43 protein-coding genes are annotated in these 57,671 nt (G+C 35.8%); 22 read left to right on the forward strand and 21 right to left on the reverse strand.

The genetic code is table 11. The features are described from left to right. Positions 1–270: 270 nt before the first annotated feature. Positions 271–1,056, forward strand: a complete 786-nt coding sequence (locus V6255_RS07990; RefSeq protein WP_341627672.1) for an LEA type 2 family protein — start codon at positions 271–273, stop codon at positions 1,054–1,056. Between the two features lie 703 nt (positions 1,057–1,759). Here the strand turns inward: V6255_RS07990 and V6255_RS07995 are convergent. Continuing rightward, positions 1,760–4,126, reverse strand: coding sequence for a bifunctional diguanylate cyclase/phosphodiesterase (locus V6255_RS07995; protein ID WP_341627673.1), 2,367 nt, complete (start codon positions 4,124–4,126; stop codon positions 1,760–1,762). Between the two features lie 1,118 nt (positions 4,127–5,244). On the opposite strand from V6255_RS07995, the gene V6255_RS08000 reads away from it, so the two are divergent. Continuing rightward, complete coding sequence (locus V6255_RS08000) at positions 5,245–6,978, forward strand: bifunctional protein-serine/threonine kinase/phosphatase (protein ID WP_341627674.1); 1,734 nt, start codon at positions 5,245–5,247, stop codon at positions 6,976–6,978. A gap of 429 nt (positions 6,979–7,407) precedes the next feature. Here V6255_RS08000 and V6255_RS08005 read toward each other — a convergent pair whose 3' ends face one another. Together V6255_RS08005 and V6255_RS08010 are read right to left on the reverse strand one after the other, a co-directional pair. Further along, the gene (locus V6255_RS08005) at positions 7,408–8,895 is read right to left on the reverse strand and encodes an MATE family efflux transporter (protein ID WP_341627675.1); all 1,488 of its coding nucleotides are present in this window, start codon (positions 8,893–8,895) and stop codon (positions 7,408–7,410) included. 217 nt (positions 8,896–9,112) lie between these two features. After that, positions 9,113–10,699 carry a polysaccharide lyase family 7 protein gene (locus tag V6255_RS08010; protein ID WP_341627676.1) on the reverse strand — a complete coding sequence of 529 codons (1,587 nt, stop codon included), beginning with the start codon at positions 10,697–10,699 and terminating at the stop codon, positions 9,113–9,115. Positions 10,700–11,429: 730 nt separating this feature from the next. On the opposite strand from V6255_RS08010, the gene acnA reads away from it, so the two are divergent. The 3 genes from acnA (at position 11,430) to V6255_RS08025 (ending at position 16,416) form a co-directional block, all read left to right on the forward strand. After that, positions 11,430–14,168 carry an aconitate hydratase AcnA gene (acnA, locus tag V6255_RS08015; RefSeq protein WP_341627677.1) on the forward strand — a complete coding sequence of 913 codons (2,739 nt, stop codon included), beginning with the start codon at positions 11,430–11,432 and terminating at the stop codon, positions 14,166–14,168. Between the two features lie 590 nt (positions 14,169–14,758). Next, the gene (locus V6255_RS08020; protein ID WP_341627678.1) at positions 14,759–15,106 is read left to right on the forward strand and encodes a helix-turn-helix transcriptional regulator; all 348 of its coding nucleotides are present in this window, start codon (positions 14,759–14,761) and stop codon (positions 15,104–15,106) included. Continuing rightward, the gene (locus V6255_RS08025) at positions 15,100–16,416 is read left to right on the forward strand and encodes a type II toxin-antitoxin system HipA family toxin (RefSeq protein ID WP_341627679.1); all 1,317 of its coding nucleotides are present in this window, start codon (positions 15,100–15,102) and stop codon (positions 16,414–16,416) included. The genes V6255_RS08020 and V6255_RS08025 overlap by 7 nt, the downstream gene beginning before the upstream one ends. Positions 16,417–16,516: 100 nt before the next feature. Here V6255_RS08025 and mdoH read toward each other — a convergent pair whose 3' ends face one another. The 3 genes from mdoH to V6255_RS08040 form a co-directional block, all read right to left on the reverse strand. After that, positions 16,517–18,772, reverse strand: a complete 2,256-nt coding sequence (mdoH, locus tag V6255_RS08030) for a glucans biosynthesis glucosyltransferase MdoH (protein WP_341627680.1) — start codon at positions 18,770–18,772, stop codon at positions 16,517–16,519. Continuing rightward, complete coding sequence (locus V6255_RS08035; protein ID WP_341627681.1) at positions 18,760–20,358, reverse strand: glucan biosynthesis protein G; 1,599 nt, start codon at positions 20,356–20,358, stop codon at positions 18,760–18,762. The genes mdoH and V6255_RS08035 overlap by 13 nt, the downstream gene beginning before the upstream one ends. An 813-nt stretch (positions 20,359–21,171) precedes the next feature. After that, positions 21,172–22,815 carry a cation:proton antiporter gene (locus V6255_RS08040; protein ID WP_341627682.1) on the reverse strand — a complete coding sequence of 548 codons (1,644 nt, stop codon included), beginning with the start codon at positions 22,813–22,815 and terminating at the stop codon, positions 21,172–21,174. A gap of 1,023 nt (positions 22,816–23,838) precedes the next feature. On the opposite strand from V6255_RS08040, the gene nhaD reads away from it, so the two are divergent. Beyond that, positions 23,839–25,203, forward strand: coding sequence for a sodium:proton antiporter NhaD (nhaD, locus tag V6255_RS08045; protein ID WP_341627683.1), 1,365 nt, complete (start codon positions 23,839–23,841; stop codon positions 25,201–25,203). A 254-nt stretch (positions 25,204–25,457) separates the two neighbouring features. Then, entirely contained in the window at positions 25,458–25,679 is a 222-nt protein-coding gene (gene arfA, locus V6255_RS08050; RefSeq protein ID WP_025564373.1) for an alternative ribosome rescue factor ArfA, read from the forward strand. A gap of 107 nt (positions 25,680–25,786) precedes the next feature. Here arfA and V6255_RS08055 read toward each other — a convergent pair whose 3' ends face one another. The 4 genes from V6255_RS08055 to V6255_RS08070 form a co-directional block, all read right to left on the reverse strand. Beyond that, positions 25,787–26,404: an alpha-ketoglutarate-dependent dioxygenase AlkB family protein gene (locus tag V6255_RS08055; RefSeq protein WP_341627684.1), complete on the reverse strand. Its 618-nt coding sequence runs from the start codon at positions 26,402–26,404 to the stop codon at positions 25,787–25,789. A gap of 277 nt (positions 26,405–26,681) precedes the next feature. After that, positions 26,682–27,320, reverse strand: a complete 639-nt coding sequence (gene pcp, locus V6255_RS08060) for a pyroglutamyl-peptidase I (protein WP_341627685.1) — start codon at positions 27,318–27,320, stop codon at positions 26,682–26,684. An 8-nt stretch (positions 27,321–27,328) separates the two neighbouring features. Continuing rightward, positions 27,329–28,234, reverse strand: coding sequence for a DUF979 domain-containing protein (locus V6255_RS08065; protein WP_341627686.1), 906 nt, complete (start codon positions 28,232–28,234; stop codon positions 27,329–27,331). Next, a complete protein-coding gene (locus tag V6255_RS08070; RefSeq protein ID WP_341627687.1) occupies positions 28,228–28,920 on the reverse strand; it encodes a DUF969 domain-containing protein in 693 nt (230 codons plus the stop codon). The genes V6255_RS08065 and V6255_RS08070 overlap by 7 nt, the downstream gene beginning before the upstream one ends. Positions 28,921–29,519: 599 nt before the next feature. Here V6255_RS08070 and V6255_RS08075 point away from each other — a divergent pair. The 7 genes from V6255_RS08075 to V6255_RS08105 are packed head-to-tail and all read left to right on the forward strand — an operon-like array spanning position 29,520 to position 35,379. After that, the gene (locus V6255_RS08075) at positions 29,520–30,485 is read left to right on the forward strand and encodes a TRAP transporter substrate-binding protein (RefSeq protein ID WP_341627688.1); all 966 of its coding nucleotides are present in this window, start codon (positions 29,520–29,522) and stop codon (positions 30,483–30,485) included. A 42-nt stretch (positions 30,486–30,527) separates the two neighbouring features. Continuing rightward, positions 30,528–31,088: a TRAP transporter small permease gene (locus V6255_RS08080; RefSeq protein WP_341627689.1), complete on the forward strand. Its 561-nt coding sequence runs from the start codon at positions 30,528–30,530 to the stop codon at positions 31,086–31,088. Beyond that, positions 31,088–32,392: a TRAP transporter large permease subunit gene (locus V6255_RS08085; protein ID WP_341627690.1), complete on the forward strand. Its 1,305-nt coding sequence runs from the start codon at positions 31,088–31,090 to the stop codon at positions 32,390–32,392. The genes V6255_RS08080 and V6255_RS08085 overlap by 1 nt, the downstream gene beginning before the upstream one ends. A 4-nt stretch (positions 32,393–32,396) precedes the next feature. Then, positions 32,397–32,993, forward strand: coding sequence for a winged helix DNA-binding protein (locus V6255_RS08090; RefSeq protein WP_341627691.1), 597 nt, complete (start codon positions 32,397–32,399; stop codon positions 32,991–32,993). Between the two features lie 16 nt (positions 32,994–33,009). Continuing rightward, positions 33,010–33,765, forward strand: a complete 756-nt coding sequence (locus tag V6255_RS08095; RefSeq protein WP_341627692.1) for a 5-oxoprolinase subunit PxpA — start codon at positions 33,010–33,012, stop codon at positions 33,763–33,765. Then, positions 33,756–34,439, forward strand: coding sequence for a 5-oxoprolinase subunit PxpB (gene pxpB / locus V6255_RS08100; RefSeq protein WP_341627693.1), 684 nt, complete (start codon positions 33,756–33,758; stop codon positions 34,437–34,439). The genes V6255_RS08095 and pxpB overlap by 10 nt, the downstream gene beginning before the upstream one ends. 16 nt (positions 34,440–34,455) lie before the next feature. Further along, entirely contained in the window at positions 34,456–35,379 is a 924-nt protein-coding gene (locus V6255_RS08105; RefSeq protein ID WP_341627694.1) for a biotin-dependent carboxyltransferase family protein, read from the forward strand. 360 nt (positions 35,380–35,739) lie between these two features. Here the strand turns inward: V6255_RS08105 and V6255_RS08110 are convergent, their stop codons facing one another. From V6255_RS08110 to V6255_RS08120, 3 genes are all read right to left on the reverse strand, one after another. Beyond that, the gene (locus V6255_RS08110; RefSeq protein WP_341627695.1) at positions 35,740–36,018 is read right to left on the reverse strand and encodes a hypothetical protein; all 279 of its coding nucleotides are present in this window, start codon (positions 36,016–36,018) and stop codon (positions 35,740–35,742) included. Between the two features lie 386 nt (positions 36,019–36,404). Beyond that, the gene (locus V6255_RS08115; RefSeq protein ID WP_341627696.1) at positions 36,405–38,309 is read right to left on the reverse strand and encodes a TRAP transporter fused permease subunit; all 1,905 of its coding nucleotides are present in this window, start codon (positions 38,307–38,309) and stop codon (positions 36,405–36,407) included. Between the two features lie 219 nt (positions 38,310–38,528). Further along, on the reverse strand, positions 38,529–39,455 hold the full coding sequence (locus V6255_RS08120) for a TAXI family TRAP transporter solute-binding subunit (protein WP_341627697.1): 927 nt from the start codon (positions 39,453–39,455) through the stop codon (positions 38,529–38,531). 540 nt (positions 39,456–39,995) lie between these two features. Between V6255_RS08120 and V6255_RS08125 the strand changes: the two genes are divergently transcribed. Next, positions 39,996–40,628, forward strand: a complete 633-nt coding sequence (locus V6255_RS08125; protein WP_341627698.1) for a sulfotransferase — start codon at positions 39,996–39,998, stop codon at positions 40,626–40,628. Between the two features lie 484 nt (positions 40,629–41,112). Here the strand turns inward: V6255_RS08125 and V6255_RS08130 are convergent, their stop codons facing one another. Beyond that, a complete protein-coding gene (locus V6255_RS08130) occupies positions 41,113–41,838 on the reverse strand; it encodes a tRNA1(Val) (adenine(37)-N6)-methyltransferase (protein WP_341627699.1) in 726 nt (241 codons plus the stop codon). Positions 41,839–42,039: 201 nt separating this feature from the next. Between V6255_RS08130 and V6255_RS08135 the strand changes: the two genes are divergently transcribed. Together V6255_RS08135 and V6255_RS08140 are read left to right on the forward strand one after the other, a co-directional pair. Further along, positions 42,040–43,143 carry a phosphoribosylaminoimidazolesuccinocarboxamide synthase gene (locus tag V6255_RS08135; RefSeq protein WP_341627700.1) on the forward strand — a complete coding sequence of 368 codons (1,104 nt, stop codon included), beginning with the start codon at positions 42,040–42,042 and terminating at the stop codon, positions 43,141–43,143. A gap of 129 nt (positions 43,144–43,272) precedes the next feature. Then, positions 43,273–43,464 carry a DUF2897 family protein gene (locus V6255_RS08140; protein ID WP_341627701.1) on the forward strand — a complete coding sequence of 64 codons (192 nt, stop codon included), beginning with the start codon at positions 43,273–43,275 and terminating at the stop codon, positions 43,462–43,464. Positions 43,465–43,565: 101 nt separating this feature from the next. On the opposite strand, the gene bamC is transcribed toward V6255_RS08140, so the two are convergent. Both bamC and dapA read right to left on the reverse strand, forming a co-directional pair. After that, on the reverse strand, positions 43,566–44,684 hold the full coding sequence (gene bamC, locus V6255_RS08145; RefSeq protein ID WP_341627702.1) for an outer membrane protein assembly factor BamC: 1,119 nt from the start codon (positions 44,682–44,684) through the stop codon (positions 43,566–43,568). After that, positions 44,681–45,562, reverse strand: coding sequence for a 4-hydroxy-tetrahydrodipicolinate synthase (gene dapA, locus V6255_RS08150; protein WP_341627703.1), 882 nt, complete (start codon positions 45,560–45,562; stop codon positions 44,681–44,683). The genes bamC and dapA overlap by 4 nt, the downstream gene beginning before the upstream one ends. 223 nt (positions 45,563–45,785) lie before the next feature. Between dapA and V6255_RS08155 the strand changes: the two genes are divergently transcribed. The 3 genes from V6255_RS08155 to V6255_RS08165 all read left to right on the forward strand — a co-directional run bounded on the left by V6255_RS08155 (position 45,786) and on the right by V6255_RS08165 (position 48,339). Beyond that, positions 45,786–46,637 (forward strand): tetratricopeptide repeat protein, encoded by an 852-nt coding sequence (locus V6255_RS08155; RefSeq protein WP_341627704.1) that lies wholly within the window; start codon positions 45,786–45,788, stop codon positions 46,635–46,637. 452 nt (positions 46,638–47,089) lie between these two features. Further along, a complete protein-coding gene (locus V6255_RS08160; RefSeq protein WP_341627705.1) occupies positions 47,090–47,944 on the forward strand; it encodes a DMT family transporter in 855 nt (284 codons plus the stop codon). Between the two features lie 197 nt (positions 47,945–48,141). Further along, positions 48,142–48,339 carry a hypothetical protein gene (locus V6255_RS08165; RefSeq protein WP_025566015.1) on the forward strand — a complete coding sequence of 66 codons (198 nt, stop codon included), beginning with the start codon at positions 48,142–48,144 and terminating at the stop codon, positions 48,337–48,339. 8 nt (positions 48,340–48,347) lie between these two features. Here the strand turns inward: V6255_RS08165 and bioD are convergent, their stop codons facing one another. From bioD to bioB, 4 genes are read right to left on the reverse strand one after another with little or no spacing between them, the layout of a single operon-like run. Then, entirely contained in the window at positions 48,348–49,058 is a 711-nt protein-coding gene (gene bioD, locus V6255_RS08170; RefSeq protein ID WP_341627706.1) for a dethiobiotin synthase, read from the reverse strand. A gap of 18 nt (positions 49,059–49,076) precedes the next feature. Further along, the gene (gene bioC / locus V6255_RS08175) at positions 49,077–49,901 is read right to left on the reverse strand and encodes a malonyl-ACP O-methyltransferase BioC (protein WP_341627707.1); all 825 of its coding nucleotides are present in this window, start codon (positions 49,899–49,901) and stop codon (positions 49,077–49,079) included. Then, on the reverse strand, positions 49,894–51,078 hold the full coding sequence (gene bioF, locus V6255_RS08180; RefSeq protein WP_341627708.1) for an 8-amino-7-oxononanoate synthase: 1,185 nt from the start codon (positions 51,076–51,078) through the stop codon (positions 49,894–49,896). The genes bioC and bioF overlap by 8 nt, the downstream gene beginning before the upstream one ends. Positions 51,079–51,128: 50 nt before the next feature. Then, positions 51,129–52,196, reverse strand: coding sequence for a biotin synthase BioB (gene bioB / locus V6255_RS08185; protein WP_037050760.1), 1,068 nt, complete (start codon positions 52,194–52,196; stop codon positions 51,129–51,131). A 158-nt stretch (positions 52,197–52,354) separates the two neighbouring features. On the opposite strand from bioB, the gene bioA reads away from it, so the two are divergent. Together bioA and asnS are read left to right on the forward strand one after the other, a co-directional pair. Next, positions 52,355–53,653: an adenosylmethionine--8-amino-7-oxononanoate transaminase gene (gene bioA, locus V6255_RS08190; protein WP_341627709.1), complete on the forward strand. Its 1,299-nt coding sequence runs from the start codon at positions 52,355–52,357 to the stop codon at positions 53,651–53,653. A 244-nt stretch (positions 53,654–53,897) separates the two neighbouring features. Next, entirely contained in the window at positions 53,898–55,298 is a 1,401-nt protein-coding gene (asnS, locus tag V6255_RS08195) for an asparagine--tRNA ligase (RefSeq protein ID WP_025566021.1), read from the forward strand. 842 nt (positions 55,299–56,140) lie between these two features. Here the strand turns inward: asnS and purF are convergent. Beyond that, entirely contained in the window at positions 56,141–57,655 is a 1,515-nt protein-coding gene (gene purF / locus V6255_RS08200) for an amidophosphoribosyltransferase (RefSeq protein ID WP_341627710.1), read from the reverse strand. Positions 57,656–57,671: the final 16 nt, after the last annotated feature.

A 57,671-nucleotide genomic window follows, 5' to 3' on the forward strand; every position in this document is an offset into this window, starting at 1 on the left:
TTAGTTGAATTAGTTGAATTAGTTGAATTAGTTGAATTAGTTGAATTAGTTGAATTAGTTGAATCATAAAAATCCATTAAAGAAATTTTTAGTGAAATATTTATAGTCTATCTCTATCTTTATGCCTACATAGAACGGGATTCATTCTTATATTATTAAACATTTATTTTTATCGCATTAATCAATATAAACAATCTGATATAATTCATTTAATACCAATATAAAAACTTAAACTCATTAAAATAAATTATTTTTATCACAGGAAAAATTATGTTCAAAAAACTTATGATCGTAACAACAGTAACTATGTTGTCAGCTTGTAGCGTAATAAAAGATTACGTAAAACAACCGGACGTTAACTATAAGTCATTTGCGATTGGTGAAGTGTCGATGGACCGTATTGAACTTAATCCGACATTTAATATTGCAAACGGTAATGCATTTTCGTTACCAATTAATAGCGTAACTTATGAGCTTTCATTAAACGATGAAAAGATGTTAGATGGTGAAACTGATGCCATTGGTACATTACCTGCGAATGGAAACAAAGATGTTAGTTTGTCACTTGCTTTAACAAAAGAAACACTAACATCTTTACAACAGCTTTTATTTAAAGAAAGAAAATTAGATTATCAGATTAAAGGTAATGTAAATTCGTTAGGTTTAGCGATTCCTTTTGAACGTTCTGCAACCATTTATATCCCAGAAGTTTCAATTGCCGATCTTAAGGTTGTAAACGCAAGCTTTAGCCAATTAGATATTATATTAAGTGTAGATGTTGATAATCAAAATGATTTCAGTTTACCGTTAGATGATGTTAATTATTCAGTATCTTCAAAAGGTAGTGAATTATTTAAAGGAGCATTAAGTAGCCAAAAAATAACGGAAGGTAAAAGCAACCTTCAATTACCATTAACTATTAAACCAAGTGATATGTTCAGTAATGTCTTCGCGTTATTGTTGAGCCCTGAGTTACCATTGCACTTTGAAATTACATCACCGTTGTTTACAAAGTCTTATGATCAAACAATTAACTTATCGTCATTTATTCGTTAAGTAACAAAATAACCAGAGAGTGTCGATATTGCAGCTCTCTGGTTATATAGTTATATGGCAATAACAATATGAATATTACTAAAATTAGTCAATCTAGCTTATCAACCTTCCTCTAGCTCAAATAAACATATTACTGACAACACAAAACATCTAGCAGATTCGGGGATCGCATACTTTGCTTCATAAATAAGGTTAACGGATTATACCAATCACACTCGTTAACTGACCTGTTTTACTTGTTAAAATAATCTATTTCTTCGTTGTAAGTTTCGTAAAGCGAACAATTATTAAATAGTTAACCTCTTTTAGTTAAGCCTCCGACAGGCGATTAACAAAGTGAATCTTCGAAAGGCCTCAAATTGCGCTTTGAAATAATTCATTTTTTCTGCGCAAAATTTTGATCACTTATTTAATGTAATTGGTATTAATAGAGTTAATAAATAATAAGAGCGACAATATGAAGTATGGACGCTAATTTTCATGCGTACATAAGTTAAGAGTAAAAAACTCAGCTCAGTTAGAATAGAATTCATAAATTAAACTCACGCTTAACCTAAATATTAATGAAAAAGAAAGCGGCTATTTATTATAATAGCTATAGTCATACCAATGGCCATAAACGCTTGCTCAAAAGAGCCATATAACGCCAAGTTTTATGGCTAACGTTTAGCGTTGTACTTTATGTCCTATACCTTAATTTTCATTATATAGAATGAGTAAATTTAGGTGGGTTTAAAAGCCAAGGCGTTAACTCACTAGCAGACTTAGGTCTGCTTATGAAATATCCTTGTGCAAATTCACAGTTGTACTGAGCTAACCATAATAATGAGAACTCATCCTCAATACCTTCTGCAACAACTTTAAGTCCCATGTTATGTGCTAAATCAATAGTAGATCGAACAATAATTTGATCATCAAGATCACGCTCAAGGCGTTGAATAAATGATTTATCTATTTTTAACTCATGGACAGGTAGTTGCTTAAGTTGTGCTAATGAAGAGTAGCCTGTTCCATAATCATCAATCGAAATTCTAAAACCGTAATCTTTAAATTTACCTAATAATTTAATAGCAGATTTAGGATCGTCTACAACAGAGCTTTCTGTTACTTCGAGTGTAATTTGTTGTGGTTTAATGTTTTGAATCGTCATCATTTGACAAACAAACTCATAAAAATCAGATTCTTTTAAATTCTCAGCAGAAATATTAACAGAAATATTAATATCAAGAGCTAACTTATTCCATTCAGTACATTGCATCAACGCAGCAACAAATACCCAACGAGTAAGACCTTCTATCTGCCCTGTTTTCTCTGCAATGGGTATAAAGTTATCAGGTGGAATCATACCAAGTGTTGGATGTGTCCAGCGTACTAATGCTTCTACATGCGTTACTTTTAATGAATATAAACATAACTTAGGCTGGAAATGGAGCTCAAATTGGTTACAAGGAATCGCTTGTCTTAAATCATTAATCAAGTTTAATCGTTCAACTGAATTAATGTCTAAATTAGGCTGATAAACTTGAATGAGACTACCGCTGTTTCGAGTATGATGTAATGCAGTATCTGCCATTTGCACTAATCGAGTAACATCTGAAGTATGCTCTGGATAGAGGGCAATCCCCATTCTCACTTGGAGTTGAAGACTTATTCCTTGAAAACAAAATACATCCTCTAACTCTTTATTAACTTGAGCACTAACCTCATTAATCGCCATTGAATCTAAGATCAAAATAAATTCATCTGCTCCTAAATGTACTAGTAATTGTACATGTTGATGCTCTGATATAGTTTGCAAACGAATAGCGAGTGTCTGAATAACTAAGTCGCCGACGTCATATCCTAATGTTGCATTAACATCTTTTAAACGACTTAAGTTTAAATGCACCATCATAAAGTGATCATCTTTTAATGCAGACAACACTTCATTGAGTCTATGCCGATTAGGTAAATCGGTCAGGAGGTCGTGATTAGCAAGTCGAATAATCGCATCTTCACGTTGAGCAAGCGCGAGTTGCATATGATTAAATTCATTAGCAAGCTGCCCTATTTCATTCTTCTCTGTGAACGTAATCTTTTGTTCAAAATGGCCCGCCGCAATCTCTTTTGCATGAACGACTAACCGATTTATTGGCTTACTAATAGAAGCCGCAATCAAATAAGCACCAGATAACGAAGCAAATAATGTTAATGCTGCTAATAATAAAAGTTTTAACCACTGCTCTTCTATTAACGAGACAATATTTTCTCGCAAACTATACATATAGACGCCAAACTCTCTATTTTTAAATTGAGAGATGATGGTGTAAGTCGCGATATATTGCTCTGGTGTAATATTTTGGTTAACTGATTTAGCTAAAGTTAACTTCTGTTCTTTTGACATTTTAAGGTTTTGTTTTGAAGAGGCACTAAGGAAAAACTCTCCGTCTTCTTTTAAAATGAAATCTGTTTGTAAGTGAGTAATGCTTTTAAACTCATTAGCTAAATTTTGATTTATTTCAAAACCAAAAATAAGCCAACCAATATTTTTTGAGCTTACATTGATTGGTGAGATACTGACCTGATAAAGTACATCATCAATAATATATATTTGAGATTGCTGTTTAGTTGTCAGCCATTCTGGATAACGGAAATAACTTCCTAATTCACGTCCATGATGTATTTGATTTATGTTTTTATCTTCACCACTTGTATGTAACAACCCTGAATTAGTAAAACGCTGTTGTAATTGCCCTGTAATAAATCCATCTAAAGAAATAGCCATTGCTAAGTCTGTATTGATACGTTCTCTATGATTGTTTAAAGAGAGTAGTAAATTTCGCATATCGTTATTATTAAATATTTTTTTTTCACCATGATCTTTTGCAGCAATTTCAGTAAATGCTGATAAATATTCTAATCGGCGTTCGAATAATTCAGTAAAAATAGTCATTCCCGTCGTTAAACGGTTATTAATTTCAGCATCTTCTTGATTTTTATTAGCGTCATATAGAGTCCAGAAGGCAATCCCTTGTACCATTAATAATATAGAAACAAATAACAAAAATATTTTGTTCTTTAGACTCTTCATTATGTATTTATTTCCGTATATTTATGTAGCGTAAACAGCGAAATATAAAAAATCATTTTTTATATTTCTGCTTTCTCAATTTATTACAATGTGAAACTTGATATAAATTGTTATTATTTCATACCAGTGTATGAATGAAAAAATGCCTCAATAAGTCTATACAACCACTTATAAAATGATCTATTTCTTTAAAAAATGTCTATGGATAAATTACATTATAAAGACCAACAGATTCTGCCTATATAAATTCAATTTTTTAAAGTTACTTTGCTTAAATTAAAGCACCTAATTATAGGCGACATACTCAGGTTAAGACTTGAGTTAGATTTAAATAATTTATTAAAAAATATTTACTTTAAAATACATCAGCTTGATCAAATAGTATTATTAATCATGTTCTTAATTAATTTTAAATCCATATTCAGTGAAATAAAATAGAAGCCTGTTTTAGTCTATACTAATTAATTAACAATCAATAGAGGCCAATATGTGACCCTTATCATATTGGTTATAAACCCAACTTATAATTTATAAATATTTGATATTAAAGCTAATTGTAAAATTTAAAGACTTGAAAAAATAATTATCATTCATTCAATACATACAAATGAAAATAATTATCAATAACACTTTATTAATCATACTCTCCAGTCAATAACACTGTTATTTACCATAGAAATTAAAATTGATTTGTCACCTAAAAAACTGGTTTTATGCTCTTTAAAGGTGCATATAACTATTGATTAAATTTAAGAATATAAATATATAAAATTAAATCAAATATTATCAATAAGATAAAAGTCACATGGATATTGGAATACTTGTTGCAATAATATTTGATATAAGTAGCAAATCATGACTTTTTAATAAAAAATGGATTTTTAATTGGGTTGCTTTACCTTTGAAACGGAAATAGTTAATGCCACGTAATGATGAACCAAAATTTTAATGAAGAAGTTATTTTTAAAGTGAATTTACTTTTTAACAATTTATTTTTTAACAATTTACTTTTTAACATAGTTATCTACTTTGATGAACTTATCATTTAGCAATGCAATTTAATAGAATACTAGGCTTATCTTTACATTAATATTACGACTTTCTATAGGGTATAAATGATGTCTACACAATTACAAATTTCAGTTGGGGAATATTCAGATAAGGGATTAAAACCAGTCAATCAAGACGCTTACGGTATTTACATTCCACAAGAGCCTATTTTGACCAGTAAAGGTATCGCCATTGCAATTTCTGACGGTATCAGTAGTAGTGACGTTAGCCAAATAGCCAGTGAAGCAAGTGTTAAGTCATTTCTCGAAGATTATTTTTGTACTTCAGAAACCTGGTCGGTGAAGAAGTCTGCACAACAAGTTTTAGTCGCCAACAACGCCTGGTTATACTCACAAAGCCAAAAAAGTCATCATCGCTTTAATAAAGATAAAGGGTACGTTTGTACTTTTAGCGCGATTATTATCAAATCAACAACAGCTCACCTTTTCCATATTGGCGATTCACGCATCTATTTATTGCGAGATAATAAATTACAATTATTAACAGAAGATCACCGCCATTGGGTTTCTAAAGATCAACATTATCTATCCAGAGCAATGGGAATAAGCGCTTATGTTGAGATTGATTATAATATCGTGAACCTAGCAATTGGCGATGTTTTCATTCTGGCAACAGATGGAATATATGAGCACAATAATGAAACGTTTATTATTGAAACAATTAATAGCTATAAACAAGATTTAACGAAAGCTTGTGAAGTCATTGCAGACAATGCACTAAAGCAAGGAAGTGACGATAATCTAACCCTTCAAATAATCGATATTGTTAATCTACCAAGTCAAACTTCCGATGAGGTTTATGCACAACTCACTGAATTGCCATTCCCCCCTACTTTACACGCGCGTATGCAATTTGATGGCTACGAAATTATAGATACATTGCACGATAGTAGCCGCAGCCATATCTACTTAGCCATTGATAACCAAAGCCAACAAAAAGTGGTAATCAAAACACCTTCAACGGATTTATCTTCTGATCCCGCTTATTTAGAACGCTTTTTAATGGAAGAATGGATAGCGCGTCGCATCGACAATGCACATGTATTAAAGCCTTGTTTACAAATACGTGAACGTCATTTTATTTACGTCGCTAGCGAATTTATTGAAGGTCAAACGCTCACGCAATGGATGATTGATAATCCAAAACCCGATTTAGAAACTGTCAGAGGAATTATTGAACAAATAGCTAAAGGTCTGCTAGCATTTCATCGACAAGAAATGATTCATCAAGACTTAAGACCTGAAAACATTATGATTGAAAACAATGGATTAGTGAAAATAATTGATTTTGGTTCCACAAAAGTGGCTGGATTGATGGAAATAAACTCCCCATTAACACATCAAGATAACTTAGGGACTGCGCAATATACTGCACCCGAATATTTTCTAGGAGAATTAGCAGCTAGTAATGCTGATATATTTTCATTAGGCGTGATCACTTATCAAATGCTAACTGGTAAATTACCTTTTGGTACTCAAATCGCTAGAGCTAAAACCAAATCAGCACAAAAGCGCCTACAATATCGTTCTGTTCTTGATGATGACCGTGAAATACCAGCCTGGATAGACGATACACTTTGGAAAGCACTTAATCCTAACCCACAAGATCGCTATCATGAATTATCTGAATTTTTATATGATTTACGTAATCCCAGTAAGGATTTTTTGAATAATATTCGCCCTCCTCTATTAGATCGAGATCCATTGTTATTTTGGAAAGGGTTATCCTCGGGATTAGGCATAATTATTATTATGCTCCTATTTATAATAAATAATCCGTAATAAATAATTTATTCGTGATTAAACATCAGTCATCAAGTTATATTAATTACATTAAAGTAAGTGCTCTAGATTTTATGCAGGACAAAAGGCTTAGTTTAAGGCATAAGTTGAGGCCTTTCGAAGATTAATTTCGTTAATCATCTTTCGGAGAATTTCCTAAAGGATGTCGATGCTTGTTTCCTTTTCGACACTTATAACGAAGAAATAAGTTATTCTAACCAGTAAAATAGTTCAGTTAATTAGTGTGATTAGTACTAAGTGTATTTTTGATTATACAAAGAATGAATTAATGTCCTACACAAGCTAAAAGCAATTATTAAGTACTGTTAACTTGTGTGTTGGACCATAACACTATTAAAAAGTGAATCAATAGTGTTTATTACTGTACTTTCTAAAATAGCCTCTATAAATAATTTAATTATTAAGAAACTACGTTTTATTGTTTGAATTTTCACTCTTATCGTCTTTGTACAACTGCTCAGTTAAGCTTTCTTCACTATCTGCACACATGTAAATACGGCTTGAACAGAACGGTGTTAACGGTAAAGCAGAGGTTAGGTTTAGATCTTCTTCAGTATTATTATTAATCTGCTCATTCATCCCTAATTTATTAAGGATGCGCTGTGCCCAGAACCATGAAATCAGACCGAATAACACTGCCCCTACTGCTTGACCAGCAACCACTCCTAAAGCACCAAACCATTCACCGCCAAAATAAACAAATGGAATGGTACCAATCGTTGCTTTACCTATATTCATGACGGTAGAAGTGCTCGGATATCCTAAATTATTAAAGGTTCCGTTAGCAATGAACATCACACCGTTAAATATAAAGATAATACATAACCAAGTGCAGTAAAAATCGATCATTTCTGCGGCATCACCCTGCGCACCAAAAGCACTAATAATATAATTTTTAGATAGGCCGATAATTGCGGCTATCACCACTACATAAGCTGCGGTGAATTGCAGTGCTCGTTTATTAGTAAGACGCACGCGGTCGTATAATAACGCCCCAAAATTTTGTCCTATAATAGGACCAACCGCACCAGAAATAGCGAAGATCATGCCAAAAGCAACCGGTAATAAACGCCCTATAACAGCCCAACCAGCAACATAACTATCTCCGAATGAGGCAATCATCATGGTGACATAAGCATTACCTAAAGGGGTTGCGATATTGGTGCTCATTGCAGGGATAGCCACGTTAAATATTTCTTTTTGATCAGCAAGCCAGTTACTATAATCAAATTTCCCCATTAATTTATGAATATGCGTAACACCGTATAACGCCACCCAAGCAACTGCAAATCGGGAAATAACTGAAGCAATAGCAGCACCATGTAAACCTAAGCCAAAAGCAAATATAAATAGCGGATCTAATACCGCATTTACACCACCGCCTGCTAATGTTGAATACATAGCAAGTTTGGCATCACCAACAGAACGTAAAGCAGCACCGGCACTCATCGCCACACACAACACAGGTAAAGAAGGTAAAAGAATACGTAAATAACTTACTGCTAAATCGTGCGTTTCACCTTGAGCACCAATTAAACTAACCAATTCAGGTGCAAAATACCAAGTTAAACCCGCAATAATTACGCCCACGATAAAACCTGAGACCAAAATGTTAATCACTAAACGCCGGGCTTTTTCTCTATCTTGTTGACCTATCGCTCTTGAGACTAAAGCGGTCATTGAAATCGACAAACCAATGCTGATAGACGTTGTAAAGAAGGCAATTGTCCCCGCATAACCAACCGCTGCAGCGAGTTCTGTTTCACCCAGCAAACTAATAAAAAAGAGATCAGCCAAATCAACAATAAATAGCGCCGTTAATCCAATCGCATTCGTTGATGACATAACAATAATATGATTGAAAATATTACCGCTAACAAATTTTCCTTTCACCATAAGCTATATTCCATGCAAAAAATAAAATTTAATATGAATACTTAAAGGTCAAGAACCTAAAGTTAATGTTGTATTTAATTAAGAAGATATTAAAAAAGATTAGAGAAATAAACATAAAGCAGATAAGTATAGAGGATATCAAACAAGGTGACGAGTAATAGAAATGAAAAAAGCCAGCAATATGCTGGCTTAAGTGATGTTAAAAATTAACTAACTATTATTTTTTGTATTCATCATGTGATGTTTTAATTTTGTAGAAAGTAGCTTGTACAAAATCTTCTGGGTCACCTGTGTTGTTTTGGTTGTATGCACCCACTTTAAAGTACATGTAACGACCACCTTGGTCATAACCACTTTTACTCATATCAACAACTTGAACTGCATCATCTTTTCCATCACGTTTTACTGTAACAGTCATTGTGTTGCCTTCAACTTTAATTTGGTATGAGAATACTTCACCTAACGCGATACCATCATCAACTTCACCACTTAAATCGCCTACTAAACTAAAGTAGTTATCTGAACCTTCAAGTGTATTTTCATGTGCAAAGTAAACTGAACCTGTATCTCTATTTGGTAATTTACGGTAGTAAAGACGGATTGGCTCATCATCTTGATCATGGATTTGACCGATAATGAAACGACCTACTTGACCTAACTCACCTGTAGAAGTTGTATTATCTACTTTCATTGTTACATCTAACGTACCGTCTACACCACCAGCGGCTTCAAGATCAGCTTCTGGCGCACTACCAAATACCCAGTTGTTTTTGTTAACACCTTTAGTAGAGATAGACTTATCTCCTCGGCGTAACATTTCACGCATTTCAGTACGAGTGTATTTAGTGTTTTTAGAGGTACGAGTCCCTTTAATGAATGTTTTAATGACTAGGCCACCATCATCACCCGTATAAAATAGCTCAGGCTGTTCGTAACCTTGGTTTAAGTACCATTCATCAACATTATCAGGCTTGCCATTTTTATCATGGTCAAATGGTTGTGATAAATACCATGTTGTTAAGTCAAAGTTCTCACCTGGTTTATTACCTGCTAATGGCACTGCTGGAATTGTTGGTGATTTTAGTGGCACATCCCACCACGTTTTTTTACTACAATCAGAAACTGCTGAATCACATTTTAAAGGAACATGCGTACCGAAGTCTCCTAAGCGCAATGCTTTCATTTTAGCTTTTTCTTTTGCTTTTTTAGCTTTTGCTGCTTTATCTAAGATTTTATTTTCTGCTGCATTAGCTGCAATAACGTCATCAGTAATAAATTCATTTGGAAGACAAGTATTAACTGCACAATTTACAGCATAAAACTCAGTAACACTGTTCCACATATTTTTAGTATTACCATGCCCTACGTATTTAACGTAACGCGCTTTAACAGCTGTGAATGGGAAGCGTTCGATTGATGTTACCTTACCAGACGAATTCATACCCTCAAGAACGGTTGTCCATGTACTGCCATCTTCACTGACTAATATATCAAATTTACTAGAACGTTGGTGTCCTTTAGAAAATGCGATACGCACTGCATCAAATTCAGCAACTTGACCGTAATCTAAAGTAGCGTAAGCATTATCACCACTTGCAGACCAACGTGTTGAAATGTCACCGTCGATTAAACGATCTGGGCCATTCCCGTCATGAACACTAGATTCTGTAGCAACAACGGTTAGTGCCGCTTGAGTACCTGCTAAGTTAATTGGACCTGTTGGCGCATCTGCTGTAGTAGCACAACCAGATAATGCAACAGCAATAGAAGTACTTAAAAATAAACTTAATTTTCCGTGTTTCATTGGAACCCTTATTTATATTATTTAATGATGTAACAAATGCAATTTCAAGCTGTATAAAATGATTTTTATATCCGCCAAATCTGCAGATGGTGTTCTTTATTTCTTGCTTATTAGACTACATTAAGTTTTTCTAGTAAGTATTGAAGATTGTCAGAAAGTCTAAACTAGATCTCAGTTTGAACATAAAATTGGCAAGAAGTTAGATCTACTGAAAGTTTAATTAAAAAACCTCATGCCTACATATTAGGCACCTAGAGCGATAAATCATAAATTAGTTAGTCAGTTTTTAACTAAAATAGGTTATTAGGACTCATCCTGTTTTTTGTTAAAAATGTCGTTAAAGTTTTCAAATAAATCACAATTTCAAACCAATCTATTTTCCACCAATATTTATTCCTAAGAAAATAGTTGTAAAGGTGAATGTAAAATATAAAGAGCTTCATTTGTATTATTAAAATGCAACGAACGCTATTGTTAATAGCCTCTTAATACTTCCCCCACTACACTTATTTGCTTTAAATCTTTATATGCTTTAATGACATCGCTTATAACATTAACTTGTGGCATTAGTTTCCAAAGTACTTTTCGAATTTTTCATTACAGTCTTGGTTTATGCCCTTTAAATTAATTCGATAGTTTTATGACTTCTCCTTAAATTTCTAGCCTAATATGTTAATGTAGACTGACTGAACTTAGCGTTATTCATCAATTTATTAATGGAGAACTTCTAATGAACAAGTCGACACAATGCTTACAACAAATTGAAATTAATGGTGAAACTTGCCACTACTACAGTTTTGAGGGGTTAACAGATAAATATGACCTTTCTCGTTTACCCTTCGCCGCAAAAATCCTATTAGAAAATTTATTACGTCATGCCGATAATGATTTCGTCCAACAGCAAGATATCGATACCCTCGCAAAATGGGATGTAGATAATTGGCAAGATACCGAAATCGCCTTTGTGCCCTCTCGCGTTATTTTACAAGATTTTACAGGCGTTCCTGCCGTGGTTGATTTAGCAGCAATGCGAGATGCTATCGTCAAAATGGGTGGTCAAGCTGATAAAATAAACCCTTTAAATCCAGTCGAACTGGTTATTGACCACTCTGTCATGGTAGATGTCTTTGGACAAGCAGATGCCATGCAACAAAATACGGCTATTGAGTTTCAACGTAATAATGAGCGTTATCAATTCCTACGTTGGGGACAACAAAGCTTTGATAACTTTAAAGTTGTACCACCAGGACGCGGTATCGTCCATCAAGTAAACTTGGAATATTTATCAAGAGTTGTCTTTAATAGACCTGAGCAAGATAACTTATTATATCCAGACACTTTAGTAGGGACTGATTCGCATACCACCATGATAAATGGATTAGGTGTATTAGGTTGGGGAGTTGGCGGCATAGAAGCAGAAGCTGCGATGTTAGGCCAACCAGTGACCATGTTATTACCTGAAATTGTAGGCTTTGAATTAAAAGGTCAGTTATCCGCGGGTACGACCGCGACCGATTTAGTATTGACCGTAACAGAACAATTACGTACAGCAGGTGTCGTCGGGAAGTTTGTAGAATTCTTTGGCGCAGGCGTTAATGAACTCACCTTAGCGGATAGAGCAACCATTGCTAATATGGCCCCTGAATATGGTGCAACTTGTGGCATTTTCCCTATTGATCATCAAACCACTGACTACTTACAATTAACAGGACGCGATGAAAAACATCTCGACCGTATTAAAACCTATTTAAAAGCAATGGATATGTGGGGAACCGAGTCGCAACAAAATGCGGTTTACCATAGTCGATTATCATTACAGCTAGAAGATGTAGTGCCTTCTATCGCAGGACCCAAACGACCACAAGATAGAATCTCATTAGATACAGCAGGCAAAGCTTACCGAGACTGGTTAGATTTGCAAAGTAACGTTAAACAGATAAATTATAGTCAAGATAAAAATAGTTTTGAAAGTGAAGGAGGCCAATCTTCGACGTTATTACCCGCGGATAATGGAGATTCCGGTGTCCCTTGCCAATACGACGGTAAAGATTTTGTACTCAAACATGGTTCAGTAGTGATTGCCGCCATTACCAGTTGTACTAATACATCGAACCCATCAGTATTAATCGCCGCAGGGTTATTGGCGAGAAATGCAAGACAACGCGGGTTAGACGTTAAACCTTGGGTTAAAACCAGTTTTGCACCCGGTTCACAAGTCGTTACTGATTATTTACTTAAATCTGGATTAAACGAAGACTTAGATGCCCTTGGTTTTCAATTAGTCGGATACGGTTGTACAACCTGTATTGGTAACTCAGGCCCTTTACCGAAAGAAATTAGCCAAGCAATCCATCAAGGAGACTTATCGGTCACATCAGTATTATCAGGTAACCGTAACTTTGAAGGACGTATACATCCAGAAGTACAAGCCAACTACTTAGCATCACCACCTCTTGTTGTTGCTTATGCATTGGCAGGTAATATGAAGATAGACATTGCCACAGAATCTTTAGGTAATGACGCTTCAGGTCATCCCGTTTACTTAAAAGATATCTGGCCAAATAATCAAGAAATTAAACAATTCATTGAAAAGTCCATCGACAGCGCTATGTTTACCAAACGCTATTCAGATGTTTATAGTGGCAATAAAGATTGGCAAGCATTAGACGTCATTCAAAGCCAAAAGTATGATTGGCCAGATTCTACTTACGTCAAACTACCACCGTTTTTTGATGGTATCAGCACGCAGATTCCAGAAATTAACGATATCGACAATGCACGTTGTTTATTAAAACTTGGTGATAGTGTCACGACTGACCATATATCACCCGCAGGTTCTATTGCACTAGATAGCCCAGCTGCTGAGTACTTACAGAGTGAAGGTGTTTCTCCTAAAGACTTTAACTCTTATGGCTCTAGACGAGGCAATCATGAAGTAATGATGCGAGGTACTTTCGCTAACGTTCGTTTACGTAACTTACTGGCACCTAGCACTGAAGGTTGTTGGACACGAATGATGCCATCGGGTGAAGAAATGAGTGTATTCGATGCCGCTATGCAATATAAAAAACAAAATATTGCTTCAATTGTCTTAGCAGGTAAAGAATACGGAACGGGTAGTTCTCGTGACTGGGCAGCTAAAGGACCAGCTTTATTAGGCGTTAAAGCTGTCATTGCACAGAGTTACGAGAGAATTCATCGCTCTAATTTAGTCGGGATGGGGATATTGCCACTGCAGTTTATGCCTGACGATAGCGTTGATTCATTGAATTTGACGGGTGAAGAGCAATTTAGTATTCCAGCAGTAAGTGCTGGCCAAAAAACGGTGATGGTATCAGTGGTTGATAAAGATAATAAAAAACAATCTTTTGAAGTCAAAATTAGAATCGATACCCCCAATGAGTTTAGTTATTACCAAAATGGAGGAATACTGCATTATGTATTGCGTAATTTAGCAACGGAAAAATAAGGTTTCAGGTTTCTAAATTATTGTTGGCGTTGTATCTTTTCTAGATCCCTATATAGAAAAGATCTTTCGATGTTAATACTTTTGAATAAACACAGGTCATACTGTTGGCCTGTGTTTTTCCTTACCACTTTTTACTATTGTTTTCAGTTTTGCATTTATTGATTTCAATCATTCATCCAATGTTCACCATTTGTATTTATCAATACATTTTACAATGTCTATTTCAACGATCTAGTAATCTAAAAATGCGTGACCTAACATTAATACTAATTACATTAAATAAGCTATTTTGGTCTGATTGGTATGAATATATCCTCCAGCCAATATCATAAAAATCACAATAATTATTGCCATCCCCATAAAATATAGCTCTCATAACCCCCATTAAAATGGTATTTATGAATCATATATAGCATTAAAGACCATTTTAATGTTTTTGAAAAAACGAAAAAGATATTCAAAACTGCATACCACAAGAACCAATAAATCGGTCTTTAAATCTAAAATAAAGCCATAACAACCATTTTAATGGTATTAGTTAAATTTAAATTTTTACATGGTATAGTGTTATTAAAAGAAACGGAGGTGGTATGAATATCAATGATAGTCCGAGAGTTATAGCTGAGACATTAGGTGAACGACTTAAACAAGCACGTTTGAATGCAAACCTTTCTCAAGAAGCACTCGCTTTAATGGTTGGCTTATCTAAAAATACCATCATTAACGTTGAAATAGGAAGAACTAAGCTAGAAACAATGATTGCTGTAATGCAAGGCCTTGGTTTACTTGATCAACTCTCACTTTTTCTTCCGGAGCAACCCGTTTCACCGATACAAATAGCTAAAATGAAAGGTACTGAACGTAAACGTGCCTCTAAAAATACAACCCAATTAGATAATCTAAAAAATAACAATCAAGAGAGTGAACTCGAATGGTAGAAGCAGTCAGTGTTAAATATAAAGCGCATGAAGTCGGTGCGCTAAGCTTTAATACCGAAACGGGCTTAGGTGCTTTTGAGTATGACGCCAGTTTTATCCGTAAAGGTATTGAACTATCACCTCTTAAAATGCCTTTATCGAAAAATATCTATAGTTTCCCTGGTCTTGATAGAGAAACCTTTAAAGGACTACCTGGATTAATTGCAGATTCTCTCCCCGATGACTTTGGTAACTCTGTATTAAATGCATGGGTTGCAAGCCTAGGTCGATCACCAGAAAGTATATCGCCACTTGAAAGACTGCAATATACAGGAAAACGAGGAATGGGTGCATTAACTTACTCCCCTGCAACTCAAGTTAAAAAGTTTAACGCTTCAAATAAAATAGAAATACAATCACTAGTGTCCGTTGCACAAGAGATATTAGCAGAAAGAGGTAACTTTAGTGCTGAACTGAAACATCCAAACCAACAAGACAAAGAAGCCATGTTATCGCTCATGTCTGTAGGTATGAGTGCGGGTGGCGCAAGACCTAAAGCAGTATTAGCTTTTAATGAAGACTTCACACAAGTTAAATCAGGACAAACCAAAGTTCCAGTAGGCTATAAACATTATTTAATGAAGTTTGACGGTGTAAGTGAGCATAATAAAAGTAGTGAGACATTTGGTGACCCAATGGGGTTTGGCGCAATGGAATATGTTTATTATTTAATGGCTCGTAGTTGTGGTATTACTATGACTGATTGCCATTTATTAAATGAAGGGGAAAGGCGACACTTTATCACTGAACGGTTTGATAGGATCGGGAACCAAAAAGTTCATACGCAAACTCTTAACGGTCTGGCACATGTCAGTTATAAACAGCCAGGTTCATTTTCCTATGAGGAATTAATAGGCATAGCCAGACAATTAAAATTAAGCCAAGTTGAAGCAATGCAACTGTTTAAACGTATGGTATTTAATGTCGTAGCAAGAAATCACGATGATCATGCTAAGAACTTTGCATTCATATTAAATGAACAAGATAAATGGGCATTATCTCCTGCTTATGATATTGCATACAGCTACAAACCCGGTAATAAATGGGTGAACAATCACTGGATGAGTCTTGCAGGTAAGAGAGATAACTTCAATCGTGAAGATTTTTACAAATTCGAACGTCTCAGCCCTATATTTACAAAAGCAAAGATTAACGAAGTGATTGATGAAACGATTGAAATGGTTGCTCGATGGAAAATCTTAGCCATAGAAAATGAAGTACCACATTCGTTAATCGAAGAAGTAGATAAAAACTTAAGGTTACACATCTAACCTAAAATCCATCAAGTTGTTAATTCTTAAGCATATCTCTTTAATATTCATTGTTATCCTAATTACCTAATTATTGTTTATTTAGTTATTTAGTTATTTATTAAGGTAAATTAGCAAGTGCTTTGAATAGATTCAGTGTGCTTAACACTTCGGCTTGCTCTTGCTTAGTTAAATAACTAACAGCTTGATTGATATCCAGAGCGTCACTAATTTTCATAGCGGCAGTTGCTTCAACAGAATTAACCTGCCCACGAGGGCGCGGAGGGATATGATCAACAAAAGCCAAATGAATAGTATGCCATTGGGGGTTACTAGCTAATTCAACTAAGCTAGGACAACGCCTTAAAGTTTCTTCATAAATAAGACTTATCTCATCCATTGCTTGTCGAATCAGCGGTCTTTGAGTCTCATCAGGAGTTTGTAATAAGCGCATTTTTTTTATCATGTCCCCCAACCACAAAGAGCCAGTCAACATAGATAAAGGTACAGAAAGTAACATACCCGCAATAGCAGGCGATAACCATGCTAACAATGCCAAAGAATTGAAATATGCAGCAAAGGTTAAAAACACACCAAATATCATGTGCCAACGATGCCGATAGATTAAGTATTTGACAGGTAAGCTACCGTCACCACGACGCTGTGGATCCCAACCAGAATCTTGGCCCATTAAAATCGACATAACAGCCCCGCTATGAATCAGCATCATAATAGGTGCAATAAGTGCAGATATAATCACCTCAAGAATAAAACTGAACGTTAATACAATAAAACCACCAGCACTTTTCCTTGATTTACCATCAAGCATGTATGAAATAAATCCAAGTAATTTTGGGGTAAATAAAATGATCATAGTAAATATGAACAAACTCAAAGCACGGGCGGCATCCATTGTTGGCCAAGATGGAAAAAATGAAAATTCGTTCGCAAAATATTCAGGTCGAATAAACTCAGCTTGCAAAGAAAGCCCTAATCCAACCATGATCAATAATAACCATAATGGCGAAGACAGATAAGACATGATTCCCGTTAGTAGATGAATACGACTCACCCAATGCAAGCCTTTAGCAGTAATGATACGACTATGTTGTAAATTGCCCTGACACCAGCGACGATCTCTAATAGCAAGATCGATCATTGAAGGAGGACTTTCTTCATAGGAACCGCCTAAGTCCGAAGCAATAATGACACTCCAACCAGCTCGTCTAATTAACGCAGCTTCAACGAAATCATGGCTAAGGATATGTCCACCAAAAGGAGGCTTTCCTTTAAGATCTGGTAATCCTGCAGCAGACATGAATGCAGCCGTTCTTATAATGGCATTATGTCCCCAGAAATTACCCTCTTTATCAGTCCACCAAGCAAGACCGGTTCCCACTACTGGACCATATACACAAGTTGCAAATTGTTGCAGCCTAGCCATTAACGTAGTGCCATTAATTAATTGAGGGATAGTTTGTATTAATCCTGTATCAGGATCAGCTTCCATACGTCGAGCTAACGAGAGTATCGTGTCAGCTTCCATTAAACTGTCAGCATCTAACACCAACAAATGATCGTAATCACTGCCCCATCGACGACAAAAATCAGCCACATTTCCCGCTTTTCTGGCCGTGTTTTGATGACGACGACGATAATACACATTCATTGTTTTACCAATTCGTTCACGTAATAAATGAAAGCCAGCTTCTTCGGCAATAATAATCTCAGGGTCAGTCGTATCACTGAGAATAAACCAATCAAAGGCACTGCCTTCGCCTATTTCATTAATAGCAGATGCCATCACTTCAATAGAAGCAAAGATTTGCTCTGGTGCTTCGTTATAAGTCGGCATTAACACGGCCGTACGGCTCATAAGCTTTGTAGTTAAAGGCTCAGGTGGGAAACGCCTTTGGCGAAGCACCAGAAAGAACCCCATTATCGAGCTACTAAAAGCGACGGTTATCCAACTAAATGTTAACCCGAATAACAAAAGGAATAAGTACTGAACAAAGGTCGCCGACTCCACCGTCAGTACTGACCGCATTTCATTAATTCCCCAAATGGATAACAATAAAGCAGCGCCTAATACTAACCAACGTCGCCATGCATGAGAACGACAACCGTTAGGGTTTATTGGAACGTGTTGAACCCCGACATTAACGGTAGATAAAGATTGAGCAGGCATATCACCACTATGCTCAACAGGCATGCCTAACTTAATGTCTGACTGAGCTGAGAGAGTATGAAAGTCAGTTTGATGTTCACTCTCCGTTTGATGTTCACTATCAACTTGAGGACTATAATCTTGAGAACTATCATCTTGAGAGCTATCATTTTCTAAAGCACTTATTTCACCCTTTCTTAGTTTGTCCATTGATACATCCACGTTTCCGCTTGACGACCATCAGAAAATGCTAAGTCTAAACGTAGCTCAATTAAATCGACATCCAAGGGATCTAATTCAAAGGTCACACGGTATCCATCATTATGTGGGTTTTCAGTGACAACAATATGATGAACTTCACCCGCTGAGTTTTTAATCATAGCTTTAGGCGTTTGCTTTTCAATATCACTTAAAGGGTTAGGGAATGTATAATCAATCACAAATAAACGTGTTGGTGTCGGGCCATTAATACCAGCACGACCACTTTTAGTTGAATCAACTATCGCCTGACCTTGTTCAACGCTAGGTTTTGTTCCCCAAAATAAACGATAGGAAAATTGATACTCAGAACCTGCAGGAATAACTTTACTAGGTGCCCAATAGGCAACAATATTATCGTTAATTTCAGATTCAGTTGGAATCTCCACCAATACAACCGCCCCTTTATCCCAATTCCCTACTGGCTCAACCCATAAACTTGGACGACGTTCATAATGAGCCTCTAAGTCTTGAAAATTATCAAAGTCGCGATTACGCTGAATTAGGCCAAAACCTAACGGCGCATTATCTGTAAAGGCACTAATTTGTAGGTTATTAGGGTTACGTAATGGACGCCATAATCGTTCGCCACGTCCATTAAGTATCAGTAATCCATCAGAGTCGTGAACACGTGGACGGAAATCATCGACATTTTCTCGGTCATAAGAAGAGAACATAAACATACTTGTCTCTGCTGCTAACCCGACTTTATCTAAATCGACTCTCGGAAAAAGCATCGCTTCAATATCCATCACCGTATTTTGACCAGGACGTATTGTGAAGCGATAAGCGCCTGTCGTACTCGGGCTATCTAATAAAGCATAAACAACCGTAGAGGTGCTATCATTCGACGGTTTCTCAATCCAGAAAGCACGAAAAGTCGGGAACTCTTCACCTTCTGGATCAGCTGTTTTTAATGCTAACCCGCGCGAAGATAATCCATACGCTTGGCCCTTACCCAAAGACCGAAAATAACTGCCCCCCTGAAAAACAGCCAATTCATCAAAGTAGTTTGAATTATTCAAAGGATGATGAAGACGAAGCCCTGCAAAACCGACATCCTCAGTAGGCAATGGTTTTTTCATCACTTCACCCGTCGTAAACATACTCGGATCATAACGTAAGTGGGTAGAGACGCCATCATCCACAATCGCGACTTCCACTGTTTCTTTAAAATAGAAACCACGATGAAACAATTGCATCTGGAATGGCAAACCATCGTCAGCCCAGAGAGAAGACGTAGGATTAAAACGAATATCTCTATACTCATCGTAATTTAAATCTTGCAAAGTAGCAGGTAACGTAAGGTCAGGTTCTTTATAAGGTAATTTAGCCAATTTACGCGCTAAATTAGCAACCGTATTACGGTCAAATTTTCCATTTACTGCATAAAGTGCTTTCGATGCCCCCTGCTCTTTTAATGAATTAGCTTGTGCCGCTAAAGGAATCATTGAAATGGATAAACTGGGCAATAAAAGACTCATCACACTCAAATTCTTCCAAGAAATAGAACGTAAAGACTTATATAGTAATGACATATTTAAACTCTTAAGTTATGAATGAAAATAACGTAACAAACGTTAAACTATTTTATGTTGATATAAAAACTACCTTTTAATTGGTAAGTAACCATTCAATTAGTAATAATTAAGTAGATAAAACAGTGACCTTCATAACTATCGACTACTAAACAACCTGTAAGTTCTAAAATAATCATCAACAAATAACATTATAAAAACAAAAAAATAAGAGATAAAAAGACGTTGATATTAGATTTATTATTTTGACCTCGGGGCGCTGGCTTCAGCCTGCAGGGATTCTGGTGTTGGGTTTATTCTTTTAATTCTATAACGTTAACCCTTTAACCTCTGCTATCAAAGCAAAAACCAAAACATAACAATAAACACAATCAACACAATCAACTCAAAAAATACCTGCAAGCTAAAGCATGCGCCCCCAGTTCAAAACATTGTTTCGTGACATGTTGAACTGGATGCAAGTAGTAAATAGCTTTTGACCTCAGCTCGCTAGACTAAGCTTGTAAGAAAGTTGATATTAGATTTATTGTTTTGACTTCGGGGCGCTGGCTTTAGCCTGCAGGAGTTCTGGTGTTGGGTTTATTCTTTTAAATCTATAACGTTAACCCTTTAACCTCTGCTATCAAAGCAAAAACCAAACATAACAATCAACACGAAAAGCATCTGCAACCTAAAGCATGTGCCCCCAGTTCACAACATTGTTTAGTGAAACGTTGAATTGGATGTCGATTACCCGAAACATTAATAATCAACCTAAGCATTCATCAACCAAGCATTAACGGCCAACCTGACAAACGCCCACACAATAAAACCTTATTGAACAGTAATAACATCGCCGGTCGATTCAGCAAGTGCTTTAGTCACCTGACTATGTTGCACTAATAGCATCGCCGTTTCATGCTGTGCGTGTACAAACGAGTGAATAGCAAGATCGGCTAACTGCTCTTTCTCATCCAAGGTATTAATCTTAACCACCAAGTTTGCTTGAGGATGATATTTCAATACAGACTCACAAATGATCTTAATATTTCTAATAGAATTCACTGTCAAAATAATACTAGACGATAACTCTATCTTGAGTGACTCCAATACAGGTTGCTTGTCTAAATGACCGAAGTAAGCGTGATAGCCTCTTTTTCTCGCAATCAACACATGTTGTAAGTTATCAGAGATAATTAAGAAGTTTTTATTTTTACCTTGTAACTCTTTAGCAACGATTCGTCCTAAGGTATCGAAGCCACAAATAACCGTATGATGATCCACCGTAACAGGCGTGATTTTGTCGGCCTCAAAGAACTCTTTAACAAACAAAGAAGCCAATTTATAAATATTGTTAACCATAAAAGGAGTGATAATCATCGACAGCACAGTCACCAAAATAAGGAAACCACCTAGCTCCTCTGACAATAGATTTTGACTGGTTGCTAAAGCAAAGATAGCAAAAGAAAACTCCCCGACCTGGCAAAGCGCTAATGCAGATTTTATCGAATCACTTTTATTCGATTCTTGTCTTATCAAAAAGTAAATCACAATCGCTTTAATCAACATCGCAGACACTAAAACACCAGCGACTAAATGCAGATGCATTAAGAAATACAACACATCAATTTTTGTACCAATAGAAAAGAAAAAGGCCCCTAATAATAGGTCTTTATAAGAAGCAATATCCGACTCAACTTTTACATGAAAATGACTTTCGGCAATTATCATACCTGCAATAAACGCACCTAAAGAATAAGTGAATCCCATTTCATGAGCCAATAATGACGCACCTAAAACGATGGTCAAAACAGAGCCAAGGAACATCTCCTCCATACGTGCTCTGCTTGAAAAATGTAATAACCATTCAATGATTTTTTTACCTAGCGTGAACATAAATACAATCACTAGACAGGCGTAAAGCGCAGTTTTTAATAAGACATCGCCAACCGACAACCCTTCTTTTGCTAAAAACCCAATCAGCAATAAGATCGGGATAACCGCTAAATCTTGGAAGATTAAAATCGCTACCGACTTTTCACCATAGGGTGTCACGATATCTTTAGATTTTTTAAGGTACGTCACCACAATAGCGGTAGACGACAAACTAAAAGCCAAAGCAATAATTATCGCAGAAGTGGTATCTAAGTGAATCAAGTAGAACGCAATTAAAAAGATGATTACAGAACTCGCAACCACTTGCACAAACCCATTCACAAAAATTATTTTTCGCAGTTTTTTCAGTTTAGAAAAAGACATTTCCAAACCAATGGTAAACATCAAGAAAACAATACCAAACTCCCCTATCAAATCGAGAGAAGAGAGATCTGCATGGCCATTAAAATCGAAAATATTACTGATGATTGTGCCTGTAATGATGTAACCCACGATGTGTGAAATAGCGAATTTAGTAAGCACAATATTGATAATACTTGCGATGGCTAATGAAATAGCAAGGATAATAAGTATCGAGTCCATGTAGGGCCTTAAATAAAAGAGTTAGTAGTCAATAATATATAACGTAGATCACATCTCACAAACTCTTTTCTCAACATAAATGGCTAATAATTAATTATTTTTATATTCAAAAAAAGATATCTATGCACTTTATTAACAGGTACTTACCGACTACTACGGAATAAAACCCCCTACCTTTAACAATATGTAATAAATGATGAAAAATTAAGCACAAAAATATAACTATACCCATTACCGTACAAGGTGCGTTACTCAGTCGTTAGCTTGATTTCAAATCAAGGCCCAACATGAATGCAATGGCTATCCTTATTGGTAGAGTTGGTTTTCAAGCGAACAACCTAGAGGGCAAGCTGTGAAGTAAAAATCTTAGTTGCTAGACAGTATCGATTTTACCCATTAGAACTTTCTCTTTCTAACGAGTATCTAATCACTTCACTGCTTACTGAATGTTGCACCTTGGATAGTAACGGATATATATCTGATCAGCATGAAAATATAAGATTACTGTTTCTATATTTTTTATATCTTAATTATTAGCTCTCTAATTATTAAGAAGACTAATAATATATGCAGCCTGTAAATTAAAATAAGGTAAGACACAAAAGAAAACACTTCAGAAGTAAACATCCCAAAACCACTATACCTGACCAATAAAGAAACAATAAATAAGTAAACTTATTAAATTATCATACAAATAGACAATATATTGACCGAAGATAAGGTTTTAAGCTAAAAAGTGATTAAACTTTTAACATTCAGATTATTAATGCAAAAATAGTTTTTCTAAAAAAATCTTTAACTTATACCGATTACATTAAATAAGTTATCGAAATTTTGCACTGGAAAAACAGTTCAATTCAAGGCGTAAATTGACGTAAAAGGCTATTCCCTTTACGAAATTTACAACGAGGAAGTGGGCTGTTTTAACAAAAAAAATAGATAAGCTATTTAATGTAATTGGTATTACACATTAAATGACAATGAAAAATCTATTCATGCTTACACAGTTTTAAAGGGGATAAAATGACCACAAAAATAGAAGGTGCAGAAGGTGTAATTCATGCTGTTGACTTAGCCGTTAGACCGTTTGGTTGGCTATTATTAACCATATTCGTTGTTGGATATTACTTTATTGCAGCGGAAGAAAAATACCATATCAACAAAGCTAAGCCTGCCCTGTTCACCGGCACATTTATGTTTATGTTACTCGGTGGATATTACGCAGTAAACGGATTAGATTTTAGAGCATTCGATACTGAAATCGCACATCTTATATTAGAGATTGCAGAAATATTCTTCTTTTTGTTCGTTGCAATGACGTTCATCGAAGCGCTCATTGAAAGGAATGTATTTGATGCGTTAAAAGAAAAACTCTTAAAATCAGGGTTTAATTATAAAAAACTGTTTTGGGTAACAGGCCTTCTAGCTTTCTTTATATCACCCGTCGCAGATAACTTAACAACCGCCCTTATTCTTTCAACTGTATTAATCACTATAGAAAAGAACAACAAAGCATTTCTTATACCTGCCGCCATTAATATCGTTGTAGCAGCAAATGCTGGTGGTGCTTGGTCTCCATTTGGTGATATTACTACATTAATGGCGTGGTCAGCAGGTAAAGGTACATTCATTGATTTCTTGTTCCTATTTCCATCAGCTGTTATTGGTTGGGGCATTACAGCGTTCTTGCTGTCTCGATTTGTACCAGAAGGAGCACCTGAAAAAATAGAAGGGGCGGAACCCGTTAAAATTCACAAAGGTGGTAAAGTGATTATTGGTCTTGGTGTTTTCACCATTGCATCAGCGGTCTTAGGTAAACAACTCATGCATTTACCACCAATGTGGGGGATGCTATTTGGCCTTTCATTATTACAACTTTACGCATACACACTTAAAAAATACCATAAAAATGACATTCAAATTTATAAGTCTGTTTCAAAAGTTGAAAATGATACCTTATTATTCTTCTTCGGTATCCTAGCAGCGGTTGGCGCACTTCACTTTGCAGGTTTCTTAAACCACGCCGCTAAACTTTATACATTATTTGATCCTATGTACGTCAACATGGGTGTCGGTTTCTTATCAGCGATTGTTGATAACGTACCTGTGATGTCAGCCGTCTTAAAGTCATCACCGGATATTCCATTAGCACAATGGATGTTAGTAACATTAACCGCTGGTGTCGGTGGTAGTATGATCTCTTTCGGTTCTGCTGCGGGTGTTGGCGTAATGGGTAAACTAAAAGGTATTTATACATTTAGTGCGCACATGAAATATTCATGGACAATCGTCATTGGTTATTTTGCTTCCGTGGCCGTTTGGTATATTCAATTCGAAGTGCTTGGACTTTATATAAAACCAGCCGTGCAAGCTATAGCGGGACATTAACTTAAAGCGACCGTTATCACACTCGCGATATCGGTCGCTTTAATGACAAAAGAAAAAATAAAACAATAAACGATCGAAGTAAATAGTGGCAATGAATAAATAGAGGAGGTAAATAGCGACAATAAATAACTACAATAAATAACTACAATAAATAGCTGAAGCAAATAGTTAATATTTTTTAATTTACTATTGCAATTTATACCACTCAGCGTAAAACGTATTCTTTCACTGCTCTTCAAAGGAGAAGACAACAAATGGCGAAGCACAACAAAAAGGTTAAAGCACAATCACCAACCTTAAATTCAACACCAAAACAAACTGACCTAGCGCGTGGCACCATCAACCATTCAGCAATGGCCGCATTAGTAACAAGCAAGATTTTTTGCATGAGAGTCGTTAAAGCGAAAAAAGGCAAAGGTTCATTTAACCGTAAAGTAAAACACTCGAGCAAAGAGTGTTATCAAATAGCGGCTTAAGCGCCATTATCTGATAGCACTTTTTATATTGAATACAAGACATAACCTGCAATACTTAATGCAGAACATAAGCTTGATAGAGGCTGCATGTGCATTACAGCAGTATTTTAAAATGGTTTAATCAGCCTAAAGGTGAGATTAATTCTAGGTGCAACACTGCGTTGAGTTTTAGTAATACAGTGTTGCCAATGATGCTGTAATACGCCATGCATTAACAACAAACTATTATGTTGAAGCTCGCAAGTCACTTTTTGTAGCTTATCTTGATTATGTTTTAATATAAAGCGACGAGTTTCTCCCAAACTGTATGACGCTATCACTGGGTTTACCCCTAATATTCTTTCATTATCAGCATGGTAGCCGACCGAATCTTGCCCATCTCGATATAAGTTTGCAAGTACACAATTAAAGCGATATCCCGTTATAGTTTCTATTGTAGCTTTCAACGCTAGCAATTTTGGAGTGAATTCAACTGTTTTATATAACTTTTGATAACCCCCTTCAGCACTAACACCGTAATCCCCAAACCAAGCTGTTAAACGCGGTTGTAAGTGACGCTGCTTATAGATGGTTATCGACTCCTGTCGCCAAATTGGCGAATTTAATAATTCAGAAAATAGCGCCGAAGCTTCATCCTCTAATAATAATTGCTGCCAACAAGTAACCATGCCGTCACTATTAATAAGTTCAATCGGTGGTTCATCGTCAAAAAGGGACAAGGTCATGAGTAATCCGAAATTAATTCAAATTGAAGGAATTATATTTAAAAAATATCTTTATAAATATTCAGTGTCCAAAAAAGATTCGCCAATGATGCAAACCTAACTATTTAAACTAAATTACGGATAAAAAATCGATAAAGTATGGTTATTGTCGTATATTTTTCACTTTAATCAGCTTTGAAAAACCAGTTACTACTTCGATGATTTTATTTGAACGTCACATTACAGGTATTATCCATAATTTAATTACAAAATTAGGTTTTAATTAAAATAAAAAATATTAACAAATCGTCCCAGCTCCAAAGTTGATGTCCTTATCATTATCAACAATTGCTTGGGCTGCAATGGTTAGACCTTCAACAATGGTGTCTAAAGACATAGTCGATTGACTACCATCAAGGCATTGATTAGTCATTAAAGGAATATGTACAAAACCGTGGTTGATATTGGTGTCTCGTAGGTAATGTTGAATACCATAAAAAAGGTGATTACACACAAACGTACCAGCGGTATTCGATAGTTGTGCAGGTATGCCCTTATCTTGCATTGCTTTTACCATGGCTTTGATAGGCAAGGTTGAAAAGTAGGCATCGGGTCCATTTTCCAACACTTTTTGATCAATCGGTTGATTACCGTCGTTGTCGGGAATGCGGTAATCATCAATATTGATGGCTATTCTTTCAGGTGTAATGGCGCTTCGTCCACCAGCTTGCCCTACTGTCATTACATAATCAGGCTTATGCATTTTAATTGCGCTAATGACTGCGTCAATTGAAGTTTGAAGTACAACAGGCACACTACAGGTTACTACCCTTGCTCCTTCAAGCTCAAGTCCATCTAAGCGTTTAACCGCCTCTAATGCAGGATTTTTATTATCACCACCGAAGGGTTCAAATCCAGTTATTAATAATGTTTTCATGGTCGACCTCAGAATGCTAAGAAATAGATTAGGAAAGTATTAATGGTCAACATTAATAAACCCGGTACAAGTTGCAGGAAGATTATCTGGTTTTTATTTTTCAATGCTAATAAAGCAGCCGGCACAATATTGAAATTAGCGGCCATTGGCGTCATTAACGTACCACAATATCCCGACAGCATGCCGATAACGCCAATAATAACTGGGTTCCCGGATTGTTCAATCATTAATAATGGAATAGCGACACCGGTGGTAATAACCGCGAAGGCAGCAAAAGCATTCCCCATGATAATAGTAAATAACGCCATACCAAATGTATAACACATGACATAAGCAAATAGATTATTGTTAGGTATGATTTCTTTTACTATTTGAGAAACTGTTTCACCAACGCCTGCTTCTCCAAATAAATAGCCAAGAGCAGCCAAAAATTGGGATAATATAGCAGCCCAACCAATGGTATCAATCAATCTACGGCCTTCATGAACGCTTTGCTGAACCGTGCCTTTTGTGATCACGATTGCCACAATTAAAGCGAGTGCTGCACTTATTCCTAATCCAATTAATGCACTAGAGTCCGTCATTTTTGACCATAAAATAGTCACTACGGGAATAATAAGAGCGGGAATAAACATGCTATTTTTTAGGCTTTTAGCACTTTCCATTCTGAATTTTTCGTCAGAATGACCGTAACTACCGATACCCATCAATCCACATGCTGCGATTAAGGTCATTAACAAGACCATCACGCCTACAAACCAATCCGGTAACATAACGCCAAAGGTAAATGAGAAACCATAAATCAACCAAAATAGACCAGTGCCAATGCGTTTTTTATTACTTTTATCAGCAAATGTTTGAACGGCGAATACAATTAATAAAAGCCCAGTGGCTTGATATACATACTCTAGCATTCTGATTCCTCCGATACTTTTGATACCACAGCCGCTTTCTTTTGCTCAATTTTTGCAAAAACAAAGAAAATAATAATGGAGGCGATTGCAGAAGGAAGTGCCCAGACATACATGTCATCAAGCTCCATCGAATAACCAGCTTCGTCTAACACGCCTTTAATCAGTAACAAACCGCCACTACCAATAAAAAGAAGTTGGCTAAAGAAGTTTCCAAAATTTTCACTCACCGCAGCAAACGCTCTCACACGTAATCTTTGTTTTTCTGTGATCGCTGGATTAGACGTTATTGCAGCAGCTTCGGTCATGGGTGCTATCAGAGGGCGCACCATTGAAGGATGTCCACCCAGACTTAATCCCATTGCATTGGTTACTTTTCTGAGTAACAGATAGGCAAAGGTAACTTTACTAACCGATGCATTTTTCATCGATGAGATGAGGATTTCAGCACGTTCCTTTAATCCGTAATGCTCAAGTAACCCAATCATAGGTAAAATAAGAATAAACAAAGACATGTAACGATTTTTAGTAAATGAAGAACCTAATATACTGAGTATTTCAATTATCTGTAAATGGGCAATTAACCCTGTCACCACTCCCGCAATAAGAATAACAAGTAAAGTATTTAACCTTAACATGAACCCAATTGTGATTATCCCTATGCCAATCAAAGGCCAAAAATCAATCATTGTAACTTCTCCCTATAGTTATGTTTTATCGATAAATTATTTCTACTTAATGATTAAATCGTGCTTATAAATAACACAACAAATACAAGTTAAATGTGATTTACATGCGTTTCGCGCACAAAATACTATAAAAGTTAGAGCATCATCTATGCCATTTAATTTGTTATCGTTTATGCATAGCAAAAAAATTGTTACCTAACCTAGTAATAATGGGGCTTTGATAGATGAATTTATTTATTAAAAAATTAATTACACGATATTTAACAAATCGGCTGGATAAATACTGCCTAAAATTGCACTCATTTGGTGTGCATTGCCCCAAAGTAGTGTGCAGATCTCACCTTAGATTGAATACGTTCAACTTTCACTTCCTTATGTTTAAAGTATTAAATGAAAAACAACTTAAAAATTAACCATTAAAAATCAACATGTTGATGTAAATATTAGTAATTATCATTTCTAATATTTAAGAAATGTGTTCTATGTCGCTTCATTTGGTATGTAATGTGCAATGATGTAAATAGGATGTAAATTGAATATAATTTACATGCAATATGTAATTGGATTGTTATTTTTTTATAATTGATAAGGGATAATCTATGAAAATGTTCAAATTGGCAGCACTCACGTTTGCAGTAATCAGTTCAGCAACCACCTCCGCAGCAACACGTTGGGATATGGCAACGCCTTATGTGGATGCGACACACCATACACAAAACAATATTCAATTTGCTGAAGAAGTTAAAACAGCAACGAATGGAGAATTAGAAATTATCATCCATTCAGGTGCTTCGTTAATTAAGCATAAAGAAATCCCTAAAGCAGTCCGTAGCCAGCAAGTTCCTATCGGCGAAGTTTTTATTGGGATAATGGGTAATGATGATCCCATTTATAAATTAGATAATATTCCTTTTTTAGCGACTGACTTTGATCAAGCCAAAAAACTATACGCAGTATCTAAAGCAGCGCTTGAAGCTAAATTAGATGAAGATGGTTTGATGTTATTGTATTCCGTGCCTTGGCCACCACAAGGTATCTACAGCCAAGAACCCGTCAATAAAATCGAAGACTTTAAAGGGGCAAAATTACGCTCTTATAGCTCCACCCTTTCTCGCTTGGCTATCTTATTGGAAGCCTCTCCAACAACGGTACAGACGGTTGAAATTCCTCAGGCATTCTCAACTGGCATTGTGAATATGATGATCACATCACCAACGACAGGTGTTAGTAGCCAGTCTTGGGATTACGTCAATAACTACACTGATGTTCAGGCATGGATTCCAAAAAACATGGTCATTGTTAATAAACGTGCTTTTAGACGTTTAGATAAGCCATTACAAACTGCACTTTTAGCTGCTGCAGAAAAAGCTGAAACACGCGGTTGGGAAATAGCTATACAAGAAACCAAAGATAAAACGGCTGAATTAGCTGCACACGGAATGACAGTCAGCGAACCGAGCGAAGTGTTGATGACCGAACTTAAAAAAGTAGGTGAAAATATGGCAACAGAATGGGCTGAAGAAGCAGGAAGTAAAGGCAAAGCCTTGTTAGAAGAATACAAGTAACACATTTACCTTTACTCATAACCCATTAAGGAGAGCCTGATAATGAGAACACTGTTAGATAAACTCTATTTTTTTTCTGGTGCATTATCAGGACTTTGCATTGTCGCCATTTGCGCCGTCATTTTAGCGCGGGTTGTCGGCAGATGGTTTAGTATTGAAATCCCATCTAGTGATGATTTTGCTGGTTTTTTATTAGCAGCAGCCAGCTTTTTAGGATTGGCTTACACCTTCCGTGGTGGTGACCATATCAGAGTTAATTTATTTATCTCTAGGTTACCAATCTCTTTAAACCGTTGGATAGAAAGGTTTATTTTAATACTCGGTTCAATATTGATTATTTACCTCACCTGGCAACTGGTATTCATGGTATTAGAATCACATGAATATAATGACCTCTCATCTGGCTATATTCCTGTGCCACTTTGGATGGTTCAATTACCGTTAGCGTTAGGTATGGTTACCTTCAGTATTGCAATTATTGACCAAACTTTTTGTCATTTATTTTTAGGTCAAATGCTTCCAAAATCAGAAGAAGAAGCATTAGCAGATAGCGAACAAATCGATATTACTACCACAGACTCATTGAACACGGAGCGTCAATAATGAATGAGATGATGATTGGATTTATTTTACTGTGTGTTTTATTTGCTTTATTAGCCAGTGGCTTTTGGGTTGCCTTTACGCTGATAGCCGTTTCGATTGCGGGAATGGTATTGATTGGCAATGATAACTTCGGTTTATTATTTGGTACTTCAACTTGGGCATCGGTGTCCGATTGGTCTTTAGCTGCTTTGCCCTTATTTATTTGGATGGGCGAAATTCTGTTCAGATCGAATCTATCAAAAGATTTATTTAAAGGGTTAACACCTTGGTTGACTGGTGTACCCGGCAAACTATTGCACGTTAACATTTTGAGTTGCGGTATTTTTGCAGCGGTATCAGGTTCATCTGCTGCAACAGCTGCAACAATAGGTAAAATGACATTACCTGAACTTAAACGTCAGGGTTACGACGATAAAATGGCCATCGCAACGTTAGCTGGATCTGGCACGTTAGGCTTGCTCATACCGCCTTCTATCATTTTAATTGTTTACGGCGTTGCCGCTGAAGTTTCAATTGGACGTTTATTTATGGCTGGTGCATTACCCGGCATCATGCTGGTTATTTTATTCATGGGGTATACGGCTTTTTGGTCTTATAGAAACCCTGACAAATCGCCACAAACAGAAAGAAAATATACGTGGACTGAAAAATTTTCATCATTGTTACGTTTGATTCCTATTGGCACGCTGATATTTTTTATTATCGGTTCAATCTATGCAGGATTAACAACCCCAACTGAAGCCGCGGCCTTTGGTGTTGTCGGTTCACTCATTTTAGCGGCGACCAGTCGTTCATTATCGATGAATACGTTTATTGATAGTTTAATGGGCGCAGTTAAAACCTCATGTATGATTATATTTATACTGGTGGGAGCCGCTTTCTTAACCATGGCAATGGGCTTTATTGGCATACCGCGCATGCTGGCAGAAAATATAGCATTGTTAGAGTTATCACCTTATATGCTGCTTTTCATACTAACCATTATGTTTATTATTCTGGGCTGTTTTTTAGATGGTATTTCTGTTGTGGTATTAACCACTTCGATTGTATTACCTATGGTACTTGAAGCGGGAATCGATCCACTTTGGTTCGGTATTTATATTGTACTTGTAGTAGAAATGTCCCAAATAACCCCACCAGTTGGCTTTAATTTATTCGTGATTCAAAGCCTAACAGGACGAGATATACTTTTTGTCGCCAAAGCAGCCTTACCTTTTTTCTTTTTGTTACTCTCCGCTGTTTTAATCGTTACGATTTTCCCACAAATTGTCACTTGGCTACCACACACAATGTCTAGAGGTTAATAACATGGTCAAAGAAATCAAAACTAATACGAATACCAATACCAATAAAAATAAAGATAAAGATAAAGATAAAGATAAAGATAAAGATAAAGATAAAAATGAATATATCCCTATTTTATCATCTTCACATTTAGGTGGCGAAAATGCACAAGCATTAAGTGAATTCGAATATGGCTTAGTCATGGTTAACAACGCATTTCAACGCTGGATGCAGTCATGTAGCACAGCTTGTGAACAACATAATTTAAGTACTTTAGATAACCTCGTTATTCATAATATTTATCATCGAGAGCGTGCTAAACGCATTACTGATGTGGCTTTTACTTTAAATTTAGACGATAGCCATAACGTTTCATACTCTGTAAGAAAGTTAGTTAAATGTAATATGTTGCAACACGAAAAACGTGGGAAAGAGACGTATTACAGCGTCACGCCTTCTGGTAAGGAATATTGCTTGGAGTATGCAAAAATTCGTGAAAAATGCTTGCTTCAAGCACTTGATCACCTGTCTGTGGATAGCTCACTCAGTGAAGTGGCGAAATTAATGCGTACTCTTTCAGGCGTGTATGCGCAAGCTTCTCGCGCAGCAAGTTCTCTATAAAAATAAGGAAAATTCAATGCTAATTAATTGTGATATGGGTGAAAGTTACGGCATTTGGGAAATGGGTCAAGATAAAACGATAATGCCTTTTGTTGACATGGCGAACATCGCTTGTGGTATGCACGCATCTGATCCCAGTGTGATGTTAACCACGGTGCGATATGCAAAAGAGCACGGAGTCCGAATAGGCGCTCATCCTGGTTACCCAGATTTACAGGGTTTTGGACGACGTTTTATAGAAATGCCCGCTGAAGAACTAAAAGCTTATGTTATTTATCAATTGGGCGCTTTAAATGGTATCTGCCAAAGTGAAGATGTGGCCATTAGTTATGTGAAACCACATGGTGCACTTTATAACGCCATGATGAAAAAAGATGACATTTACATTGCGTTACTGGAAGCCATTGCGAGTTATGATATTAAATTGCCTTTAATGATAATGGCGGTGCCTGATCATCTTCATTACACCACTTTAGCTGAACAGTATGGCGTTGAATTAATATTCGAAGCCTTTGTTGACCGTACCTATCTTTCAAATGGACGATTAACTCCGAGAAGCCTACCCGGCGCCTGCCATGACGATTTAGACGTCATCTGTGCGCAGGCGATGAAGCTCATTTCAGATCAGTCGATAACCAGTATCGACGGTGAAGAAGTTAACATTAAAGCAGATACGTTATGTATTCATGGTGATGGAAAACTCGCCGCTGATATTGCAAAAACCTTAAGATTACAAATCACTGAATACACAGAGTCAATAATATGCAAGTAAAGCTAGTTAATGAGAATAGCCTTATTATCTATTTTTCAGAATCAGTCAGTATAGAAACGGCTGATTTTATTAACTATGTTTACCATCGATTAAATGAAGACTTAGGTGATGTAATTGAAAATATTATTCCTTCTTATACATCTATTTTAGTAAGTTGTAATTCACGAAAAATTGGTTTGCAAGGTTTTCAGAGGGTGGTCAAAACTGCACTGAATAGCTTAGATTCAAACAACACTGATGACTTTAAGCCTAAGCAAATTGAACTACCCGTTTATTATGGAGAAGAAGTTGCCTTAGATCATGAAGATATTTCGCAACATACCGGATTACCCTTTTCAGACATAATCAAACTACATACCAGTGAATATTACCGTGTTTTCGCTATTGGCTTTGCACCAGGTTTTGCTTTTTTAGGCAATATTCCCGCACAAATAGCCATGCCGCGCAAGAAGAGCCCAAGAACAAATGTACCAAAAGGCAGTGTTGCTATTGCAGATAGGCAAACGGCAGTATATCCGAATCAATCTCCCGGTGGTTGGCAGATTATAGGACGTACCCCTATTAATTTACTGGATATTACAACAAAGAATTTGAGTAAATTTTCAATGGGTGATCAAGTGAAATTCAAAGCAATAGATAAACAAACATTTTTAGCCATGGGTGGCATACTTTAAAGGTGACAAGCAATCAATGACATTACGTATTAAGCAAGCAGGTGCATTAAGTTTAATCCAAGACCTCGGTCGCTTTGGTTATCAAGATGTAGGCGTAACAGTAGGTGGTCCAATGGATAACCATGCTTTTTATTGGGCGAATCGATTATTGGATAACCCACCAAACGCTTCGCAAATTGAAATGACTATGGGCCCTTTTGTTGCTGTGTTTGAACAATCTACCACTTTCTCGCTTTGTGGTGCTGAGGTTGTAGCAAAATTAAATAACCAAATAATTAGTAACTGGCATTCATGGGTAGCAAAATCAGGTGATGTATTAACCCTAAGTTTCCCTAAAACAGGTCTACGTACTTATCTTGCCGTTGCAGGCGGTTTTGATGTACCTAAAATGCTTGGAAGTACTAGTACCGTTGTTAGAGACCACTTTGGCGGGATAACGCAACAAGGCGATAAGTTACTTGACGGTGATACCCTGCCTTATCAACCAAACGTATCTTCATATTGTCGTGGTGTACTAAAACAATTTATCCCTGATTACACTGAGACCATCAGAATAGGTGTGCTGCCAACTTATCAATTTGATCAGTTTGATGAGAAAGCAGTCAATACTTTTTTAAACGAGATTTATACCGTAACACCCTTAATTGATAGAATGGGTTATCGACTTGAAGGTGCGACGATTGATTTTCCTGATCAACATTTTATTTCTGAAGGCATTGTACCCGGCTCGATTCAAATCCCAGCCAATGGTCAACCAATCGTATTAATGCGAGATAGACAGTCCATTGGTGGTTATCCAAAAATAGGCTGCGTTTGTAATAGAGATCTCAACTTACTGGCACAAGCGACACCGGGCACAAAGATACATTTTTTCTTGCAAGATTTGTTTGAAGCTGAAGCGGAACTCCAACAAGAACAACATTATTTTTTCAATCTATGACAATTCAATTTATGATAATATGTATAACAAATTTAAACTCTATGCAAAAAGGTTAAACTTAAGAGCCCATTCAGCATAAATGAAAGAGCTTATAAATAGGTAATAAAGTTTTGATTAATAAGACTAGAGTTTCCCTAACTCTAAAATAGTTTCAGCTGTAACCATATCGCCTTTCATTGTTTTTACCGTCACATAATAAACATGATTATTGCCGCCTGAACAAGGTGGCATGTATGCCCTTTATATATATCGTCCTGCTCCTCGGAGAGCTTCAATCATGGTAAATTTCGGGAAAATTAAATGAATGTCCTGGTACTGATGGAATATCTACTGTTTTAGACATTGCATCAAGACTATAACTCATACGGACATGTCTCCCGTTATCCATCTTTTTAGAGTCACGGTCACTATATCGAAAACAATTGAATCAGAACCTGATGGAATATCCATTACATGCAACTTAGGCGTTGCAGAGCTTTCTACAACAAATTTATCACATTGCTGACCAACCGGAATTTTTGCACCATCCTGAACACTATCAGTCAGTTTGGCTTCAAGTACTGAAGTAAACATAGAGAAAGTTGAAGTAATAATTAAAGAGCTTAATAGTTTACATTTCTTAATAAATATCCATTTCAATAGGCAGCTTTACCAAATGATTTTGAGATACTGGTACTAAACATATCTTTTAAAAATACAAGTACAGCGTTATACAATATTTAGATGCTATGTATGCGTTATAATCAAAATAATATCGATTACATTAAATAAATCATCTAAATTTTGTGCAGGAAAAATGACTTAGTTTAAGGCGTAAGTTGAGCTAAATGCTTGCACCCTTTACGAAAGTTACAACAAAGAAATAAGTTATTTTAACAAATTAAATAGAACCATTAATTAGTGTGGTTGGTATAATACCAGTCAAATATAAAATAAGCTCAACGTGACAAGTTAAACACCATTTATAAAAACGCTATTGAATTGTGATAACTCAATAGCGTAATTGAGGCTTGGTTAATGGAAGGTTAAGAATTTACTGCAACTTGTTCAATAACTTCATTTTTTGATAAACGATAATTGTTCAACGTTACCACGACAATCACTACAATACCGGCAATATTGATATAAAGGTAAGGCACTAACATTGTAAACCCTGACACAAGCAACATAGCACGAGCTGGGAACGATAATTTCGTCGCTAAACGTCCTTCGATCGTTCCTGCAAAAGCAATAATCAAACCAATGGTTAAAATAATTGCAATAATGAAATCTATATTCTGCCCTTCCATCCAAATAAGACCTGAAAAAGCCATCATAATCGGAATGATAAAGAAGCCCTGTGCGAGTTTAAAAGCTTGAATAGCAGACTTCATCGGAGACGTATTAGCAATACCCGCCGCAGCAAATGCCGCTAATGCGATAGGAGGAGTAACATTAGATGTTTGTGATAGCCAAAATACAATCATATGGGCAGCTAATAACCCAACGCCTAACTCAGTCAAGCTTGGAACAGCCATAATCGATAATACAATATAAGCTGCAGTTACTGGCAACCCCATACCTAAAATAACCGCTGCTATAGCAATAAGACCTAAAACGGACCACAGATAACCACCTGACAGCGCCATTAAGAACTGTGTAAATTGCAAACCAATACCTGTTTGCCCTACCACCCCCACTACAATCCCAGCGGTACCACAAGCAACTGAAATAGGAAGTGCAAGTAATGCACCTTCTTTCAATCCTTCAAAGAACACGGGGATAGTTATACGACTATGCTTACGGCACATTGCAGCAACTAAAATAGCAACGCAACCAGCAATACCAACCAAGATTGGTGAATAGCTCATTAGTAATAGGCTAGTTATTAAAATTAATGGCACTAAAAAATGCCAACCGTTTTTCAGAACAACAGATATTTTTTCAGTAATCTCCATGCCTTCTAACCCTAATTTACATGCCATTAAATGAACATAAAGTAAGGTACAAGCAAAATATAGAATAGCCGGCGCGATAGAAACTAATAAGATTTCGCTATAAGGAATACCTGTAAATTGCGCCATTACAAAAGCGCCTGCCCCCATTACTGGTGGCATGATTTGTCCGCCCGTTGATGCAGCAGCTTCAATTCCTGCAGCTTGCTCTGGTTTATAACCAAGCTTTTTCATCATTGGAATGGTTAAAGCACCTGTTGTTACCGTATTAGCAATAGCAGATCCTGATATTGAACCTAAAGCAGCTGAAGCAATAACACTGGCTTTAGCTGGACCACCACGATATTTACCCGCTATAGAGAATGAGGCATCGATAAAAAACTTACCGGCTCCAGTAACTTGGAGAAATGCTCCAAATAAGACGAAGATAAAAACAACCCCAGCAGCAATAGCAAGTGGCGCACCATATACTCCATTGGTTGAATAGATATGAAATCTAACAATCTCTTCTATTGAAAATCCCTTGCTAGCAACAGAAGCAGGTAAATAGTTACCAAAAATGGCATAGGCTAAAAATAATGCTGCAATCAACACCATAACAGTCCCAACGGTACGACGGGTTGCTTCAAGCAATAGCACAAGAATGATTAAACCTGATAATTGGTCAAGAAATGTTAACCCGTCCATTAGAAATGAGATGTCATCATAATCGAAATAAATAATATGATAAGAAGCCCAAGCAATCGCGCCAATAAACACTACATCGATTAAACGTCCGGCAAGATAAAACAGGGTTGATTGTTGAGATTTAATTAAAGGAATTGTAAAAAAAACTAATATTAACGCCCAGCTTAAATGAACAGGTCTAAATACAGGGGCAGATAAGTCTGCAGTGATCCCTTGCCAAATTTGAAATACAGATAACGAAATTGCAGCAAGTGCAGCAATTAATACCATTTTGTCCGAGATCCATTTACTTGTTGTTGATTCACTCATTTGACTCTCCGAAGGCAGTGTGGAAACCACCTTCTCACTCATTATTGTTATTATTGTGGCTTCGTATGAAGGCTTGTATTTGATTACAGTAGATTTTATAAAGGAATTTAAAACGACTTTACAGATGTAATCAAAATAAAAATTTAATTTTAAATCATCATCTAAGTTCCCTTTCTCATTTTTATATTTAAGAGAAAGGAAACCAAGAATAGACAGGATTTACATCTGTTCTTTTAAGTATTTCAATGAACCAGGATGTAAGTCGATCCCGTTTAATTTGTTCATATTTTCAAGCGTTGTGAATTTAGTTACGCTAATAACCTGATTAATTTTGCTCATATTTTCAAAAGCAACTTTAGTCATTTGGTAAGCAAGATCAGTATCCATATTTTTATTTACAATCAGGATATTCCAAACTGCAGGAGCATTAAATGCGCTAACATTTTTGTAGCTTTCCGCTGGTACTTCAATTGATTGGTAAGATGCATTATCTTCAGACACTTTTTTAAGTTCATCTGCAGTAAATGATAAAATTCGAATCTTATGCGTAAAGGCTAATTCAGTAATAGCACCCACACCAACACTTCCAACAATAACACCAGCATCAATTTGTCCTGCTGAAATAGCATTTGTTGTTGCAGTGTAATTTAAAGATTGAGCATCGATATCTTTATCTGTAATACCTAAAGAAGCAAGGATGTTGGTTGCACTTACACGCGTACCAGATCCTGGAGCACCTAAAGATATACGTTTACCTTTTAAATCTTTAATTGATTTAATATCTGAGTCTGCAGGTACAATGAATTGCACTACATTTGGATATAAAGCAAATAAAACAGATACGTCCATTTTACGAGGAAAAGGTTTAATACCTTCATGAGCTTGCAATACAACATTACCCATGGCAATACCAGCAAGCTGTTTGTTAGATGAAACTTTGATTGTATTCTCTACTGATGCGGCTGTTACTTCTGCACGCATGTCAAAGTCTTCTATATTTTCACTCCAAATTTTAGCTAAAATACCACCTAGAGGATAATAGGTACCACTTTGGCTACCGGTTCCAATCGTGTAGTTTTCTGCCATTGCATTAAAAGAAAATAGACATGCAAGCCCAATGATTCCATTTTTGAAAATATGTTTCATAAGTAATCCTTCTTATTGTTTAACAACACATTTAAGTGATGTGATTTAGTGATATATTTAATAAAATAACTTTTTTTATTAAATGATATATATTCCTGTTTTAACAGATATTCTATGATGTATTTGTTAACGCTTTGTTGCACAAAAGATTACCACTAAAGTCAACTCAGGCAATGCTTTGATCTCACAAAGATAAAGGTCTTCAAAGCTCATATAGCTTTTTGGGGGAGGAGATTATATAGATGAAACCGTTGAATCACTAGATAAATTTTATTTACAAACAACAACTTACATTTAAATCATATAAAAAATATTATTTCTTATTATTTAATTCACTAAAATAAGTGCGAAAAATTGAAGTTCAGTACTGTGAGTTTCGTCTAGTAATTAATGGATCATATTACTGATAACTTATATTTTTATCCAAACATTGAGTATATTTATCACCGTTCTATAACAATTTAACCATATTGATTAGAATAGACTTCTCTAACGTGTAACTTTTATTATGAGTACCAGCCATAAATGAAAATGAGTAATATGAATGAAGAAAGTAAAATATTTGTTATTGGACTTCCTCGCACAGGCACAACAAGCATTAGCGTTGCAATGTTAGAGGCAGGTTTTAAAGTTGCGCATACCGCCTTTACTAAAGAAGCTTTTAGACTAGCGGATGTAATTTCTGATGCTCCTTGTTTTTCGGACTTTAAACAATTAGATCAACTATTTCCTGGTTCCAAGTTTATTTATTTAGACAGAGAGCTTAAGCATTGGTTACCGTCAATGCAACGTTTGTTAAATAAAATGGCACCGGCTCTTAAACCTAAAACAGGCAGCTTTAGCCCTGTATTGAAAAGGTCATTTAATGAAACCTTCGTTACTAATAATGACAAGTTATTGAGTGACTTACATTTAACAAATTGTTATTTAAAACACAAAAAGCAAGTGCAGAGTTATTTCAAAGAACGTGAAAATCTACTAATAATTAACTTAAGCGAGCACGATAGCTTTTATAAATTATGTTTGTTTTTGTCCTTACCTTACCAAGATGGGCAATTATTTCCTCACCTGAATCAGGGGTCACAAGTTGCAAACTGGAAAGCTTATAAACATAAAAATAAAATCAGTAGTTTTAGTTCAGGTAAAGACCACCGTCAATTCTTTAATTATTAGTAATTTTACGTATCTAATCTCAATCTAAGATAAACAAATCGATACTGCACTGTCAATTTTACCTATTTCAGTATTAAATCACCCACCAATAGCTCATTATTAATACGATGATTTACTTTGAACTACAAAACTAACGACACTATATGACATGACATGACATGACATGACATGACATGAAAACGTAGCATATTAATATTTTATAGTATTATACCGATTACATTAAATATATTTTCTAAATTTTGGACTGAAAAAACAGTTCAATTCAAGGCATAAATTGAGCCTGTCGAAGATTAACTTCGTTAATCGTCTATCGGAAAATTAACCAAAAGAGGTTAATTTTTTAATGGCAGCTCCCTTTACGAAATTTACAACGAGGAAGTGGACTGTTTTAACAAGTAAAATAGATAAACTATTTATCGTGATTGGTATTACGCTTCCATTATCTAGAATAGAGTTTATCTATAATTTCACGTATAAATACACTTTACATTTTTAAATAAAAGTCTTTAGTTAAGCTAATATAAGGAAAAGAGTAGCCCGACCCATCATGAATAGTTAGCTCACTTTGCTTTGCTATCATTGAAGATGATGATTTTGTTAGTTCGATTAGCACACGTGTAGCGGCTTTATTTATTGTAGTTTTAACGTAAGTAAGCTTTGAAACTTGTAGCGTATTTTTCTCATTTGAAACATCGTCCAATAACTTAATAAATGCTTCTCCTTCTTGTTTTGGTAATACAAAACTTGCTAAACCTTCATTATTTAATAACTTTTGACAACTTGTTATGAGAGTTTGATGTGAAAGCATTGAAGTGTGGCGAGCGACTGCACGTTGAGTCGTTTTAGATTCTTCACCCGAGTTAAAATACGGTGGATTACAAATAATAGAGTCAAAGGTTTTATTGGCTTTAACAAACTCTTGTAATGGACAATAAATTACCGTTAATCTTGATGACCAGGGACTATTGATACAATTATCTATTGCAGCTTTAATAGCATTTTCTTCTATTTCTATCGCACTAATATGTGCGGATTGATTTCGCTGTGCACACATAATCGCTAAAAGCCCTGTCCCACAACCAATATCCAAAATAGTTTTAGCTTTGTCTACTTTTGCCCAAGCGCCTAGTAAAATAGCATCAGTACTTACTGGCATTCCACATTCAGCAGCAGTAATATGAAATTGTTTGAAAGTAAAATCTTTAGCCATCTCAGTTTAATGCCTTATTGTTAATAATAGTCGGATAAAATAAATTAAATATTAAAGATATAATTAATAAAAAAACCTAAATATTTATTATAACTACCCTAACCCTTTTTGGCATGATTAGTCAGTTACAATCTGATATCATTCTGTCTTTAATTCCCTGCAGAATTTTCTGCTCACTTTGGCTTTTTATAGGATATTTTTATGAGTCTTGCCGACAAAGTATTAGCTGTAAACAACGATTTACCAATTCGTACAGATCAGCCGGTCCACAGTGGTAAAGTGCGTTCAGTTTATTGGTTAACAGCTAAAGATAGCAAACGCTTAATTGAAGAAAAAGGTTACAACGTACCTAATGATGCGCCATTAGCCATTATGGTAATCAGTGATCGTATTTCTGCATTTGATTGTATCTGGCATGGTGAAGGTGGTATGAATGGTGTTCCAGGTAAAGGAGCAGCTCTAAATGCAATCTCAAATCACTGGTTCAAACTATTTAAAGAGCAAGGCTTAGCTGACAGCCACATTTTAGATATCCCACATCCTTTTGTTTGGATTGTTCAAAAAGCACGTCCAGTTATGATTGAAGCCATTGCACGTCAATACATTACAGGTTCAATGTGGCGAGCTTATGAAAAAGGAGAACGCGAATTTTGTGGGATCTCAATTGATGAAGGTTTACAAAATAATACTAAATTACCTGAATTGTTGATTACGCCTTCAACTAAAGGCATTTTAAAAGGTGTTCCCGGTGTTCAAGAAGTCGATGATGTAAATATTACTCGTCAAAATATTGAAGACAACTTTGCGGCCTTTAACTTTAGTTCGCCTTCTCATATCAATGATTACGAAAAACTATTAAAAGAAGGTTTTGATGTGATCAGTGCCGAGCTAGCTAAATTGGATCAAATCTTTGTTGATACAAAATTTGAATTTGGTTACGTGACAGATAAAGCTGGCAATGAAAAACTTATCTATATGGATGAAGTCGGTACACCTGACTCATCACGTATTTGGGATGGTTCAGCTTACCGCGAAGGTAAAATAGTTGAAAATTCTAAAGAAGATTTTCGACAATTATTACTAAAACACTTCCCAGATCCAGATATTCTGCTTAACAAGGATCGTATGCAGGAACGTTTTGCATTAGCAAAAGATAATGCTTTACCTGAAGCTGTATTGATGCAAATTTCTAAAACTTATACAAATATTGCTGAAAAAGTAGTTGGTAAGAAAATTGAATTATCTGAAAACCCTAAACAAGAAATTATTGATATTCTTCGTGAACAATACAATTTAATAGATTAATACTGACCGTTAATACCCTGTTAATAAAAGAGTTTATAAACAAGGTTATTTAAGTTAATTAACGCTATTATTAAGCAGGACATTGTCCTGCTTTTTTGTATCTGCTGTTTTTAATTTAGGAGAGTTATTATGTCAATGGGATGGGTTATCTTCATCATTGTGTTAGCGTTAGGCATTATATTGAGCAATATTTTGTTATTAAAGAAAAGTGCCAACATGAAAATTCCAGACAGTGTAGTAAAAGCGATGCAGGAAAAGAAAGACAAAGAGGCACGAGAGCACCTTGAACAAGAAAAAAAGGCACAAAAAAAGCCTGATTAAAGAATTAAGCAGGCTTGATGTTTATTATCTTCAAGGTTTAAAACCATTTATTTAAACTGTTTCAAACTTATAGTCGTCAAATAAACCTTTGTAAGTTTAATCTACAAAGGTTTAGTTTGTTGATCATTCTCTAAAATAACACTACGAATATTATCTGTAATACTTAAGTAAAGTTCAGTCACTTGTTGGTCAGATAATGGTTTCTTATCTGAATCTAACCACGTTAGTGATGTATCGCCACCGGTTAAATCTCCAAGTTGAACAAAGTACTCTCCTTCTTCTAAATCAATTGGGTTTAAGTTTCTTTCAGACCAATATTCATCGTCTTGAGATACAAATCTAACTAGGAAATAGCCTAAGTTCTTATCATTATCAACTGGTTTAAAACTCATTAAGCTAAGTAGTGAAGGTAACTTATTCCAGACATCAATAAACTCAGAATCAATAATCCAAGCTGTTTGATGGTTATCATCAAAACCGAGTTTAATTGGTAATGGTTTATTATTTGCTGTTTGTAACGCTTGAGATTGCTGTTTGACGTAGGCAAATTGTAGCATTTCATTTATAAAACGAATTTCTATATTGCGTTTAGTACGCCCTTTTAAAATATGTTTTATTTCTTCACCGTCATTTCGTGCTTCATAACGTTTAGCATCAACCACTAACGAAACACTACGGTCATCTGCGCCTTTATCTATTTGTAATTTATACACACCTTCTTCGTGATAGGTATTAGTACTAATAGAACCATAAGATCTCTCTGTGATCACAGGGCCAGTATCAATTGTTAAAGTATCAATATTACTATTAACGGGTGTTGAATTTTTATAAGCTAAATACTCAAGCGCTAAATCCCATACTGTTAATTGTGTATCGACTTGTTCTTTAAAAGCATTAAACCAGACTTTAGTTTCAGATAAATCAGAATCTAACAACACCCCATCCAAAACTGGCATTAGCTGACTTGGAGGACGCACATCAACATCAGAACCCATTAGACCAAATTGGTTCTGTTGATCGGTTAATGTGGGGATTTCAAAAGATGATCGATTTTCTCTTGTTGAAAAGGTACCACTATCATATTTATCGATTAAGGTGACTTCTTGATAATCAAAATCACCTTGTGCTTTTGCTCTGTCTTGGAAGCGAGCACAGCCAGTCACTGCAGAAGTAAGAATGACTAGGGTAGCAATTTGGGTTAACGCTTTATTTTTTTTCATGAAAGTAATTTTGCTTCAATTAATGCATTACGAACAATGCCTTGATATTGTTCAGATAATGTCGTTAATGGTAAACGTAATGTAGGAGTAGGAATTAATCCTAGTTCCGCACAAGCCCATTTAACAGGGATTGGATTCGCTTCATGGTATAAATGAGTGTGTACTGGCATTAACTGTTTATTGATTTCAAGTGCTTTTTCGACTTCGCCACTTAGAGCAAACTCACACATCTGTGCCATTTCAACAGGGGCAACATTAGTCGTTACTGAAATAACGCCGTGTCCACCTTGCAACATAAAGTCACAACCCGTTGAATCGTCACCACTGTAAAGTAAGAAATCAGCAGGTAAGATTGCTTTTAACTCAGCTAAACGCTCTAAATCACCCGTTGCTTCTTTAATACCAATAATATTTGGAATTTTAGCTAAACGAGCAACGGTTTCAGGCAACATATCAACTGCAGTACGCCCAGGTACGTTATATAAAATCTGTGGTAATTCACAAGACTCAGCAATCGCCTTGTAATGAAGGTATAAACCTTCTTGTGTTGGTTTATTGTAATAAGGAGTTACATTCAAACCCGCAACGATACCACTATTAGTAAATAACTTACTTAATGCAATCGCTTCCGATGTTGAATTTGCACCATTACCAGCGATTACAGGGATTCGACCTGCAGCATACGTAATAGTTCGCTCAACCACTTTTACATGGTCATCAACACTAAATGTTGCTGATTCACCAGACGTTCCTACGGCTACAATAGCGGCTGTCTTTGATTTGATATGGAACTCTACTAGTTCTTTTAATGCAATATAATCAATTTCGCCAGTCTGATCCATTGGGGTCACGAGTGCTACAATACTACCTGTTAACATGTAAATGCTCCTTTTATTGAGCGTCCAATGTTACTTTTGCAAGGCTTTAAAAACAAGAAGAAAAATGAACTGATTAACACTCTTAGCGAATATTTATGACATTATTGCTTATACTCACCTTTTTGTAAGCTAATTGCTTGAATATACACCGACTATAGGCTTTGATGACTTTCATATTTCACGTATCATCATTTAAATATTTTTAAATAAGAAAGAGGTTAAAATGCAAGCAGATATTTTTGATGTGACCGCGCAAGATTTTCAAACGGTAATTGCCCAAGGTTCAGTCAATAAACCTGTATTAGTTGCTTTTTGGTCTAGCCAATGCACACTCTGTCAATCGTTATTACCTTTGCTTGAACAATTACAAAGAGAGCATGCGAACGGTTTTACGCTAGCAAAAGTAAATTGTGATACCGAGCATCAAATTGTACAGCACTTTGAAATAAAAAGTGTTCCAACTGTTTATATGTTTGTAAATGGACAAGGTGTTGATGGTTTTGCAGGAGAACAAACACCGGCATTTATTAATGATTTTATTAATAAACATTTACCCGATCCTGCAATGGCTCTACTAGGTGACGCACAAACTTTATTTGCTCAAGGTAACCTTGAGGAAGCCAAATCAACGATTATCCAAGCACAAAAGCTTAATGCTACCGATAATCAAATTAAACTCGCATTGGCACAAATATATTTAGCATTAGGTGAGTTTGAAAATGCCAAACCTATTCTTGCAGAGATCCCAATGGCAGATCAAAATATGATCTATCATAGTTTAATCTCTGAATTAGAATTAGCAGAGCAATCTTCACAAACACCTGAAATAACGGCATTAGAAGCTGACTTATTAAATGCAGAAGATAAACTGCCTATCCAATATCAACTGTCTATTCAATACCATCATGTTAAACGCTATCAAGAGGCACTTAATTTGCTATATAGCTTGTTAAGCAAAGATCTTGGTTATGAAAATGGCGATGCTAAAAAAACAATGTTAGATATTTTAGCGACCATTGATGACGCTGCATTAGTTTCTGAATATCGTCGTAAGCTTTATAGCCTGTTGTATTAACTGATTTAAATGCAGCTTTAATAATATAAAGCTGCATTTCATTATTCAGCGCTACATCTAGTTATTTTATATATAGTTATTTGAAATAGACTTAATTTCAAATAGGTTTAATTTCAGATAGGTTTAATTTCAGATAAGTTTAATTTCAGATAAGTTTTAATTACAAATAAATGCTATGTCACGGTAACAATAGCAACCATTTTACTTTCACATCGAAAACTCTTTCGTATAATTATCCCCTTCAAATAAAGCACCTTTAAATTGACTGTACAACGTCAACTTACAAAACAAACTATTAACGTTAAAGAAGCATTTACCATTGCTAAACTTGATTAAGTAATACAAATAAAACTATATCCTAATAGACTTTTGTATATAATGCCTCGCCCTATTTTTTGTCCTTATGAATTACCCATTTTATTGATACTTTTAGTTAATTTCTCGGAATATACATGCAACATAAATCAACCACACAAGCTATTTTACTGTTAGTGCTAGCAAATTTACTGGCTTCTTTGTCTGATGTTTCATTAAAAGTGTTGAATGGTGAAGTACCGACTTTTCAATATGTGTTTATCCGTCAAATGATCAGTTTATTTTTTATTCTTCCATTTTGGATAAGACTGCCAAAAATAAAATACAAAGAGGGTTTTGATATGATTACCTTTTGGCGAGCACAATTCATTGTTGGCGGAAGTGCCTGTGCAATGATTGCTATTACTCATTTAACATTAGCAACAGCAAATGCCATGTTTTATGTTGCCCCACTAATGATGTTACCGATGTCTATTTTTCTGCTCAAAGAAACGCCCCCACTTAGTAAATATATTGCGACGGGTATTGGTTTTATTGGCGTTTTGATTGTATTACGACCTGATCAGTTTCATTGGGCAGCTATTGTTGCCTTAGGTAGCGCATTAACAATGGCTTTTTGTAATGTGTTTATTCGCCGCCTCCCCGTAGGACAACATCTACTATCTACCTTATTTTGGACGACGGTAATGACTTTACCACTAGCTCTATTTTTAGCGTTATTCGAATGGGAATTTGTATCGTTAACAAATATATTATGGATTGTAGCGATTAATATATTTGTATTGGGTTACCACGCAATAGTGGTTATTGCCTATAAAAAAGCAGATGTCAGTAATATTGCCTTAGCAGAATACTCTGGATTAGCATTTGTAACACTGTTTGGAATAATGTGGTTTGATGAAATACCAGATCTATTAACGGGTTTAGGCATACTGTTAATTGTTATTCCAATGATGCCACTTCCTTGGAAAAAATGGATAACAAAAGCTTAACAATAATACACTAAAAAAGGCTGTTAACATTCATGATGCAAAAGGCTTACAAGCGACATGTTTATTACTTGCTTACATTGCTATTTATAATTGATTCGCGTACTTTCAGATAAATTTTTAATAACATTATTTATCTTTCTATTGATGAGTTAATTCACCAAAGGTAGAAGAAAAATATAAATAACAAAGGATGTACGATGAAAGTTATTAAGTTTCTACCATTTATATTTTTAATGTCACTGACTGGTTGTGAAGTACTAGGTCCTTCAGTAAAAGTAACGGGCCCTAAAGTGATTGTAGGTGACTCAGGTCATAATGAGGTTATTCACGTGAAAGAGTCTAAAAGTAACGGAAATTTTTGCCCTCCTGGCCAAGCTAAAAAAGGAAGATGTTAGTATTAACATTAATCATTAAAGCTAATACCAATATGTAAACTTAGATCCTGTTCATTTATGTTTTCTAAAAAGGGTATCGTTCCTAATAAAGGTGCATTAATGAACGTTTTTAATGTATCAATATTCTGTTCTACGTAAGGCATCTTTGGCTGTAAATGATTAGCAATCCATCCCGCTATGGTTAATCCACTTTGTTGAATGCTTTGCACGGTTAATAATGCATGATTTAAACAACCTAACTTTAAACCGATAACAACAATGACTGGCAATTGCTTTTCTATCACCCATTCAGAAAAGAGTTGTTTATTATTGATAGGGAGATGCCAACCGCCTGCCCCTTCTACAAATAAAAATTGCGGTTGCTGCTGTTGTAAAAAATCTAACCCTTGGTCGATTAATGTCAGGTTTATAGGCCGCTTATTTTCTATTGCAGCAATGTGGGGCGCTATAGGTTGTGTGTAAGCAATCGGATTAACCGCGTTATAACTTACCTTAATATTACAGTGTTGCTGTAGTATTAATGCATCTTCGTTACGTAAACCATCTTTTGTATGTTCACACCCAGCTGAAATAGGTTTATAAGCTAAAGTGCTTTTAAGTTGACGATTAGCAGCTTGTAATAACGCTTTAGTACAGACTGTTTTTCCAACATCAGTATCGGTCCCCGTTACAAAATAAGTACCTGATTTTAAATTTGTTAATGATTGTAATTCAGTCATTTTTTATTCTCTGTTCTATTAACTTTTTGCGTCAGCTATGACATAACACACTTGATAGCTTAAGTTATATAAGCCGTCATTATCGATAAATGGTTGATAGCCTTGTTCTAATTGTTTTAATAACTGTCTGCCCATGGTTCTATTTTTTTGTCCATCGTGAACATGATTTGCACCAATACCTTTTAACGCCTTCATTACTTCAATGACATCTGCATACTTTTTAACATGGGTTTCTGTCGTAATTCGTACATTATTAAAGCCTGATAATGCGAGTGCATTTTGCACGCTTTCTTGTGTTAAGAAATGATTAATATGTGAGTTACGATCGACTACTTTCCAAGCTTGCTGCAACTCAATTAACGAACCATTTAATAACGTCGAAAAACATAATTGTCCTTGTTTATTTAAGGCATTTTTGGCTTGTTCTAAACAAGTCACTAACTGTTCACTCCACTGTAGTACTAAGTTAGAAAAAATAAGATCAAATTGTCTAGTCGTGAATGGAAGTACGTCAATATCTCCCTGTACAAATTGACAACGAGTCATTCCTCTTTCAGCCGTTTGCTTTAACATTTCAGGTGACAAGTCGAAACAAGTTAACTGAGCAGATTCATTGGTTTCATTGAATAACGCGGAGAAATAACCCGTACCACAGCCAAGATCTAATATGGTATTGGCTTGCTTTATGGAATTGGGTATTAAATCAATTAAATGATGACCAATATCGCGTTGTAAATCAGCAAACTGATCATAATGTGCAGCCGCTTTTGAGAAAGAAGCTTGAACGGCTTTTTTATTAATTTTTTTATTGATTGAATTTGAGTTAATCCATTTATTACTCATCAAGGTTTGCATCAATGGCCTGTTTTATTTGTTTAACCAAGAACTCTATATCTTGCTTTTGATGATTTACTGTCAATGTTACCCTTAATCTTGCCGTATTATTAGGTACTGTAGGAGGCCGAATCGCCGTCGTCCAAATACCTGATTTTTTAAGAGTCTGACTGATCGTTATTGCTGTATCACTTAACCCGATCAATATAGGTTGAATAGCTGTATTTGAAGGCATTAATGGGAGTTCAAACTTCATTGATAATAATTTAAAATAAGCAATTAATTCAGATAAGTGGTCGCGGCGCCATTGTTGTGTTTGTACTATCCGAGCGGACTCACCAATACAATAAACCATGGCAGGCGGTAATCCTGTAGTGTAAATATAAGGTTTTGAAAAGTTTGTAATATAATCTATTAACTGACTAGAACCAGAAACAAATGCACCACCAATGCCTAAGGCTTTACCAAAGGTCGACATATAAATATCAATATCGTTATTGTTAATATTTTGGGCTGATACGCTGCCTGTCCCCTCTTTCCCTAAAACACCTAAGCCATGTGCATCATCAATCATTAACCATGCCTGATGAGATTGACATTGTTGTTGTAATGAATCGATTGGAGCACAATCGCCATCCATACTAAACACGCCTTCTGAAATGACCAATTTATTATCGATCTCAGTATTAGCGCTTAAAATAGTCTGCAAATGTTGAATATTGTTATGTTTAAAGCGTTGCATTTTCACAGGGCTATTCGCCCCAGCTTCCATTAAAGAAGCATGATTTAGCTTGTCTTGAATTAATAAATCATTTTTAGACAGTAATAATTTTATTATTGCTTGATTAGCTGAATAACCAGAACTGAACAAAGCGATAGACTCAACACCTAACCATTCTTGTAATTGCTGAGTAACATCACGGTGAACCTGATTATATCCAGTCACTAAGTATGAGCCTCCGCTACCGATACCAAATAAATCAGCCCCTTTTTTCCATGCATTAATTAGAGCAGGATCTGACGCTAATCCAAGGTAATCATTGCTTGAAAAATTAAGGTATTGCTTTCCATTAATGTCAATATAGCGAGATTGCTTACCATTAATAGGAACAGAGGAACGATATAAATGTTGTGACTTTCGCTGTTCGAGTTGATCATTAATAAAAGCGAAAGGTTTAATAGGCATATTTTCTCTCTTATTGTTCATCGCTTTCATCACTGTAATAAAGAATATGGCTAGAGCTGACTTGTTGCATCATAAAAAAGTTCGTCTTTTTCTGCATGGCGTACTATTGCAGCATCGACTTTCTTTTCAGTTTCGTAAGGAGAAAAATTAATTTCTTCTTTATTAATGCCTAATTTATTAAATAGACGCATATCTGAATTTTCGTCAGGATTAGCGGTGGTTAATAATTTACAACCGTAAAAAATGGAGTTTGCACCCGCCATAAAACAGAGCGCTTGTGTTTGCTCTGACATATCCTCACGTCCAGCAGATAAGCGAACATGCGATTTAGGCATTAAAATACGTGCGATAGCGATCGTTTTAATAAATTCAAAATCATCGAGATCATCTACATTTTCTAAAGGAGTCCCTTTTACCTTAACTAATTTGTTAATAGGCACACTTTCAGGCTGCGCTGGCATATTTGCTAATTGAACTAATAATCCAGAACGATCTTTACCTTCTTCACCTAATCCTACAATGCCGCCACTACATACTTTCATGCCAGCACTACGAACATTATCTAGGGTATCCAGTCTTTCTTGATACGAACGGGTAGTAATAATTTCACCGTAGTACTCAGGTGACGTATCTAGGTTATGGTTGTAGTAATCTAAACCCGCATTAGATAATTGCTGAGCTTGATGATCATCAAGGGAACCTAAAGTCATACATGACTCTAGCCCTAATGATTTAACTTCTTTTATCATTTCAACTAGATAAGGCATATCTCTTTGTTTTGGGTTCTTCCAAGCCGCTCCCATACAGAAACGAGTTGAACCGGTTGCTTTAGCATCTTTAGCCGCTTTAATCACCTTCTCAACTTCCATTAAGGTTTCTTTTTCAAGACCTGTATCATAACGCGCACTTTGTGGACAATATTTACAGTCTTCTGGGCAAGCACCGGTTTTTATAGATAACAATGTGCTGACTTGCACTTGATTATTAGGAAAATTCGCACGATGTACCGTTTGTGCTTGAAACATTAGATCCATAAACGGTAACGCAAATAAGGCATTCACCTCTGTCACCGTCCAATCACGTCTAACTTGCGAGTTATTAACTATGCTCTCAGGCATAGTACTTGCCATTACATTTGACGTAGTGCTTGTTGTTGTCTTTTGCATCGTATTTAACATTATCTAATAACCTAGCTTGAAAAGTATTTGGTTAGTTTAATGTTGAAAGATACACTGTCAACTTAAAATAACCAATTAACTTTACATGTGATTACAAAATGAACAACAAAAGTATATTAAGTACTAAAATCGATTTGTCTTACGATAAACAACACATTTGGCATCCTTATACATCAATGACGGCACCTATTCCTTGTTATCCTGTGGAAAGTGCGAATGGATGTTTAATCTCTTTACAATCTGGTGAAACATTAATAGATGGCATGTCATCTTGGTGGGCTTGCTTATTTGGTTATAACGTAAAAGAGTTGAATGAAGCAGCAACTGATCAGCTGTCTAAAATGTCGCATATTATGTTTGGTGGTTTAACTCATCAACCCGCTGTTGATCTTGCTAAAACATTAGTAGAAATAACACCCAAAGGATTAGATAAAGTATTCTTTAGCGATTCAGGGAGCGTGGCAGTAGAAGTGGCAATGAAAATGGCACTTCAGTATTGGCAGTCATTAGGTAAAAACAAAACAAAGTTTATAGCACTAAAAAAGGGATATCACGGTGATACCTTTGCAGCAATGAGTGTCACTGATCCAGAAGGCTCTATGCATGCGCTTTATCAAGATTTTGTCGCAAAAAATTTCTTTACCAAACAACCTAACATCACATTTGATCAACCTTGGCATGAAAATGCCATGGATGATTTAACACAACTATTAAAAGAACATCATACTCAAATAGCAGCGTTAATTTTAGAACCTATTGTTCAAGGTGCAGGCGGAATGTATTTTTATCACCCAAACTACCTAAAAGCAGCAAGGGCATTATGTGATGAATACGGTGTGTTATTAATCGCTGATGAAATTGCTACCGGCTTTGGCCGAACAGGGAAGTTATTTGCTTGTGAACACGCGAATATTAGCCCTGATATCTTATGTTTAGGTAAAGCAATAACGGGTGGTTATATGAGTTTTGCAGCAACATTAACCACAACACATGTTGCAACAACCATTAGTGATGGCAAAGCCGGTGTCTTTATGCACGGCCCTACTTTCATGGGTAATGCGTTAGCCTGTGCAGTCGCAAATGCAAATTTAAAAATGTTATTAACAATAAATTGGCAACAATTTGTCTCTACCCTATCAGATCAATTGCAAAACCAACTTAGTCGTTGCCGAGCATTGCCTAGTGTAAATTCAGTCAGAGTGTTAGGTGCGATTGGCGTTGTTGAATTAAATCAAGCCGTGAATATGGTGGAGATACAAAAACAGTTTGTAGACTTAGGGGTATGGATCCGCCCTTTTGGTAAATTAATATATTTGATGCCACCTTACATTGCATCAGAACAACAAATAAACAAATTATGTGATGCCATTTACCAAGTGTGCAAAACGATAGACTAACCACTCCAATCCTATATTTCAAGTGACGTTTGTTAGTTAAAATACGATCGTAAAATACAGTGGTAAAACCAGTGTTACACACTACACCGACGAAAGCTTAAGATTATATGCACGATTAAAGGTCAATAGTGCCATTAATATAGAGTGAGAGACTTGTATCTAAATCTGTCCGAGGTAATATATGCAGCTATCAATATTTTTAGTATAAAACAGTTAAGACTGTGATTATGGAGCACTATTTAAGATGTCAAAAACACTCATTGTTGATATTTTCAACAGCAAATTTGCATTAGGCAGCCAAGTAACAGTAAAAGGTTGGATCCGTACTCGACGTGATTCAAAAGCTGGCATCTCTTTTCTAAATATTTATGACGGTTCATGCTTCGATCCTATTCAAGCTGTTGTCCCTTCAGAATTAGAAAATTATACTGCTGATGTATTAAATTTATCAGCGGGTTGTAGCGTTGCCGTTACTGGTGAATTAGTTGAAAGCCCAGGAAAAGGCCAACAGTTTGAGCTACAAGCAACATCAGTAGTCGTGCATGGTTTTGTACAAGACCCAGATACTTACCCAATGTCAGCTAAGCGTCATAGTATTGAATACATGCGTGAACATGCTCACCTTCGTCCTCGTACTAACATGTTTGGTGCAGTAACACGTGTTCGTAACTGTTTATCACATGCTATTCATAACTTCTTTTATGAGCGTGGATTTAACTGGATCAGCACGCCAATCATTACAGGTAGTGACTGTGAAGGTGCGGGTGAAATGTTCCAAGTTAGTACATTAGATATGGAAAACTTACCGCTCAACGCTGAAGGTAAAGTAGATTACAAAAAAGACTTCTTCGGTAAAGAAACATTCTTAACGGTTTCTGGTCAATTAAATGCTGAAACGTATGCTTGTGCATTAAGTAATGTTTACACGTTTGGTCCTACATTCCGTGCAGAAAATTCAAATACAACACGTCACTTAGCTGAATTCTGGATGGTTGAACCTGAAATTGCTTTTGCTGATTTATCAGATGCTGCACAATTAGCTGAAGATATGTTGAAATATGTATTTAACGCAGTATTAACTGAACGAGCAGATGATATGGCGTTCTTTGCAGAACGTGTCGATAAAGAAGCAATTACACGATTACAAAACATGGTTAACTCTGAGTTTGTTCGCATGGATTACACTGATGCCATTGATATTCTACAAAAATGTGACAAAACATTTGAATACCCTGTTGAATGGGGTGTAGATTTACAATCTGAGCATGAACGTTACCTAGCTGAAGAGCATGTTGGCGCGCCGATTATTCTACAAAATTACCCTAAAGATATTAAAGCTTTCTACATGAAACTAAATGCAGATGGTAAAACAGTAGCGGCAATGGATGTATTAGCGCCAGGTATCGGTGAAATCATCGGTGGTAGTCAACGTGAAGAAGACTTAGTCGCTTTAGATAAACGCCTTGAAGAAATGGGCTTAGATAAAGAAGATTACAGCTGGTACCGTGATTTACGTAAATACGGAACAGTACCTCATGCTGGATTCGGTCTTGGTTTTGAGCGTCTAGTTTCTTATGTAACAGGTGTACAAAACATCCGTGACGTAATTGCATTCCCTCGTGCACCAGGTACAGCTGAATTTTAAAGCTTGAAGATTAAAAGTGACTTATTAACTGTTCTGTTCATTGAATTATCAATTGAGCGATCAATGATTGAATAACTTTTATTTTTAACTTTAGAAATCAAAAAAAACCAGCTTCTCGCTGGTTTTTTTATGTTTCTTTTTTAATACCGATTACATTAAATATATTATCTAAATTTTGCGCTGGAAAAACAGTTCAATTCAAGGCGTAACTTCAGCCTGTCGAAGATTAAGTTCGTTAATCGTCTATCCGAGAATTAACCAAAATACGTTAATTCTTTAATGGCTGTTTCCTTTATGAAATTTACAACGAGGAAGTGGATTGTTTTAACAAGTAAAATAGATAAGCTATTTATTGTGATTGGTATAATGTACCTTAAATCTGTACTGCCACCTTCGATATACCACAACGTCAAAGTATCTAACGCGTCACTTCTCTTCATTGAATCGCTCGATGTTATTAGATTAAAGGATATTAATCTATTTCATTAATGTACAACCCTCATTCCTATATGATTAAACAAAGCCGATTATTAAACTAGTGTATTCGTTCTTTATCGATAGTCATTTTATAGTGATTCTTATTTCTTTATTTTTCAAGCATTGGGTCAACAGTTTATACCGATTACATTAAATAAGTGATCTAAATTTTGCGCAGGAAATATGACTTAGTTTAAGGCGTAAATTGAGCTAAATGGTTGTTCCCTTTACGATATTTACAACGAAGAAATAAGTTATTTTAACAAGTAAAATAGATCAGTTAATTAGTGTGATTGGTATTATTAAGTGACAGATACAAAAAAGCACAACCTGAGCTGTGCTTTTTATGAAACGATAAGGCTAAATTAAGATTCGTTATACATCTCTAAATTAGCAATTTCTTCTTTTTGAGTTTGTACTTTTTTAGCATCTTCACTACGTAGGCTTGCTAAATAATCAAAGTATTCTTTGTTGATACCAGGCGTGACGTATTTACCGTCAAAAACTGAACATTCAAATTCTTTGATTGCAGGATTTTGTTTACCAACTGCATCTTTTAAATCTTGTAGATCTTGGAAAATCAGCTTATCAGTACCGATGCAATCACTGATTTGTTCAGCGTTACGACCATGCGCAATCAACTCTTCCGGTGTTGGCATATCAATACCATACACATTTGGGTGACGTACTTCTGGTGCAGCTGACGCTAAATAAACTTTCTTAGCACCTGCTTCTCTTACCATTTCAATAATCTGTTCCGATGTTGTACCACGTACAATAGAGTCATCAACTAACAGTACATTTTTACCTTTAAATTCAGCTGAAATTGGGTTCAATTTACGACGTACTGATTTACGACGTTGAGTTTGCCCTGGCATGATAAAAGTACGACCGATGTAACGGTTTTTTACAAAACCTTGACGGTACGGAAGACCTAATTCAACAGAGATTTCTAATGCAATATCATTTGATGTTTCTGGAATAGGAATAACCGCATCGATCTCTAAATCAGACCATTCACGTTTAATTTTAGCACCTAATTTACGGCCCATTTCTAAACGTGCTTCATAAACCGAAATACCATTTAATGTTGAATCGGGACGAGCAAAGTAAACGTACTCAAAGATACAAGGCGTTAATGATGTTTTTTCAGCACATTGTTGAGTAAATAATTTTCTATTTTCTGTAATGTACACCGCTTCACCCGGTTCAACATCACGTAGAAATCTAAACCCAATAGTATCAAGTCCAACACTTTCTGAGGCAACGATATACTCGATATCACCTTCGTCAGTTTGGCGAGAGCCAAGCACTAAAGGACGAATACCATCAGGGTCACGAAAAGCAATTAAACCATGATCAATGATTAATGCAGTTACGGCATAAGCACCGCTAATTTGTTTATGCACTTCAGCGATAGCATGGAAAATATCGTCTGGTGATAAGTGATCCGTTTTTGTTTTACCTAATTCAGCAGCCAATGTGTTTAATAGCAGCTCAGAATCTGAAGTGGTATTGATATGACGGCGAGATTTAACTAATGCAGCACGTAGGTCTTTTGCATTCGTTAAGTTACCGTTATGCGCTAATGAGATACCCCAAGGTGAATTAACATAGAATGGTTGAGCTTCAGCAGCACTAGAGCTACCTGCAGTAGGATAACGAACGTGGCCAATACCACTGTTACCTTTTAAACGTTGCATATGTTTAGTTTCAAAAACATCTTTCACTAAACCGTTTGCTTTACGTTGTTTAAAGTTACCATTGTAAGTTGTCACAATACCAGCGGCATCTTGTCCACGGTGTTGTAAAACGGTCAACGCATCATAAATACTTTGATTGACAGGAGTTGAACCAACTATACCCACTATTCCACACATAAATTAAAGCCTTTCT

Source organism: Psychromonas arctica (assembly GCF_038155225.1).
GTDB classification, from domain to species: domain Bacteria; phylum Pseudomonadota; class Gammaproteobacteria; order Enterobacterales; family Psychromonadaceae; genus Psychromonas; species Psychromonas arctica_B.

What these genes read in the sequence shown, in the direction of transcription:
- V6255_RS07990 (WP_341627672.1), top strand. Translation starts at nt 271, where the DNA reads ATGTTCAAAAAACTTATGATCGTAACAACAGTAACTATGTTGTCAGCT.
- V6255_RS07995 (WP_341627673.1), bottom strand. Translation starts at nt 4,126, where the DNA reads ATGAAGAGTCTAAAGAACAAAATATTTTTGTTATTTGTTTCTATATTA.
- V6255_RS08000 (WP_341627674.1), top strand. Translation starts at nt 5,245, where the DNA reads ATGTCTACACAATTACAAATTTCAGTTGGGGAATATTCAGATAAGGGA.
- V6255_RS08005 (WP_341627675.1), bottom strand. Translation starts at nt 8,895, where the DNA reads ATGGTGAAAGGAAAATTTGTTAGCGGTAATATTTTCAATCATATTATT.
- V6255_RS08010 (WP_341627676.1), bottom strand. Translation starts at nt 10,699, where the DNA reads ATGAAACACGGAAAATTAAGTTTATTTTTAAGTACTTCTATTGCTGTT.
- acnA (WP_341627677.1), top strand. Translation starts at nt 11,430, where the DNA reads ATGAACAAGTCGACACAATGCTTACAACAAATTGAAATTAATGGTGAA.
- V6255_RS08020 (WP_341627678.1), top strand. Translation starts at nt 14,759, where the DNA reads ATGAATATCAATGATAGTCCGAGAGTTATAGCTGAGACATTAGGTGAA.
- V6255_RS08025 (WP_341627679.1), top strand. Translation starts at nt 15,100, where the DNA reads ATGGTAGAAGCAGTCAGTGTTAAATATAAAGCGCATGAAGTCGGTGCG.
- mdoH (WP_341627680.1), bottom strand. Translation starts at nt 18,772, where the DNA reads ATGGACAAACTAAGAAAGGGTGAAATAAGTGCTTTAGAAAATGATAGC.
- V6255_RS08035 (WP_341627681.1), bottom strand. Translation starts at nt 20,358, where the DNA reads ATGTCATTACTATATAAGTCTTTACGTTCTATTTCTTGGAAGAATTTG.
- V6255_RS08040 (WP_341627682.1), bottom strand. Translation starts at nt 22,815, where the DNA reads ATGGACTCGATACTTATTATCCTTGCTATTTCATTAGCCATCGCAAGT.
- nhaD (WP_341627683.1), top strand. Translation starts at nt 23,839, where the DNA reads ATGACCACAAAAATAGAAGGTGCAGAAGGTGTAATTCATGCTGTTGAC.
- arfA (WP_025564373.1), top strand. Translation starts at nt 25,458, where the DNA reads ATGGCGAAGCACAACAAAAAGGTTAAAGCACAATCACCAACCTTAAAT.
- V6255_RS08055 (WP_341627684.1), bottom strand. Translation starts at nt 26,404, where the DNA reads ATGACCTTGTCCCTTTTTGACGATGAACCACCGATTGAACTTATTAAT.
- pcp (WP_341627685.1), bottom strand. Translation starts at nt 27,320, where the DNA reads ATGAAAACATTATTAATAACTGGATTTGAACCCTTCGGTGGTGATAAT.
- V6255_RS08065 (WP_341627686.1), bottom strand. Translation starts at nt 28,234, where the DNA reads ATGCTAGAGTATGTATATCAAGCCACTGGGCTTTTATTAATTGTATTC.
- V6255_RS08070 (WP_341627687.1), bottom strand. Translation starts at nt 28,920, where the DNA reads ATGATTGATTTTTGGCCTTTGATTGGCATAGGGATAATCACAATTGGG.
- V6255_RS08075 (WP_341627688.1), top strand. Translation starts at nt 29,520, where the DNA reads ATGAAAATGTTCAAATTGGCAGCACTCACGTTTGCAGTAATCAGTTCA.
- V6255_RS08080 (WP_341627689.1), top strand. Translation starts at nt 30,528, where the DNA reads ATGAGAACACTGTTAGATAAACTCTATTTTTTTTCTGGTGCATTATCA.
- V6255_RS08085 (WP_341627690.1), top strand. Translation starts at nt 31,088, where the DNA reads ATGAATGAGATGATGATTGGATTTATTTTACTGTGTGTTTTATTTGCT.
- V6255_RS08090 (WP_341627691.1), top strand. Translation starts at nt 32,397, where the DNA reads ATGGTCAAAGAAATCAAAACTAATACGAATACCAATACCAATAAAAAT.
- V6255_RS08095 (WP_341627692.1), top strand. Translation starts at nt 33,010, where the DNA reads ATGCTAATTAATTGTGATATGGGTGAAAGTTACGGCATTTGGGAAATG.
- pxpB (WP_341627693.1), top strand. Translation starts at nt 33,756, where the DNA reads ATGCAAGTAAAGCTAGTTAATGAGAATAGCCTTATTATCTATTTTTCA.
- V6255_RS08105 (WP_341627694.1), top strand. Translation starts at nt 34,456, where the DNA reads ATGACATTACGTATTAAGCAAGCAGGTGCATTAAGTTTAATCCAAGAC.
- V6255_RS08115 (WP_341627696.1), bottom strand. Translation starts at nt 38,309, where the DNA reads ATGAGTGAATCAACAACAAGTAAATGGATCTCGGACAAAATGGTATTA.
- V6255_RS08120 (WP_341627697.1), bottom strand. Translation starts at nt 39,455, where the DNA reads ATGAAACATATTTTCAAAAATGGAATCATTGGGCTTGCATGTCTATTT.
- V6255_RS08125 (WP_341627698.1), top strand. Translation starts at nt 39,996, where the DNA reads ATGAATGAAGAAAGTAAAATATTTGTTATTGGACTTCCTCGCACAGGC.
- V6255_RS08130 (WP_341627699.1), bottom strand. Translation starts at nt 41,838, where the DNA reads ATGGCTAAAGATTTTACTTTCAAACAATTTCATATTACTGCTGCTGAA.
- V6255_RS08135 (WP_341627700.1), top strand. Translation starts at nt 42,040, where the DNA reads ATGAGTCTTGCCGACAAAGTATTAGCTGTAAACAACGATTTACCAATT.
- V6255_RS08140 (WP_341627701.1), top strand. Translation starts at nt 43,273, where the DNA reads ATGTCAATGGGATGGGTTATCTTCATCATTGTGTTAGCGTTAGGCATT.
- bamC (WP_341627702.1), bottom strand. Translation starts at nt 44,684, where the DNA reads ATGAAAAAAAATAAAGCGTTAACCCAAATTGCTACCCTAGTCATTCTT.
- dapA (WP_341627703.1), bottom strand. Translation starts at nt 45,562, where the DNA reads ATGTTAACAGGTAGTATTGTAGCACTCGTGACCCCAATGGATCAGACT.
- V6255_RS08155 (WP_341627704.1), top strand. Translation starts at nt 45,786, where the DNA reads ATGCAAGCAGATATTTTTGATGTGACCGCGCAAGATTTTCAAACGGTA.
- V6255_RS08160 (WP_341627705.1), top strand. Translation starts at nt 47,090, where the DNA reads ATGCAACATAAATCAACCACACAAGCTATTTTACTGTTAGTGCTAGCA.
- V6255_RS08165 (WP_025566015.1), top strand. Translation starts at nt 48,142, where the DNA reads ATGAAAGTTATTAAGTTTCTACCATTTATATTTTTAATGTCACTGACT.
- bioD (WP_341627706.1), bottom strand. Translation starts at nt 49,058, where the DNA reads ATGACTGAATTACAATCATTAACAAATTTAAAATCAGGTACTTATTTT.
- bioC (WP_341627707.1), bottom strand. Translation starts at nt 49,901, where the DNA reads ATGAGTAATAAATGGATTAACTCAAATTCAATCAATAAAAAAATTAAT.
- bioF (WP_341627708.1), bottom strand. Translation starts at nt 51,078, where the DNA reads ATGCCTATTAAACCTTTCGCTTTTATTAATGATCAACTCGAACAGCGA.
- bioB (WP_037050760.1), bottom strand. Translation starts at nt 52,196, where the DNA reads ATGCCTGAGAGCATAGTTAATAACTCGCAAGTTAGACGTGATTGGACG.
- bioA (WP_341627709.1), top strand. Translation starts at nt 52,355, where the DNA reads ATGAACAACAAAAGTATATTAAGTACTAAAATCGATTTGTCTTACGAT.
- asnS (WP_025566021.1), top strand. Translation starts at nt 53,898, where the DNA reads ATGTCAAAAACACTCATTGTTGATATTTTCAACAGCAAATTTGCATTA.
- purF (WP_341627710.1), bottom strand. Translation starts at nt 57,655, where the DNA reads ATGTGTGGAATAGTGGGTATAGTTGGTTCAACTCCTGTCAATCAAAGT.